Annotated in this window: 54 protein-coding genes and 3 tRNA genes (2 of these 57 only partly in view); 12 read left to right on the top strand and 45 right to left on the bottom strand. The window is 65.7% G+C overall.

The annotated features are described in order from the left end of the window. From MCIT9_RS07445 to MCIT9_RS07390, 12 genes are all read right to left on the bottom strand, one after another. Nucleotides 1-511, bottom strand: partial view of an ATP-grasp domain-containing protein gene (locus tag MCIT9_RS07445; RefSeq protein ID WP_317704285.1) — the 5' portion only. Its footprint begins 584 nt before the window's first position; the window shows 511 of its 1,095 coding nt (coding positions 1-511); the start codon lies at nucleotides 509-511; its stop codon lies off the left edge, out of view. Then, nucleotides 508-1,461: a beta-ribofuranosylaminobenzene 5'-phosphate synthase family protein gene (locus MCIT9_RS07440; RefSeq protein WP_317704284.1), complete on the bottom strand. Its 954-nt coding sequence runs from the start codon at nucleotides 1,459-1,461 to the stop codon at nucleotides 508-510. The genes MCIT9_RS07445 and MCIT9_RS07440 overlap by 4 nt, the downstream gene beginning before the upstream one ends. A gap of 36 nt (nucleotides 1,462-1,497) precedes the next feature. Then, on the bottom strand, nucleotides 1,498-4,593 hold the full coding sequence (locus MCIT9_RS07435; RefSeq protein WP_317704283.1) for an efflux RND transporter permease subunit: 3,096 nt from the start codon (nucleotides 4,591-4,593) through the stop codon (nucleotides 1,498-1,500). Next, the gene (locus tag MCIT9_RS07430) at nucleotides 4,590-5,834 is read right to left on the bottom strand and encodes an efflux RND transporter periplasmic adaptor subunit (protein WP_317704282.1); all 1,245 of its coding nucleotides are present in this window, start codon (nucleotides 5,832-5,834) and stop codon (nucleotides 4,590-4,592) included. The genes MCIT9_RS07435 and MCIT9_RS07430 overlap by 4 nt, the downstream gene beginning before the upstream one ends. Before the next feature lie 25 nt (nucleotides 5,835-5,859). Continuing rightward, nucleotides 5,860-5,936 (bottom strand) — tRNA-Arg (locus MCIT9_RS07425). 3 nt (nucleotides 5,937-5,939) lie between these two features. After that, nucleotides 5,940-6,016 (bottom strand) — tRNA-Pro (locus MCIT9_RS07420). A 207-nt stretch (nucleotides 6,017-6,223) separates the two neighbouring features. Continuing rightward, nucleotides 6,224-8,539 (bottom strand): TonB-dependent receptor, encoded by a 2,316-nt coding sequence (locus MCIT9_RS07415; RefSeq protein WP_317704281.1) that lies wholly within the window; start codon nucleotides 8,537-8,539, stop codon nucleotides 6,224-6,226. Between the two features lie 78 nt (nucleotides 8,540-8,617). Then, nucleotides 8,618-8,941 carry a HesB/IscA family protein gene (locus tag MCIT9_RS07410; RefSeq protein ID WP_317704280.1) on the bottom strand — a complete coding sequence of 108 codons (324 nt, stop codon included), beginning with the start codon at nucleotides 8,939-8,941 and terminating at the stop codon, nucleotides 8,618-8,620. 13 nt (nucleotides 8,942-8,954) lie between these two features. Further along, nucleotides 8,955-10,088 carry a cysteine desulfurase family protein gene (locus tag MCIT9_RS07405; RefSeq protein ID WP_317704279.1) on the bottom strand — a complete coding sequence of 378 codons (1,134 nt, stop codon included), beginning with the start codon at nucleotides 10,086-10,088 and terminating at the stop codon, nucleotides 8,955-8,957. After that, nucleotides 10,075-10,542 (bottom strand): Rrf2 family transcriptional regulator, encoded by a 468-nt coding sequence (locus MCIT9_RS07400; protein ID WP_317704278.1) that lies wholly within the window; start codon nucleotides 10,540-10,542, stop codon nucleotides 10,075-10,077. Before MCIT9_RS07400 ends, MCIT9_RS07405 begins: the two co-directional genes overlap by 14 nt. Before the next feature lie 71 nt (nucleotides 10,543-10,613). Then, nucleotides 10,614-11,357: a serine O-acetyltransferase gene (gene cysE, locus MCIT9_RS07395; protein ID WP_317704277.1), complete on the bottom strand. Its 744-nt coding sequence runs from the start codon at nucleotides 11,355-11,357 to the stop codon at nucleotides 10,614-10,616. A gap of 37 nt (nucleotides 11,358-11,394) precedes the next feature. Further along, nucleotides 11,395-12,120, bottom strand: coding sequence for an RNA methyltransferase (locus tag MCIT9_RS07390; protein ID WP_317706710.1), 726 nt, complete (start codon nucleotides 12,118-12,120; stop codon nucleotides 11,395-11,397). A gap of 234 nt (nucleotides 12,121-12,354) precedes the next feature. On the opposite strand from MCIT9_RS07390, the gene MCIT9_RS07385 reads away from it, so the two are divergent. Next, nucleotides 12,355-13,164 carry an inositol monophosphatase family protein gene (locus MCIT9_RS07385; RefSeq protein ID WP_317704276.1) on the top strand — a complete coding sequence of 270 codons (810 nt, stop codon included), beginning with the start codon at nucleotides 12,355-12,357 and terminating at the stop codon, nucleotides 13,162-13,164. A 30-nt stretch (nucleotides 13,165-13,194) separates the two neighbouring features. Here the strand turns inward: MCIT9_RS07385 and secF are convergent, their stop codons facing one another. From secF to tgt, 4 genes are read right to left on the bottom strand one after another with little or no spacing between them, the layout of a single operon-like run. Continuing rightward, nucleotides 13,195-14,130 (bottom strand): protein translocase subunit SecF, encoded by a 936-nt coding sequence (gene secF / locus MCIT9_RS07380; RefSeq protein WP_317704275.1) that lies wholly within the window; start codon nucleotides 14,128-14,130, stop codon nucleotides 13,195-13,197. Nucleotides 14,131-14,140: 10 nt separating this feature from the next. Further along, nucleotides 14,141-15,991 (bottom strand): protein translocase subunit SecD, encoded by a 1,851-nt coding sequence (secD, locus tag MCIT9_RS07375; RefSeq protein ID WP_317704274.1) that lies wholly within the window; start codon nucleotides 15,989-15,991, stop codon nucleotides 14,141-14,143. Nucleotides 15,992-16,008: 17 nt separating this feature from the next. Beyond that, complete coding sequence (gene yajC, locus MCIT9_RS07370; protein WP_317706709.1) at nucleotides 16,009-16,374, bottom strand: preprotein translocase subunit YajC; 366 nt, start codon at nucleotides 16,372-16,374, stop codon at nucleotides 16,009-16,011. Nucleotides 16,375-16,429: 55 nt separating this feature from the next. After that, nucleotides 16,430-17,557 (bottom strand): tRNA guanosine(34) transglycosylase Tgt, encoded by a 1,128-nt coding sequence (tgt, locus tag MCIT9_RS07365; RefSeq protein ID WP_317704273.1) that lies wholly within the window; start codon nucleotides 17,555-17,557, stop codon nucleotides 16,430-16,432. 53 nt (nucleotides 17,558-17,610) lie between these two features. Here tgt and MCIT9_RS07360 point away from each other — a divergent pair, with 53 nt between their 5' ends. Together MCIT9_RS07360 and MCIT9_RS07355 are read left to right on the top strand one after the other, a co-directional pair. Further along, nucleotides 17,611-18,804, top strand: coding sequence for a TonB-dependent receptor (locus tag MCIT9_RS07360; RefSeq protein ID WP_317704272.1), 1,194 nt, complete (start codon nucleotides 17,611-17,613; stop codon nucleotides 18,802-18,804). A 34-nt stretch (nucleotides 18,805-18,838) separates the two neighbouring features. Further along, nucleotides 18,839-21,649, top strand: a complete 2,811-nt coding sequence (locus MCIT9_RS07355) for a bifunctional diguanylate cyclase/phosphodiesterase (protein WP_317704271.1) — start codon at nucleotides 18,839-18,841, stop codon at nucleotides 21,647-21,649. On the opposite strand, the gene MCIT9_RS07350 is transcribed toward MCIT9_RS07355, so the two are convergent. Beyond that, a complete protein-coding gene (locus MCIT9_RS07350) occupies nucleotides 21,628-22,284 on the bottom strand; it encodes a hypothetical protein (RefSeq protein WP_317704270.1) in 657 nt (218 codons plus the stop codon). The genes MCIT9_RS07355 and MCIT9_RS07350 overlap by 22 nt on opposite strands. 128 nt (nucleotides 22,285-22,412) lie before the next feature. Here MCIT9_RS07350 and moeA point away from each other — a divergent pair, with 128 nt between their 5' ends. After that, nucleotides 22,413-23,681 (top strand): molybdopterin molybdotransferase MoeA, encoded by a 1,269-nt coding sequence (gene moeA, locus MCIT9_RS07345; RefSeq protein ID WP_317704269.1) that lies wholly within the window; start codon nucleotides 22,413-22,415, stop codon nucleotides 23,679-23,681. 1 nt (nucleotide 23,682) lies between these two features. Here moeA and MCIT9_RS07340 read toward each other — a convergent pair whose 3' ends face one another. The 11 genes from MCIT9_RS07340 to MCIT9_RS07290 all read right to left on the bottom strand — a co-directional run bounded on the left by MCIT9_RS07340 (nucleotide 23,683) and on the right by MCIT9_RS07290 (nucleotide 31,046). Next, complete coding sequence (locus tag MCIT9_RS07340) at nucleotides 23,683-24,531, bottom strand: F0F1 ATP synthase subunit gamma (RefSeq protein WP_317704268.1); 849 nt, start codon at nucleotides 24,529-24,531, stop codon at nucleotides 23,683-23,685. Next, on the bottom strand, nucleotides 24,528-25,991 hold the full coding sequence (locus tag MCIT9_RS07335) for a F0F1 ATP synthase subunit alpha (protein ID WP_317704267.1): 1,464 nt from the start codon (nucleotides 25,989-25,991) through the stop codon (nucleotides 24,528-24,530). The genes MCIT9_RS07340 and MCIT9_RS07335 overlap by 4 nt, the downstream gene beginning before the upstream one ends. Then, nucleotides 25,978-26,715 (bottom strand): F0F1 ATP synthase subunit delta, encoded by a 738-nt coding sequence (locus MCIT9_RS07330; protein WP_317704266.1) that lies wholly within the window; start codon nucleotides 26,713-26,715, stop codon nucleotides 25,978-25,980. Before MCIT9_RS07330 ends, MCIT9_RS07335 begins: the two co-directional genes overlap by 14 nt. After that, entirely contained in the window at nucleotides 26,715-26,990 is a 276-nt protein-coding gene (gene atpE / locus MCIT9_RS07325; RefSeq protein WP_286291962.1) for an ATP synthase F0 subunit C, read from the bottom strand. The genes MCIT9_RS07330 and atpE overlap by 1 nt, the downstream gene beginning before the upstream one ends. Next, a complete protein-coding gene (locus tag MCIT9_RS07320) occupies nucleotides 26,987-27,679 on the bottom strand; it encodes a F0F1 ATP synthase subunit A (protein WP_317704265.1) in 693 nt (230 codons plus the stop codon). Before MCIT9_RS07320 ends, atpE begins: the two co-directional genes overlap by 4 nt. Further along, the gene (locus tag MCIT9_RS07315; RefSeq protein WP_317704264.1) at nucleotides 27,680-27,964 is read right to left on the bottom strand and encodes an AtpZ/AtpI family protein; all 285 of its coding nucleotides are present in this window, start codon (nucleotides 27,962-27,964) and stop codon (nucleotides 27,680-27,682) included. Continuing rightward, entirely contained in the window at nucleotides 27,957-28,355 is a 399-nt protein-coding gene (locus MCIT9_RS07310; RefSeq protein ID WP_317704263.1) for a F0F1 ATP synthase subunit delta/epsilon, read from the bottom strand. Before MCIT9_RS07310 ends, MCIT9_RS07315 begins: the two co-directional genes overlap by 8 nt. Continuing rightward, on the bottom strand, nucleotides 28,352-29,713 hold the full coding sequence (gene atpD, locus MCIT9_RS07305) for a F0F1 ATP synthase subunit beta (protein ID WP_317704262.1): 1,362 nt from the start codon (nucleotides 29,711-29,713) through the stop codon (nucleotides 28,352-28,354). Before atpD ends, MCIT9_RS07310 begins: the two co-directional genes overlap by 4 nt. Before the next feature lie 4 nt (nucleotides 29,714-29,717). Then, nucleotides 29,718-29,918 (bottom strand): DUF2283 domain-containing protein, encoded by a 201-nt coding sequence (locus MCIT9_RS07300; RefSeq protein WP_317704261.1) that lies wholly within the window; start codon nucleotides 29,916-29,918, stop codon nucleotides 29,718-29,720. Nucleotides 29,919-30,005: 87 nt separating this feature from the next. Continuing rightward, nucleotides 30,006-30,278 carry a hypothetical protein gene (locus MCIT9_RS07295; RefSeq protein WP_317704260.1) on the bottom strand — a complete coding sequence of 91 codons (273 nt, stop codon included), beginning with the start codon at nucleotides 30,276-30,278 and terminating at the stop codon, nucleotides 30,006-30,008. Nucleotides 30,279-30,365: 87 nt separating this feature from the next. Continuing rightward, entirely contained in the window at nucleotides 30,366-31,046 is a 681-nt protein-coding gene (locus MCIT9_RS07290) for a class I SAM-dependent methyltransferase (RefSeq protein ID WP_317704259.1), read from the bottom strand. Between the two features lie 34 nt (nucleotides 31,047-31,080). Here MCIT9_RS07290 and MCIT9_RS07285 point away from each other — a divergent pair, with 34 nt between their 5' ends. The 7 genes from MCIT9_RS07285 (at nucleotide 31,081) to MCIT9_RS07255 (ending at nucleotide 40,012) form a co-directional block, all read left to right on the top strand. Next, nucleotides 31,081-32,232: an efflux RND transporter periplasmic adaptor subunit gene (locus tag MCIT9_RS07285; protein WP_317704258.1), complete on the top strand. Its 1,152-nt coding sequence runs from the start codon at nucleotides 31,081-31,083 to the stop codon at nucleotides 32,230-32,232. Next, nucleotides 32,229-32,903 carry an ABC transporter ATP-binding protein gene (locus MCIT9_RS07280; RefSeq protein ID WP_317704257.1) on the top strand — a complete coding sequence of 225 codons (675 nt, stop codon included), beginning with the start codon at nucleotides 32,229-32,231 and terminating at the stop codon, nucleotides 32,901-32,903. Before MCIT9_RS07285 ends, MCIT9_RS07280 begins: the two co-directional genes overlap by 4 nt. Continuing rightward, nucleotides 32,900-34,105, top strand: coding sequence for an ABC transporter permease (locus MCIT9_RS07275; protein WP_317704256.1), 1,206 nt, complete (start codon nucleotides 32,900-32,902; stop codon nucleotides 34,103-34,105). Before MCIT9_RS07280 ends, MCIT9_RS07275 begins: the two co-directional genes overlap by 4 nt. 1 nt (nucleotide 34,106) lies before the next feature. Continuing rightward, entirely contained in the window at nucleotides 34,107-35,294 is a 1,188-nt protein-coding gene (locus MCIT9_RS07270; RefSeq protein WP_317704255.1) for an ABC transporter permease, read from the top strand. Nucleotides 35,295-35,343: 49 nt separating this feature from the next. After that, complete coding sequence (locus MCIT9_RS07265) at nucleotides 35,344-38,163, top strand: response regulator (RefSeq protein ID WP_317704254.1); 2,820 nt, start codon at nucleotides 35,344-35,346, stop codon at nucleotides 38,161-38,163. Then, entirely contained in the window at nucleotides 38,153-38,983 is an 831-nt protein-coding gene (locus MCIT9_RS07260; protein WP_317704253.1) for an HDOD domain-containing protein, read from the top strand. The genes MCIT9_RS07265 and MCIT9_RS07260 overlap by 11 nt, the downstream gene beginning before the upstream one ends. A gap of 90 nt (nucleotides 38,984-39,073) precedes the next feature. Continuing rightward, entirely contained in the window at nucleotides 39,074-40,012 is a 939-nt protein-coding gene (locus tag MCIT9_RS07255) for a diguanylate cyclase (protein WP_317704252.1), read from the top strand. 68 nt (nucleotides 40,013-40,080) lie between these two features. Here MCIT9_RS07255 and pnp read toward each other — a convergent pair whose 3' ends face one another. The 17 genes from pnp to glyA all read right to left on the bottom strand — a co-directional run bounded on the left by pnp (nucleotide 40,081) and on the right by glyA (nucleotide 55,509). After that, a complete protein-coding gene (pnp, locus tag MCIT9_RS07250) occupies nucleotides 40,081-42,171 on the bottom strand; it encodes a polyribonucleotide nucleotidyltransferase (protein ID WP_317704251.1) in 2,091 nt (696 codons plus the stop codon). Nucleotides 42,172-42,179: 8 nt separating this feature from the next. Then, nucleotides 42,180-42,449, bottom strand: a complete 270-nt coding sequence (gene rpsO, locus MCIT9_RS07245; RefSeq protein WP_286291985.1) for a 30S ribosomal protein S15 — start codon at nucleotides 42,447-42,449, stop codon at nucleotides 42,180-42,182. Between the two features lie 10 nt (nucleotides 42,450-42,459). Continuing rightward, entirely contained in the window at nucleotides 42,460-43,389 is a 930-nt protein-coding gene (gene truB, locus MCIT9_RS07240) for a tRNA pseudouridine(55) synthase TruB (protein WP_317704250.1), read from the bottom strand. Further along, nucleotides 43,382-43,744 carry a 30S ribosome-binding factor RbfA gene (gene rbfA, locus MCIT9_RS07235; RefSeq protein WP_317704249.1) on the bottom strand — a complete coding sequence of 121 codons (363 nt, stop codon included), beginning with the start codon at nucleotides 43,742-43,744 and terminating at the stop codon, nucleotides 43,382-43,384. Before rbfA ends, truB begins: the two co-directional genes overlap by 8 nt. 4 nt (nucleotides 43,745-43,748) lie before the next feature. Next, nucleotides 43,749-46,277, bottom strand: coding sequence for a translation initiation factor IF-2 (gene infB / locus MCIT9_RS07230; RefSeq protein ID WP_317704248.1), 2,529 nt, complete (start codon nucleotides 46,275-46,277; stop codon nucleotides 43,749-43,751). A 13-nt stretch (nucleotides 46,278-46,290) separates the two neighbouring features. Next, the gene (gene nusA / locus MCIT9_RS07225; RefSeq protein ID WP_317704247.1) at nucleotides 46,291-47,796 is read right to left on the bottom strand and encodes a transcription termination factor NusA; all 1,506 of its coding nucleotides are present in this window, start codon (nucleotides 47,794-47,796) and stop codon (nucleotides 46,291-46,293) included. Next, complete coding sequence (rimP, locus tag MCIT9_RS07220; protein ID WP_317704246.1) at nucleotides 47,793-48,278, bottom strand: ribosome maturation factor RimP; 486 nt, start codon at nucleotides 48,276-48,278, stop codon at nucleotides 47,793-47,795. The genes nusA and rimP overlap by 4 nt, the downstream gene beginning before the upstream one ends. 100 nt (nucleotides 48,279-48,378) lie before the next feature. Further along, a tRNA-Met gene (locus tag MCIT9_RS07215) sits at nucleotides 48,379-48,455 on the bottom strand. A gap of 93 nt (nucleotides 48,456-48,548) precedes the next feature. Next, the gene (locus MCIT9_RS07210; protein ID WP_317704245.1) at nucleotides 48,549-49,010 is read right to left on the bottom strand and encodes a phosphatidylglycerophosphatase A family protein; all 462 of its coding nucleotides are present in this window, start codon (nucleotides 49,008-49,010) and stop codon (nucleotides 48,549-48,551) included. A 7-nt stretch (nucleotides 49,011-49,017) separates the two neighbouring features. Next, entirely contained in the window at nucleotides 49,018-49,977 is a 960-nt protein-coding gene (thiL, locus tag MCIT9_RS07205; protein WP_317704244.1) for a thiamine-phosphate kinase, read from the bottom strand. A gap of 2 nt (nucleotides 49,978-49,979) precedes the next feature. Next, nucleotides 49,980-50,423, bottom strand: a complete 444-nt coding sequence (gene nusB / locus MCIT9_RS07200) for a transcription antitermination factor NusB (RefSeq protein WP_317704243.1) — start codon at nucleotides 50,421-50,423, stop codon at nucleotides 49,980-49,982. Next, complete coding sequence (gene ribH, locus MCIT9_RS07195) at nucleotides 50,420-50,899, bottom strand: 6,7-dimethyl-8-ribityllumazine synthase (RefSeq protein WP_317704242.1); 480 nt, start codon at nucleotides 50,897-50,899, stop codon at nucleotides 50,420-50,422. Before ribH ends, nusB begins: the two co-directional genes overlap by 4 nt. Before the next feature lie 6 nt (nucleotides 50,900-50,905). Continuing rightward, a complete protein-coding gene (gene ribBA / locus MCIT9_RS07190) occupies nucleotides 50,906-52,006 on the bottom strand; it encodes a bifunctional 3,4-dihydroxy-2-butanone-4-phosphate synthase/GTP cyclohydrolase II (protein WP_317704241.1) in 1,101 nt (366 codons plus the stop codon). Continuing rightward, entirely contained in the window at nucleotides 52,003-52,650 is a 648-nt protein-coding gene (locus tag MCIT9_RS07185) for a riboflavin synthase (RefSeq protein ID WP_317704240.1), read from the bottom strand. The genes ribBA and MCIT9_RS07185 overlap by 4 nt, the downstream gene beginning before the upstream one ends. A gap of 18 nt (nucleotides 52,651-52,668) precedes the next feature. Then, nucleotides 52,669-53,760, bottom strand: a complete 1,092-nt coding sequence (gene ribD, locus MCIT9_RS07180) for a bifunctional diaminohydroxyphosphoribosylaminopyrimidine deaminase/5-amino-6-(5-phosphoribosylamino)uracil reductase RibD (RefSeq protein WP_317704239.1) — start codon at nucleotides 53,758-53,760, stop codon at nucleotides 52,669-52,671. Beyond that, nucleotides 53,757-54,206: a transcriptional regulator NrdR gene (gene nrdR, locus MCIT9_RS07175; protein WP_317704238.1), complete on the bottom strand. Its 450-nt coding sequence runs from the start codon at nucleotides 54,204-54,206 to the stop codon at nucleotides 53,757-53,759. Before nrdR ends, ribD begins: the two co-directional genes overlap by 4 nt. A 46-nt stretch (nucleotides 54,207-54,252) precedes the next feature. Next, nucleotides 54,253-55,509 carry a serine hydroxymethyltransferase gene (gene glyA / locus MCIT9_RS07170; RefSeq protein WP_317704237.1) on the bottom strand — a complete coding sequence of 419 codons (1,257 nt, stop codon included), beginning with the start codon at nucleotides 55,507-55,509 and terminating at the stop codon, nucleotides 54,253-54,255. 125 nt (nucleotides 55,510-55,634) lie between these two features. Here glyA and ettA point away from each other — a divergent pair, with 125 nt between their 5' ends. Further along, on the top strand, nucleotides 55,635-56,155 hold the start of the coding sequence (gene ettA / locus MCIT9_RS07165) for an energy-dependent translational throttle protein EttA (RefSeq protein ID WP_317704236.1). 1,147 nt of this gene lie beyond the right edge of the window; the window shows 521 of its 1,668 coding nt (coding positions 1-521); it begins with the start codon at nucleotides 55,635-55,637; its stop codon lies off the right edge, out of view.

Here is a 56,155-nt window from a genome sequence, read left to right as displayed (position 1 = left end):
AATGGACCGGACCCGGCACATAACGCTGAAAGTAACCGCCCCGGCCATCGGCCGGCCCCGGACAGCGATACACCCCCTCGCCGCCGCTCGTTCCCGGACGCTTGAACAGCCACGCACCTTTCCCGGGCGCAGTCCTGCGCACCTCCGGAAACGGGATCTCCAGGGCGCGCAACCAACGGAAAAAACGCTCAGGCTCGACGCATTCGCACACCACCTCGGCGGGATTACCGTACAGCGGACAGAGGCGGGACAGTTCGGCGATCGTTTCGGGGAAGGCTTCCACGCCAGGGCCGTACAGCCAGCCAACCGGTGCATGTCGCGCGATCAATGCCCGGGCGGCCGCCATAAGAGCCGGAGGGCGAAAGGCCCCTACCACCTCGACCGCCGCTGCCGCCGCCCGGGTGTCCAGATCTCCGAAGGCATCCACCACCAGCGGCCGGTAGCCGGCCTGCCGGGCTGCCTGGGCCAGCAGGCGGCCGGAATGGGCGACGATGAGGAGCGCGGGCTTCACGAACGCCACTGAGCGCCGTGGTTGCGGCCCGCCACGATCTCAAGGTGCAAGCCGCCCCCCGTCAGGGCCGCTGCCAGTCGCCGCACTTCGGAGGCGGCGCTTTCGGGGTCGGGAAACAGGCAGAACCCGGTCGGCCCCCAGGAACTCTGGCCCAGGCCGCGCCATCCCCGATCTTCCAGCCATTTCAGGGCTGCTGCGACCCGCGGGCTGGTGTAACGCCCCCCCTGGGCCGGAGCGAAATAATCCCCGTTGGCCCGCTGGATCCACCCCAGGGTTTCGGCAAAGGCGGCGAAATCCGCCTCCGCCAGTGCCGGCAACCCCTGCATCAGCAGGCGGTGGCAGGCCTCGGCCGCCAAGTGGCGGGGATAACGCGGCAGACGCCGGAAGGCCTGGCGCTCGCGCTCGCCGTGCAATCCCCGGAACCCCGGATCGAAGAGCAGCAGCCAGCGCCACGATTCCGGCACCGGCAAACGCGACAGCAGCGGCGGGACGCCGCTTTCCTTCCCCCGGCCGCCGTCCACCAGAAAGCCCCCCTGCTCGAAGGCCGCAATCCCGATGCCGGAACGCGCCCCGCGCCCGGCGGCGATCGCCACCTGCTGCGGCGTCAGCGGACGGCCGTGCAGCCGCGCCAGTCCCATCCCGGCCGCCAACGCCAGCTGGGTCCCGGAGCCGAGACCGGCATGGGCAGGAATCTCCTCCACCAACGTGATCTGCGCCGGCGGCAACGCCAGTTCCGCCAGCAGCCGCCGCGCCAGGGTCTCCAGGCGCGCAGGCCCCACGACCTGCAGGGAAGCTGCCGGGCGCAACCGCAGGCGGGTGCCGAAACCGGTGATGGCGACCCCAAGACTGCCGAAACGCCGGCCCAGGCCGCCGCCCAGATCAAGAAATCCCAGATGCAACCGCGCCGGGGCGAAGATTTCGACGCCCGGGGCGGCAAATTCAGCAGACATCGCAACGAATCGGAAAAGACAAGGAAACGGAGCCTATCACAGCGCCAGGCGCTCCCGCCAATGCTCGTACACCCCCAGCAGCGCCGGGATCACCAGCAGCACCAGCACAGTGGCGAACAACAGCCCGAAGGCGATGGAAACCGCCATGGGCACCAGGAAGCGGGCCTGGAGCGAGGTCTCGAACAGCAGCGGCAGCAGACCTGCCACCGTGGTCAGGGACGTGAGCAGCACCGCCCGCAGGCGCTGGCAGGCCGCCTCCTCCAGAGCGGCCAAAAGGTCCATGCCCTGCCGGCGCAAATGCTGGTAGAAGCTCACCAGGATGATGGAATCGTTGACCACGATCCCCGCCAGCCCGAAGATGCCGAACAGGGACAGGATGGTCAGATCCAGGTGCATGACTACGTGCCCCCAGATGGCGCCGATCAGACCGAAGGGAATCGCCGCCATCACCACCAGGGGCCAACCGTAGGAACCGAACACCCAGGCCAGAATGAGATAAATCAGTATCAGACCGAGCAGGGCGCCCTTTTTCATGTCGGCGATGGTTTCGGCCCGTTCCTCGGCCCGCCCGGAGGATTCGTAGTCGATCCCGTAGCGCCGGGCCAGCTGCGGCAGAATCTCCTCCATCAACGCCGCCATCACCCGGCCCGGCTTGTTGGCCCTGACGTCGATCTGAGCCGATACCTCCACCGCCAGCCGGCCCTCGGCATGGCGCAGCACCTCGAAACCGCGCTTGGGGCGGGCGACGGCCACGGTGTGGAGCGGCACCCGCTCGCCGTCGGGCAGGCGGATCTGCAGATGCTGCAGGACATCCAGATATTCCCGCTCGAGCCCTGCCAGGCGCACCCGCACCTCGACCTCGTCGGGACCGTCCTGGAAGATCTGCACCAGCCGGCCGGAAAAGGCGGTGCGCAGCTGCCGCCCCAGTTCCGCCGGCGTCAGCCCCAGCATTTCCCCCACCGGCGTGAGACGGTAGAGCCACTGCTCGCGCCCGTAGGGCAGATCCTCCAGCACGTCGCTGATACCGGGCATCGCCTTCAGGGCTGCCATCAGTTCCTGGGCGGCCCGTTTGAGCGTGGGGGCGTCGTCCCCGATCAGGCGGACGCTGACATCCCGTCCCGGCGGCCCCACCTGGCGGGCCTCGATCACTAGATTGTCGAGTCCTGGCGCACCCGGAATCGCCTGGCGCCAGGCTTCGATCAACTGCCAGCTGCGCACCTGACGCTGCTCGGAGGGAACCAGCTCCACGATCATCGCCCCCAGATGGTCGCCGGACTGCTGCAGAAAACCGGAGCCGCTGATGGCGCTGCCCTCGATGGTGATGGCGGTGCGGATCAGGGGGCGGTCCGGCGACAACTGCCGCGCCACCCGGTCCAGGGCCCGCTGCATGCGTTCGAGCTGGGACTCCACCTCGGCCCGCGGCGTGCCGGGGATGAAACCGACGGTGGCATAAACGATGTCGGCCTCCGGGGCGGTGAAGAAGATGAACGGCACCCGGCCGCCGGCCACCAGGCCCAAGGTGGCGATCAACAGCGCCAGTGCCGCAGACAGGGTCAGGCCCCGGTGGCGCACGCAGTAACGCACCAGGGGCCGGAAGCGGCGCTCGCGGACATGGCGGAAGGCGGCATCGAAACGCCGGCGCCATTTGCCCGCCTCGCGGCGGTGCATGTGCTCAAAAGCGTGGCGCAGGTGAGCCGGCAGCACCCAGAAGCTTTCCACCAGCGAGGCGAGGATCACCGCGATCACCACCAGCGGAATGGCGAACAGAATCCGGCCGGTCGGTCCCGACACCAGCATCAACGGCAAAAAGGCGGCGATGGTGGTCAACGACGAGGCCAGCACCGGCGCCAGCATCCGCCGGGCGCCCCCTTCGGCGGCGGCGAGCGGATCCTCCCCCATCTGGTAATGGGCCAGGGCGTCCTCACCGACGACGATGGCATCGTCGACGATGATCCCCAGGGCCATGATGAGACCGAACAGGCTGATCATGTTGATACTGCCCCCGGCCAGCCACAGCACCAGCAGGGTCGCCATGAAGGAGACGGGAATGCCGAAGGCGACCCAGAAGGCGACCCGGCCGCTGAGAAACAGATACAGGATCGCCACCACCAGCACCAGCCCCCCGGCGCCGTTCTTGAGCAACAGCTCGATGCGTTCCTGGATCAGACGCCAGTTCTGCTGATAGACGTGCAGGTGGATCTCCGGCGGCAGCGTGGGCCGGGTCCGGGCCAGCCAGTCGTTGAAGATGCCGGCCACCTTGAAGGTGTCACCGTGCTGGGCGCGGCGGATCTGCAGCTCCACCGCCGGCTGCCCCTGGAAATGCAGCAGCACGCTGCCTTTGCGCGCGCGGCGCTCCACCCGGGCCACGTCCCCGAGCGCGATGCGATCACCGTCAGCAGTCAGCAGGGGAAGGTGACGGAATTCCCAGACCTGACGCCGCTGCGCCATCACCCGCACCATCTTTTGATTCTCCCGGTCGCCGACGGTGCCGGCCGGCACGTCCCGGCTGAAGCGGTCGATCTGCGCGGCGATCTGATCCAGCCCGGTGTGGAGCGCCTCCAGGGCCGGCTCGTCCAGTTCGATGGCGATTTCCTCCTCCGGCAGGCCGAGGATGTCGACCTTGTCCACCCCCACGTCGAGCAGCTCCCGCTCGAAGCGGTGCACCAGGGGCCGCAGCCACTCCAGCGAGCCGCCGTAGACGATCAGGCGGGTCACCGGCTCGTAACGGGCCAGGTGGACGACCTCGGGATCCTCAGCTCCGGCCGGCAGATTGCGGAACTCGTCCACCCGCTGGCGCACTTGGCTGAGGGCGAGCAGGATATCAGTGCCCTCGCGAAATTCCAGGGTGATGGCGCAGCGCCCCTCGCTGGAGGTGGAGGTCATGTGGCGCAGGTCGTCGACGGACTTGAGCTGCTGCTCCAGGGGCGTGGTCAGACTGCGCTCCACGTCCTCGGCGCTCGCCCCCGGCCAGCTGACGCTGACCCGGATGATCTCCAACTCGAAGGTGGGGAAGAACTGCACATTGAGGCGGTCCAGGGCGAAGACCCCGCCCAGGATCATCATCACCATGACCAGGTTGGCCGCCACCGGGTGGCGGACGAAGAAGCGGATCCAACCGTGGGCGCTGTTCAATCCACCTCCTCGCGGGCCTTTACCGTGACCGCCATGCCATCGGCCGCATCGGGCAGGTGGGTGACGAGCACCAGGTCACCCGGATTGAGATCGGGGCTCCGCACCAGCGACCAGCGCTGGTCGCCCTTCCTATGCCAGTCTCCCAGGAAAGTCACCCGGGTGGCCCGCAGACGCCCCTCGACGATCCGATAGATCAAATCGTTGCCATAGAGCGCGGTGTAGGGGATCGGCACCACCCCATCCTGAGGCGGACGCTGGAGATGGACCGTCGCCGGCATGTTGATGCGCAATGCCTGCGCACCGGAAACCACCTCGAGCAGGGCGTCGATCCCGCCCGCTTCCGCCTGACCCGCCAGGCGCCGCAGGCGTAACCGGAACCGATGCCCCAGGCTTTCTCCATGCGCTTCCATCTCCCGGCCGGCTGTCAGGGACTCGGCGATCTCCTTCTGGAACGGCGCGGGTACTTTGGCCCGCACTTCCATCTGAGCCAAAGGATACAGACTCAGCAGCAGCTGATGGGGTTGCACCATGTCGCCTTCCGCCACCGCCACCTGGGCCACGACCCCCTCGTAAGGCGCATCGACCTGGCTGCGTTCCAGCGCCAGCCGGGCCTGGGCCAGTTCCGCCCGGGCCTTGTCGAGGCGGGCCTGCAGTTCGGCGATGCGGGCGGCATGCTGATCCACCGCCAACTGACGCTGCTGCAGCGCCAGCGCCTGGCGCTCCACTTCCATGCGGGCCTGATCCAGGGCGGCGGCGGAGCTCAGATTGCGGTGACGGAGCCGCTCCAGACGCTTGACCTGATCGCGCAGCAGTTCCAGCAGTTTGCGCTCGTGGGCCAGGGAAGCCAAATCGCTGGCATGGCGTTCGCGCTCCAGACGCATCTGCGCCTCCAGCTCGGCCACACCGGCCCGGGCCTGAAGCACCCGGGGCTCGAAATCCCGTGGATCGAGCCGCACCAGGGGCTGGCCCTGGCGCACCCGCTCGCCTTCGCGTACCGGCAACGCCTGCACCTGGCTGGCCGCCGGCGCCGTCACCCGCATGAGGGCCGGATTTTCGACCTTGCCGTAGAGGGTCAGAACCGGGCTGAGGGTCCGGGGGTTGACGGTCAGGGCTTCGACCTGCCAGATCCGGGAACGGGCGGGCGGGGCCTCCTGGCGCGGCCGGGTGAGAACGAGCAGCAGAAACACCCCGGCACCGAGCGACAGGATCACCCAGGGCCAGTAGCGGCGGTCTAGCTTCATCAAAGAAGGATTCCCACAAGGAAGATGGCGCGCCTGGCAGGACTCGAACCTGCAACCCTCGGCTTAGAAGGCCGATGCTCTATCCAATTGAGCTACAGGCACAAATGGTCGGGGCAGAGGGATTCGAACCCCCGACATCCTGCTCCCAAAGCAGGCGCGCTACCAGACTGCGCTATGCCCCGAACGGAAGCTGGAATTATAGCCCCTGCCACAGGCAAAAAAAAGCGACCTTGCGGTCGCCAAAGAGGAGGAGAACTACAGTTGAGGTGAACCTGCAGGCGGTGTCTTGCCGTTGGCCGCCTCGCCGATCCACCATACATTATACCTACCCCTCAAAAATAAAACTAGAAATTGTGTTTTCACCACTTTATTACTAAAACAGAAACAATCTATAGCTGCAGGCGCACGCCGCCCCAGATCCCGCGCGGCGCGCCCGGGCCGATGAAACGGGGATCGTCGAATTCATCGCCCAGCACTTCATCCGGCTGGCCGTAGAGGCCGAAGGTCTGATAGCGCTTGTCGAACAGGTTGTCCACCCGCAGGAACAGGTTGACGTGCTCATGCACGCGGTATTCCGCCCGCAGGTTGAACACCCAGTAGCCCGGCACCGGTTTGTTGAGGTTGGCCTCGTCGCCGCGGAAATAGCGGTCGCTGCTGTAGATCCCGGTCATCCCCAGGGTGAACTGGGGGATCACGTCCACATCCAGGTTGAACTTGAAGCTGTGCTCCGGCAACCCCGGAATCCGGTCGCCGCGCTCGACATGGATGTTACCGGCGGCATCGGCGGAGGGATTGTTGGGGCTGGGCGCGGTGAAGGGGGTACGGAAGGTGGCATCCAGATAGGTGTAATTGAAGCCATAGCGCAGCTTCTGCAGCCAGATGCCGGTCATGGGATTGTCGATTATCCCGTTCAGGCTGGCTTCCAGGCCCTGGCGGCGGGTCTTTCCGACGTTGTCGAAATACCCTTCACTGGTCAGGTTTCCGGCGCTGATGAACAGGATGTCGTCGTGATTCATGGTATGGAAATAGCCGGCATGCCACTGCAGGGCGGTGCTGACGTCGCTTCCTAAGGGCAGGCGGTCGAAACGGCCCCTGAAACCTGCCTCGAAGGTCTTGGCCACCACCTGTTTCAGGGGCGGATCGGCGAGGAAGGCATTGGGCAGCCTGCAGGGGTCGTCCGGATCGGCACAGGTCAGCTCCACCGCCGTCGGTGCCCGGTTGCTTTCGCTGTAACGGCCGTAGAGATTCAGGTTGGGCAGGAGCTTGTAGACCAGCCCGCCGGCCGGATTGAAGCGGCTGAAGTGGTGCCTGCCGTTCAGTTCTTCGCCGAAGTTGTCGTTCAGACGGATATGGGAGGAATTGAAACGGCCGGAGGCGGTCAACGTCAGGTTTTCGATCGGGCTGAACTGCTCGATGAAGAACGCCCCGTAATGAGTCACCTCGTTATCGAGACGCACTCGGGATTCACCTGCCAGAACTCCACTGCCAACCGTGCCCCGATCTTCCGTCAGCCGCGCCAATTCGGTATCGAAACTGAAGCGGATTTGTGCTTGATCGAAACTGAAACCGGTTATGAGGTGATTGTTCATATCGAACGGGTCATACAGGAAATGGGTTTGGAAAGCGACTCCGTAGCCTTTCTGGCGCGTACGGCTGAAATTGTTGGTCGCTGACTCGACCGCGTCCGTGGCTTCGATCGGTTCCCCGTTGACATCCTCGGCGATCTCACCTTCCTCGTCGCACATGAAGTCGTCGAGCGGTGGCTCGCATTCTTCGAAATCGGTATCGTCACCATTGAAAGTGGTGATTTTGTTGTACCGATAATAGGTGTTTCCGGTCAGCTGAATCTTGTCATTCAGCCAAAAACTGCCATCGAGATTGCTGAAAAACAACCGATTTCCGGTATCGTCCGGATGGGTGAAGATCGCCCGCTGTTTTTGGCGGTAAAGCTGGATCGGCACCGCCCCGTTGCCGGTCAGGTCATTGTCCTGGCCCGACAGGGTCAGATTGAGCTGCCCCTGCTGCCCGCGCCAGCTCAGCACCCCGAAAGCCTGCTTGACCCGGGTGGGGGAAAAGTCGCGCCAGCCGTCCTCCTCGAAGTGGCGCAGATGCAGGAAATAACCGACGCTGCCGTTGTTCCAGCCGCTCGAGAGGGATTCGGAATGGCGCCCCCAGGAACCGCCGTAAACCTTGAGCTGATGATGGGGGAAGCTGAAGCCGGTCTTGCTGCGGATGGCGATGGCGCCGCCCAGGGTATTGAGGCCGTAGACCGGATCGGAGCCGGGATGCAGTTCCATGCGCTCGATCGCCCCCTGGGGGATCAGATCCCAGTTGACCGTGTCCCCGAAAGGCTCGTTGAAGCGGACGCCGTTGAAATAGACCGTCAGCCCCTGGGGCAGCCCGAGCAGGGGGGACGCGGTGAAGCCGCGGTACTGGATGTCGGGCTGGAAGGGATTGTTCTGGGCGTCATTGACCACCACGCTGCCCAGCTGGGTACGCAGGTAATCGGCCAGCGAATAACTCTGGGAGCGCTCGAAATCCCTGGCGCCGGCCACCTGGACATTGGCGGGGATGTCGTCCAGAGGCACGCCGCTGAGCCCCAGCGGCGTGGTGCCGACGACTTCCAGGGTTCCCAGTTCCACCACCTCCTCCGCCACGGCGGCGGAAGCGGCGGCCAGAAGTAGCAGACTGACGCGAAATTTCACGGTGATCCTCCCCAATGTGTCAAAGTCGGGGAAGGATACCGGGAGACGGCTCGTCAGCCTATGGGAAAATTTCCCGACCTAGACGGCGAAGCTCTCACCGCAGCCGCAGGTGCCCTTGGCGCGGGGATTGTCGAACTGAAAGGCCTCGTTCAGCCCCTCGCGGCGCCAGTCCAGCGTCAGGCCGTCGAGATAGTCGAGATGCTCGCGGGCGACCACGATGGTGATTCCCCGATCCTCGAAGGTCACATCGTCCGGGCCGATGGCATCGGCGTAGTCGATCACGTAGGAATAGCCGGAACAGCCGGCGGGTTTGACGCCGAGACGCAGGCCCAGGCCTTTGCCGCGGCGCTGCAGCTGCGCCCGCACCCGGCGGGCGGCCGCTTCAGTCAGTTGAATGGCCATATCCACATCTCCCTCAATTCGGTTTCAGTTCCTCGAGCACCTGCCGCAGGGCGGTGAGAAACGCCTCCACATCCGCCTCGGTGTTGTCCTTGCCCAGGCTGACCCGCACCGCGCTTTTGGCCAGATCGGCATCGACCCCCATCGCCAGCAGCACGTGACTGGGCTCACCGCCGCCGCTGGCACAGGCCGAACCGCTGGAAACCGCGATCCGGTGCCGGTCCAGGGCCATGACCAGCATTTCCCCGTCGATCCCAGCCACCCCGAACTGGACGGTATTGGCCAGACGCCTGGCGCGGGCGGCGAAGATCGTCACCCCCGGCAGCCGGGCCAGACCTGCCTCCAGACAGCGGCGCAGATTCAGCAGATGGGTCTCCCGGGATTCCCGCTCGGTCCGGGCCAGTTCGGCGGCAGCACCGAAGCCGACGATGCCGATGACGTTCTCGGTTCCGCCCCGCAGCCCCTGTTCCTGACCGCCGCCATAGAGCAAGGGTTCCAGGGTCAGGGCACGGTCGAGCACCAGCGCCCCCACCCCTTTGGGCCCGTAGAGCTTGTGGGAGGACAGGCTCAACAGCTGCACCCCGAGGCGCTCGAAATCGACCACCAGCCGCCCGACCGCCTGCACCGCATCGGTGTGAAAGCGGACCTGCGGATAGCGGCGGGCGGTCGCCACCAGATCCGCAAGCGGCTGGATCACGCCGGTTTCGTTGTTGGCCAGCATGCACGAAACCAGCGCCTGGGGATGACGATCGAGCTGCTCTGCCAGGGCAGCGGCGATGACCCGCCCTTCCCTGTCCACTTCCAGGCGCACGCACGCCACCCCCTGGCGCGCCAATCCTGCAGCGGTCTCCAGCACCGAAGGATGCTCGATGGCGCTCACCAACAGGGCGCTTTCGGGATGGGCGCGGCAGTAGCCCTGCAGCGCCAGATTGTTGGCCTCGGTGCCGCCGCTGGTGAAGATCACCTGGGTTGGATGCGCCCCCACCAACGCGGCCACCTGGGCCCGGGCCTGCTCCACCGCGTCCCGGACCAACCGCCCCCAGCGGTAGAGGGCGGACGGATTGCCGTAGAAGCGTTCCAGGTAGGGCTGCATCGCCGCCTGCACCCGCGGATCGATGGGGGTGGTGGCATTGTGGTCAAGGTAGATCATGAGGCCCGTCCATCCGCAGCGCCTTTTCCTGACGCTCAGCCACCTGATGGACCTCGTGCCGGGCCAGCAGATCCGCCAGGGTTATGCCGGAAAGATAGTCGTAGATCTGCCGGCTCAGGCCCATCCACAGTTCATGGGTCAGACAGGGCTGGTTGTTCTGGCAGTTGCCCTTGCCGCCGCATCGGGTAGAATCGACGCTCTCGTCCACCGCGGTGATGATCTCGGCCACGTTGATCTCGGCAGGGGGGCGCGCCAGGCGGTAACCGCCGCCCGGCCCCCGCACGCCGCTGACCATGCCGGCCCGGCGCAGCTTGGCGAACAGCTGCTCCAGATAGGAAAGGGAAATGTCCTGGCGTTTGGCGATCTCGGTGAGGGTCACCAGCTTCTTGTCATTGTGATAGGCCAGATCCAGCATGGCGGTCACCGCGTACCGCCCCTTGGTCGTCAGTCGCACAACCCGCTCCGGTGTTTTTTGTCAGGGTTCGAACGAAAAACACCTTAGCAATCCTGAGTAAATCAGTCAATTTAACCCCGTTCGTCCTCACCGTCGCGCAGGCGGCAGGCCTCCAGCGGCGGAAACGGCACTTCCTGCGGAGGGATTCCCGCTTCCTTGAGGGTCGTGCGCAGCTCTTCCACTTGATGATCCAAGGCCTGGATGTGCTCCAGCATCCGGTTGATGGCGTGGGCCACAGGATCCGGCATATCCGGGGACAGACCGTAGGCGTCGAACTCCAGCCGGCGGGCGATGGCGGCCTTGCGCTCGGCACTGGCCTTGGTGACCACGTGGGCGGGAATACCCACCACCGTCGCCCCGGCGGGCACGTCCTTGAGAACCACGGAATTGGAACCGATGCGGGCGTTGTCGCCGACATGGATCGGCCCGAGGATCTTGGCCCCGGCCCCCACCACCACCCCGTTGCCCAGAGTCGGGTGGCGCTTGCCCTTCTGCCAGCTGGTGCCGCCCAGCGTCACGCCGTGATACAGGGTGCAGTCGTCGCCGATGACCGCCGTTTCCCCGATCACCACCCCCATGCCGTGGTCGATGAAGAAACGGCGGCCTATTTCGGCGCCCGGATGGATCTCGATGCCGGTCAGGAAGCGGGACACATGGGACAGAAAACGCGCCAGCCAGTACCAGCCGTGCCGCCACAGGCAATGACTGAGGCGGTGGAACCAGACCGCGTGCACGCCGGGATAGGCGGTCACCACCTCCCAGACGCTGCGGGCGGCCGGATCGCGCTCGAACACGCAGGCGACATCTTCACGCAACCGGCGCCAGACTGCGGCGGGCGAGAGACATTTCAATTTACTCCGCCTCCTTGTGGGCTTGCCGTTGGGCGCAACTGAGGATACCACGCAGCATGTCCACCTCCCGCTTCTCCAGCCGGGCGCGTCCGAACAGGCGCCGCAGCCGGCGCATGATGGAGGGGGCCTGCTTGCTGGAATGGAGAAAGCCGATATCGTTGAGCGCCTGCGCCAGATGAAGGTAGAAGGATTCCAATTCGGCATGGGTGGCCAGACGCGCTTCCCTGCCTTCAGAGGGCATTGCCTTCCCGGCCAGAAACAGTTCGTAGGCGACCACCTGGACCGCCGCGGCCAGATTGAGGGAGGAATAGTCCGGGTTGCAGGGAATGTGGAGGCCGAACTGGCACAGATCCAGCTCTTCGTTGGTCAGTCCCGAACGCTCGCGGCCGAAGACGAGGGCAACCCGGTGTCCCGGCGGTTCCGCCGTCACCTTTTCGGCGCACTGGCGCGGCGTCAGCAGGGGCCACTGAATGGTCCGCTGCCGGGCGCTGGTACCGATCACCAGCTGGCAATCGGCCACCGCTTCGGCCAGGGAAGCGTGGCAGCGGGCCTGGGCCAGGACATCGTCCGCGCCGGCGGCCCGCGCCGTCGCCTCGTGATGGGGAAAGCATTTCGGCGCCACCAGCGCCAGCTCGTAAAGCCCCATGTTCTTCATCGCCCGCGCAGCGGCGCCGATGTTGCCGGGATGGCTGGTCTCCACCAGTACGATACGAATCTGGGGCACGATCTCCAACCGCTTGAGCTTACCACTTGTCAATTTTCACTTTCGGGGGCTGGGAAGGGTCTGCCGGACCAAAATTCGTCCGTAAATTTAGGCCCGGAGCGGCCTTCCCTGGCCGCTGACAGACCCTTCCCAGCCCCCTCCGATAGAAGTACGAGATGCCGAACCGCTTGAGAAACAGCCGACGGATTTTACCAGAAAAACGGTATACTAAGCGCTTTCACCAACGGACGGACAACCATGCACCCGATGCTCAACATCGCCACCCGCGCCGCCCGCCGCGCGGGGGCTCTGATCGTACGCGCCCTCGACGATATCGACCGTCTGGACGTGGACGTCAAGGGACGCAACGATTTCGTCAGCGAAGTGGACCGAAGCGCCGAGCGCGAGATCATCCGCATCCTCAAGAAAGCCTACCCCCACCACCAGTTCCTCGGCGAAGAAGGGGGAAGACAGGGGAAACGGACCGCCCGGGAAGACGAGTACCTGTGGATCATTGATCCCCTGGACGGCACCACCAATTTCCTGCACGGCTTTCCCCAGTTCGCCGTCTCCATCGCCCTGCAGCACGCCGGCTGTATCGAGCAGGCGGTGGTTTACGATCCGCTGCGCCAGGAGATGTTCACCGCCAGCCGCGGCCGCGGTGCGGCCCTCAACAACCGCCGCATTCGGGTATCGCGCCAGACCAGCCTGCTGGGATCGCTGCTGGGCACCGGGTTCCCCTTCAAGCAGCAGCAGCACCTGGACGCCTATCTGCAGATGTTCCGGGCCCTGTTCAAGGACAGCGCCGGCATCCGCCGCGCCGGAGCTGCCTCCCTGGATCTCGCCTACGTGGCCAGCGGGCGCCTAGACGGTTTCTGGGAGATCGGCCTTCAGCCGTGGGACATGGCCGCCGGCGTGCTGCTGATCCAGGAAGCCGGCGGCATCGTCAGCGACTTCAGCGGCGGCGACCGCTACATGGAAACCGGCAACATCGTCGCCGGCACCCCCAAGCTGCAGCAGATCATCTGCCAGACCATCGCACCCTACGTCACCGACGACCTTCTCTGAAGGTGAAAATCACCCCTGGGATGCCCCTAATCAAAGCAAATCCGCGTCGGATTGAGGCTTCTCCGGCAACAGCAGGTCCTCCCGCTGGACCTTGAGCAGCAGCAGGAAAGCGCTGGCCACGTAGATGGAGGAATAGGTCCCCACCACCACGCCCAGGGTCAGGGCGATGGCGAAGTTGCGGATGATCTCCCCGCCGAGCACCAGCAACGCGATCAACACCAGCAGAGTGGTCAGCGAGGTGATGAGAGTGCGGCTCAAGGTCTGGTTGATGGAGATGTTGATGATCTCCTCCGGCGTGCCGCGGCGCAGGCGGCGGAAGTTCTCGCGGATGCGGTCGAACACCACGATGGTGTCATTGAGAGAATAACCGATCACCGCCAGAATCGCCGCCAGTACCGTCAGATCGAACTCAAGCCGGGTGATCGAAAAGAATCCCAGGGTGATGATGACGTCGTGGACCAGGGCGATGATCGAGCCCAGGGCGAAACGGTATTCGAAGCGCCAGGCCACGTAGATGAGGATGCCAAACAGGGCGAACAGCATCGCCAGTCCGCCCTTCTCGGTCAGCTCCTCGCCCACCTGGGGGCCGACGAACTCCACCCGGCGCAGCTGCGGCCTGGCCTCCGGATCGGACCTGAGCACTTCCAGAATCCGGTTGCTGAGATCGGCGCTGCTCAGATCCGGCGTCGCCGGCAGGCGGATGAGGATCTCCCGGGAGCTGCCGAAGTGCTGCACCGCCGCCTCCTCGAAGCCATGCCCGGCCAGCAGATGACGGACCTTGGCAAGATCCACCGGCTTGTCGTAGCCCACTTCCACCAGGGTGCCGCCGGTGAAATCCAGCCCCAGCTTCAGGCCCTGAAAGATCAGCGATCCCAGGGAAATCAGGATCAGCAGGGTGGACAGGGTCAGCGCGATGCGGCGCTTGCCCATGAAGTCGAAATTGCGCTCGGAAAGATGTGCAGCCATGTCGTCTTCCTCAGATGGCGAGCTTCGCCACGCGGCGGCCGCCGTAGATCCAGTTGATGAGCATCCGCGTCACCAGAATGGCGGTGAACATGGAGGTCATGATGCCGATGGACAGGGTCACGGCGAACCCCTTGATCGGCCCGGTACCGAAACTGAACAGCACCAGGGCGGCGATCAGGGTGGTGATGTTGGCGTCGAAAATGGTGGCGAAAGCCTTTTCGTAACCGGAATAGATGCTCGCCTGGGGGCTGTTGCCGTTACGCAGTTCCTCCTTGATGCGCTCGAAGATGAGCACGTTGGCGTCCACCGCCATCCCCACCGTCAGGACGATCCCGGCGATCCCCGGCATGGTCAGGGTCGCCTGCAGCAGCGACAGGATCGCGATCAGCAGCACCAGGTTGAAGAACAGGGCCACATCGGCCACCAGCCCGAACAGCTTGTAGTACCAGGCCATGAACACCAGCACCAGGGTGAAGCCGACGATCACCGACAGGAAGCCGCGCTCGATGTTGTCCTTGCCCAGGCTCGGCCCCACGGTGCGCTCCTCGACGATGTCGATCGGCGCCGCCAGCGCGCCGGCACGCAGCAGCAGGGCCAGGTTGCGGGCTTCCTCGGTGCTGTTGAGCCCGGTGATCTGGAAACGTTTGCTGAAGCGGCCGCGGATGGTGGCGACGTTTATCACCTCCTCGACCCGCTTGCGCACCTTGACGGTCTTGCCGTCGACTTTTTTGGTCTCGATCCGGTTCTCGATGAACACCACCGCCATCGGCTTGCCGATGTTCTCCCGCGTCACCTTGGCCATGCGCTTGGCGCCGACGCTGTCGAGGGTCACGAACACCGCCGGCGTTCCGGACTGCTGGTCGAAACCGGAGGAGGCATCGACGATCTGGTCCCCGGTGACGATCACCTGGCGCTTGAGCAACACCGGCCGGCCGTCACGGGTCCGGTACAGTTTGGCGCCGATGGGCGGATGCCCCTGGAGGGCCGCCTCCACGTCGTGCTCGGTATCCACCAGGCGGAATTCCAGGGTCGCGGTGGCGCCGAGGATTTCCTTGGCCCGGGTGGTGTCCTGCACCCCCGGCAGCTGGACCACGATGCGATTCTCACCCTGCTGCTGGATCACCGGCTCGGCGACGCCCAATTCGTTGACGCGGTTGCGCAGGGTGGTCAAATTCTGCTTGAGGGCGAACCGGCGGATTTCCTTCTCCTCGGCTTGGGAGAGTTGCACCGTCAACTGCAATGCTTCTGCGTCGGGCTTGATCACCAGCTGACGGAAATTCTTTTCCAACACCGCCTGCGCCCGGTCCAGATCCCCACGCGAGCGGAACTTGACGACGATGGCCCGCCCTTCGCGCTGCACGCCCAGATAGCGGATCTTGCTCTCCCGCAGGGTGGCACGGATGTCGCTCTGATAGCGCTCCAGAGCCTGGTCGATGGCCGCATCCATGTCCACTTCCAGGAGGAAATGCACCCCACCGCGCAAATCCAGCCCCAAATACATGGGCTTGGCCCCGAGGGCCTGGAGCCAGCCGGGGGTCGAGGGGGCCAGATTGAGGGCGACCACGTAATCGTCGCCAAGCCGCTCGCGCAACAGGTCCGCGGCCTTGAGCTGGGCGTCCGTGTTTGGGAAACGGATCAGCAGCCGACCTTCCTGACGCTCGATGCTTTTGGGTGGAATTTGCGCCTCCCGCAGAATCTTTCCGACCCGGACCACCAGGCTTTCATCCACGGCCGCGCCCCGCTGCGGGGAAATCTGCACCGCCGGATCCTCACCGAACAGGTTCGGCAGAGCGTAGATGAGGCCGATCAACAAGACCAGAACGATGAGAACGTTCTTCCAGAGCGGGAAGCGGTTTTGCATGACAGTCCCTTTTCGGCTTACGCGGTTTTTTCCGCTTTGGCGATCTTTTTCCTCACCGCCTTGAAGGTGCCCTTGGGCAGCACGCTGGCGATGGCGTTGCGCTGGATCTGGATGTGAATCCCGTCACTCACCTCGAGGACGACGAAGTTCTCGTCCAGGTCCACGACCCGCCCAAGGATGCCACCGTTGGTCACTACTTCGGTACCCTTGCCGATGGACTGGACCATCTTCTTGTGTTCCTTGGCGCGGCGCTGCTGGGGGAAGATGAACAGAAAGTAGAAGAACGCGAAGATCGCCAGCGGCAGCAACAGACCGGCCATGCCCGGCTCCTGCTGGGCCTGGGGCGCCGCCTGGGCGAAGGCATCGGAAATGAACAGTCCCATAAGCATTTTGGTTGATCCTGGTTGGTTGACTCGGCCAGATTTGCAAAGCTCGCCATTATGCCACAACACCGGCGATTTTACCGCGTTGACGATAGAACTCGGCGACGAAGGCGTCCAGCGTCCCGGCTTCGATCGCGGCCCGAAGTCCGGCCATCAATTCCTGGTAGTAATGCAGGTTGTGGATGGTGTTGAGGCGGGCGCCGAGGATCTCCCCGCAGCGGTCGAGATGATGCAGATAGGCGCGGCTGTAATGGCGGCAGGTGTAACAGCCGCAGCCTTCGTCCAGGGGGGCGGCGTCCTTGCGGTAACGGGCGTTTCTGATCTTGACCACGCCGAAGCGGGTGAACAGATGGCCGTTTCTGGCGTTGCGGGTCGGCAGCACGCAGTCGAACATGTCGATGCCACGGCGCACGCTTTCGACGATATCCTCGGGCTTGCCCACCCCCATCAGGTAGCGGGGGCGGTCGGCCGGCAGCCGCGGGGCCAGGAAATCGAGGATCCGGTAGCGGTCTTCCTTCGGTTCCCCGACCGAGAGGCCACCGATGGCGTAACCGTCGAAGCCCAGCGCTTTGAGACCCTCGAGGGAGCGCTGGCGCAGCGCCTCGTACATCCCGCCCTGAACGATGCCGAACAGCCAGGCCGGATTGTCGCCGTGGGCCTGTTTGCTGCGCTCGGCCCAGCGCAGCGACAGTTCCATGGAAGCCTGCGCCTGTTCAAAAGTGGCCGGATACGGGGTACACTCGTCGAAGATCATCACGATATCGGAACCCAGCGCCCGTTGCACCGCCATCGACTCCTCCGGACCCATGAAGATCGCATCGCCGTTGACCGGGGAACGGAAATGGACGCCGGCCTCGGTGATCTTGCGCAGCTTGCCCAGACTGAAGACCTGGAAACCGCCGGAATCGGTGAGGATCGGGCCCGGCCAATGCATGAAATCGTGCAGACCGCCGTGGGCGCGGATGATCTCCACGCCGGGACGCAGCATGAGATGGAAGGTGTTGCCAAGGAGGATTTGGGCGCCGCTCGCCGCCACCTCCTCCGGCGTCATCGCCTTGACCGTGCCGTACGTCCCCACAGGCATGAAGGCGGGCGTTTGCACCTCCCCGCGCGCCAGGCGCAGGACGCCTCTTCTGGCCAGTCCATCGGTGGTCAAAAGTTGAAAGTGTGGCTCTGAGCGCATCGTTCCTTTTCCGAAAGCTTCTACAATAAAACAAACTGCAACAAGATAACGACATGGGCGGCTTTTTCTTCATTCGTCGCGATCCCGCCAGGGAAGTTTTGTGGCTGGCCATCATCTGGACACTGGGACTGCTGCCGGCCCAGGCGCTGGAATGGGGCGACCGGCGGGAGCGGATCAATTTCCACGGCTTCGCCTCCCAAGGGTACACCTGGACCTCGGCCAACAATCTTTACGGCCACAGCGAAAACGGCAGCCCGAACTTCACCGAGATCGGGCTGAACCTCCGCCTCGATCCACTGCCATGGATGAGCGTCGCCGCCCAGGGACTCTACCGCCATGCCGGCGAGGTGGAAAACCAGGTCCAGCTCGACTACGGTTTTCTCGAACTTGGGCCTTACGCCGACGCCCGGCTGCGCCTGGCCCTGCGGGGCGGGCGCGTCAAAAACCCTTTCGGGCTCTACAACGAAACCCGTGACGTCGCCTTCACCCGCCCTTCCATCCTCCTGCCCCAGAGCGTCTACCTCGACCGCTCCCGCAGTCTGTATCTGTCATCGGACGGCGGGCAGCTGGAAATGGATTATACGTGGGGAAACCACGAAATCAGCTTCCGCTTCAATACGGGTCTTTACCGGGACGAATTCAAGGAGGTCGAAACCAGCATCTTCGGCTTCAATCCCCCCGGCAACCTCTCCGCCAACCGGCCGCTGTTTCTGGGCCAGCTGCGTTACGAGTACGACGCCGGCCAACTCATTCTTGCCGTCAGCCACGCCGATGTCGAGCTGGAATACCGCAGCGCCCCCAACGATCCGGTTGCGCTTTTCCTGACGAACACCCCCTTCAAAACCGGGCGGATCCATTCCCGGCCGCTGCTGTTCTCACTCCAGCTCAACGGTGAACGCTGGTCCCTGACCGGGGAATACATGCTCCAGTTCCAGGAGGTCCGTCATTTCGGCCCAGGCTTCGACCGCGATTTCACCTCCGTCGGCTGGTACGTACAGGGCCACTACCGCATTCTTCCCAGCGTGCAGCTCCTGGGCCGCTACGACGTCTTCTATCTGAACCGCTCGGACCACGACGGCAGCGGTCTGGGCCTGGAGCCGCTGCGGCCGCGCCACGCCGCCTTCGCCAAGGACTGGACCGGCGGCCTTCGCTGGGACATCACGCCCCACTGGATGACGGCACCGCCTGGCTGCCGTTCCAGGACAATCCCCGCCCCCTGGACACCAAACGCCACTGGCACCTGGTGATGGGGCTGGTCTCTTTCCGGTTTTGAGCCCGCACATGGACACCCACCGCCCCCATTCGCCGTTCACCAGCCTGAAATGGCGCATCGCCCTGACCACCGCGGCAGTATTGTTTCTGATCCACGGGATGTTCTCCGGCTTTGCCGTCTATTCGCTGCAACAGCAGTTCCGCCTTCAGCGCCAGGAAGCGCAACGCCAACACCGACTCATCCTGGACCATCTCACGGAGCAATCATACCGGCTGCTGCAACAGATCGCGGAAACCATCGCCCTGGTGGCGGAAAACCGACCAGCCTCCGCCGATCCCATCGCCGACACCGTTGACAACTACTGGACCACTTATCAGCTCACCTGGGCAATCGAGGCGGTGCATTACTTCGATTCCGAGGGCCGTCTCCTCCGGGGCTGGGGAACGAAACGCGAACCGCCCTATCCCCCGGAGGAAATCGAGCCGGTGCTTGCGAGCGAACGTCCCCGCTTCTTCTTCCACTGCGCCCGGACCTGCCTGCAGTACGCCGCAGTGCCGATCATCGGTCCGGACGAGACCACCCGGGTCCTGGTCATCGGCAGAAGCCTGGCGAACCTGATCCTCGATTTTCACCGCCTGACCCGCTCCCACGTCGCCATCCTGGAACAGCGCAGCGGCGCGCCTCCCCGTATCGTGGCCGTCACCCGTCCTGACCGCAATATGCCCCTCCTGCAGCGCCTGCCCCTGGACACCCTGCCGGAAACCCCAAAGGAGGAAACCCTTGTCGATCTGGAAAACGCCACCCTGGCACTGCACCTCGTCCAGCCCGACACCGGCCGGCAACTTGCGTTTCTCATCCTCGACGACATCAGCGACACCCTGTCGGCACAGCAAAGGAGTCTGACCAACTATCTGCTCGGCACCGTGGTGAGCCTGCTGGCCGGTATCGGCATCGTGATCCTGCTCCTGCGCCGTCCCCTGGTCCGGCTGGAGAAGGCGACCGCGACCCTGCCCCTGCTGGCCGAAGGCCGCCACGAGGAGATCCAGCAGCAGCTGGCACCGCACACCTCATCCCGCCGCGACGAGATCGCCGTCCTTGAGGCCAATATCCTCCAGGCTTCAGCGCGGCTCGCCTCGCTCCAGCAACAGGTGGACGAGCGGACCCGGTCGCTGGTCCAGCAGACCCGCACCCTGCAACAGGAACGCAACTTTGTACAGGGACTGCTCGACACCGCCCCTCTCATCATCCTCACCCAGGACCAAAACGGCAGCATCATCACCGTCAATCGGTTCGGCAGGCAGTTTCTGGCCGGACACCGGCTCCAGGCAGCCTCTTTCGACCAGCTGTTCTTGCGTCAGGAATGCGAACGCCTCCAGTATCTTCCCCTGCTGGCGCAGCTGCGGAAAGGGGAAATCGCGCGGGCCCATTTCGACACCCAGCTGCCGCGGCAGGAGCAGACGCACCACATCACCTGGTTCCACACCCGGCTGGAGGATTCGGCCGGCGAAACGCCGCTCATCCTCTCCATCGGCCTGGACATCACCGAGCGCAAAAACGCCGAACGCCGCCTCTCCTGGCTCGCCGATCACGATCCCCTGACCCATCTCAACAACCGCCGGGCGTTCCAGAGCAAGCTGGCGGCAGTGCTCGACCGCGCCACCCTGGAAAGAAAGTCGTTCGCACTGCTCTACTTCGATCTCGACCAGTTCAAATACGTCAACGACACCTGCGGGCACAAGACCGGCGACGCATTGCTGCAGATCATCGCCAACAAGCTGCGGGAGGTCACCCGCAGCGAGGACATCCTTGCCCGCCTAGGCGGCAACGAATTCGCCCTGGTGGTCTACGACAGCAGCCGGGACACCGCAGTGCACATCGCCGAGAAGGTTTTCAGCGCCCTCCAGGCGGTGGACTGTCAGATCAACGGCCAGCCTTTCAAGGTGACCGTCAGCATCGGCATCGCCCTGTTTCCCGAACACGGCCGGACCCTTCAGGATCTGCTGGCCAACGCCGACCTGGCCATGTACCAGGCCAAAGAGGCGGGACGCAGCCGGATCCACGTCTATACCCCGGACACCGAATTCCACAAGCGCATCCAGCAGCAGCTCTATTGGAAGGACCAGATCGAGCAGGCGCTCGAGGAAGACCGCTTCGTGCTCTATTTTCAGCCCATTCTCGACATCCGCCGGGGCACGGTCTCCCACTATGAAACGCTGCTGCGCATGCTCGGCCCCGACGGTCAGATGCTGGCACCGGGCCTGTTCATTCCGATGGCCGAACAGCTCGGGCTGATCCAGCGCCTCGACCGCATGGTGCTGGACAAGGCCTTGGATGTGCACCAGCGCCTGCTGGCCGAAGGGAACCCTCTGACCCTGAGCGTCAATCTTTCCGGCCACTCGATGGCCGACGAATCCCTGCAGAGCCACCTCCAGGAACGCCTGAGCGCCAACGGGGTCGATGCCAGCCGCCTGATTTTCGAGATTACCGAGACCGCGGCGGTTTCCAACTTCGCCTCCGCCCAGCGTCTGATCAAAAAGATCAAGGATCTGGGCTGCCACTTCGCCCTGGACGATTTCGGCGTCGGTTTTTCCTCCTTCTACTACCTCATGCACCTGCCAGTGGATTACGTCAAGATCGACGGCTCCTTCGTCAAGAACCTCGAGAACAGTCCCGAGGACCAGGCCCTGGTCAGCGCCCTGGCCGACATCGCCAAACGCCTGGGGAAGAGGACGGTCGCCGAATTCGTCGAAAACGAGGCGATTCTCGAATATCTGCGGGAAATCGGCGTGGACTACGCCCAGGGATACCACATCGGGCGGCCGGGGCCCACGATCGCACCGGTGGAGGCCGCCCTGCCTCAATCCTCCGCAGGGCGTTGATAGTCCGGCAGGGCCACCTCCACGCGGAAATACTTCGCTTCCTTGCCCGCCAGGGAAGGCACCGCCTGGTTGTAGGAGCCTACCTCGCCACGCTCGAGGACGTCCAGGGTCGGCAGACCAGTCTCGTCGACACCGATCGTCGAGCTGGCCACCTGGATGCCGCTGCGGTCGAAGAAAATGATCCGGACGATGGGATGCACGGCGGTCAGGCCGCTGTTCTTCAGGGTCAGCTTGTACTCGTAACGGTAGTCGCCGGGCTTGCCGGTCTGGGTGAAGAGAATGTTGCGCACGTAATCCTTGTCTATCGGGATGATCTTGTCGAACTCCAGCGGATGAAGCCCCGGCAGACGGCCCCGGACCAAGTCATCCAGCTGCTGTTCCAGCGCGGCCACCTTGGGATGTAGACGCGCCAGTTCCTGGGCCTGCTTTCGCTGCAGCACCGTGGTCTGATAAAGTTCCTTGGCCGTCAGGCTGAGTTTGATCGACACCCCAAGCAGCAGCAGAAAGGTGAACAACCACGCGGCGATCAGGAGATAGACCGTGCGCGCGCGGAAACGGCGGCCACGATAGCCGTTGCGGCTGTGCCGCCGGGATAAGCGCGGGGGGGCCGGAATTGAATCGGTTTCTCGGTTCATCGTTCAAAATCTATAGCAAAAATCACGCCATGCCATGCGGAATCAAGGTTTTCACCTAGTTTTTCCTGCCAGGCCGACCCAGGTGTAAAATTTTCTGACACTCGAATTGCCTTCATCGATACCCGCCCATGACCTATTCCATCCCCCAGCCCAACTGCATCGATTCCCCCGCCGCCGGCACCCTCACCGTCGCAGCCGCCGGCCGGCGCATCCTGGAGGCGACGACCGCCATCTCCGGGGAGGAACGCATCCCCCTCCATCACGGCCTGCACCGCATTCTCGCTACCGCGGTAACCGCCCCCCTCGATGTGCCCGCCCATACCAACGCGGCGGTGGACGGATTCGCGCTGCGGGGTGCGGACCTGCCGGACAAGGAAAACAGCCGTTTGCGGATCGTCGGCACCGCCCTGGCCGGCCACCCCTGGCCGCATCCGCTCGCGCCGGGCCAGGCCGTCCGCATCATGACGGGCGCCCCTTTGCCTGCCGGCGCCGATACCGTACTGATGCAGGAACAGGTGACGGAGGCAGCAGGATACCTGCTCGTCCCCCCGGGACACAAGCCGGGGGAGAACGTGCGCCTGGCGGGCGAGGACCTCTGCCGCGGCGAGACAGTGCTGGAAGCGGGCCACTATCTGCTGCCGCCGGATCTGGGCCTGATCGCCTCGCTGGGGCTGCTGGAAGTGACCGTCAAACGGCGGTTGCGGGTGGCGCTGGTTTCCACCGGCGACGAGATCCTGCCCCAGGGCGCCCCCCACGCACCCGGCAAGCTCTACGACAGCAACCGCTTCTCCCTGCGGGGCGCCCTGCAGGCACGGCTCGGCGTTGAGCTGCTCGACGGCGGTATCGTCCCCGACGACGAAGCCCGCCTCGAACACCGCTTCCGCACCTTGGCCGATAAGTGCGATGTGATCATCGCTTCCGGCGGCGTTTCCGTGGGCAGCGCCGACTACACCAAAAAAGTGCTGGCGCGCCTCGGCGGCATCGAATTCTGGAAGGTAGCCATCAAACCCGGCCGCCCCCTGGCCTTCGGCCACATCGGCGACTGCCTTTTCTTCGGCCTGCCGGGCAATCCGGTGGCGGTGCTGGTGACCTTCTACCGCTTCGTCCTGCCGGCCCTGTTCAAAAGGGCCGGGGCCCGGGAAACACCGATGCCCCCCACCTTCCCCGCCAGGGCGGCAGAGCGGCTGCGCAAAAAACCGGGGCGGACCGAATTCCAGCGCGGCATCCTGGAACGTGACCGGCAAGGCCGGTGGCAGGTGCGGACCACCGGCAAACAGGGCTCGGGCATCCTCAGCTCCATGAGCCGCGCCGATTGCTTCATCGTCCTGGAACACGACCGCGGCCCGGTGCAACCCGGCGAATGGGTCGAAGTGCTGCCCTTCTCCGCCCTGATGTAGCTCAGATATTCTCCAGCTCGGCCGCCACCGCCTGGACGCTGAGGAGGATCTGCTCGATCTCCTCGGTGATTTCCTCCTGACGCAGGCGCCCCAGGCGGACCTTCAGCTGCTCGCGCTGATCGTCGAGACGCCGCAAGGCGCCCTCCAGGTGCTGAATGCGGCGCTGATGCTCGGTCAGAAGGGCGCTGTAGAACAGCGCATGGAGGACGGCGAAGAGATACTGATCGGTCAGGGCGGTGACGAATTCCCCAGGCGCCAGGTACAGAAACGGCGGCCCCTGGATCTGCGGTGGGGGCGGCGGCAGGTTCTGGAACGGCGGCAGCAGCGCGGTGGTCTTCCATTCGTGGCCCAGGGTGTAAAGGGCACTGACCTGCACCGGTCCGAACCTGCCCTCCAGCTCGTCCAGGGTGGTGATCACCTGCTGCAGAATCCGCGGCACTTCCTCGGCCACCTCGGCACCCGGCAGCACCGCCGCGATTCGGGGATCGGCCTCCAGGTGTTCGGCCAGTTTGGTGCCGATCACCAGCAGCCGCGGGCGGCAGCCCAGACGGCGGCAGTGGGCTTCCAGCTGCGCCAGCAACTGTTCGTTGTAATCGCCGCAAAAGCCGCGTTCCGAGCCGAGCAGCAGCAACAGAACCGCCTCCCCCGCAGGCTGCGGCCGCAGCTCCGGATAACCGTGGAGGAAATCGGCCGCCGCCCGTTCGACGGTGGCCACCGCCTGGTTCTGGGCGTCGATGAAACGGGCCAGCTTGCGGGTTTCCATGTAGGAGAGATTCTTCATCGCCGCACAGATGGCGCGGATCTCTTCCAGGGCATGGAGATGGGTTTCCACCTCACGGCGTTTGCTCATGCCAGCCACCGTTTGAGATGGGCCAGCCACACCTCGCGGGGATCGTCCAGGCCCAGCCCGGATTCACGCACCCGGGCTTCCAGCCGCACCAGCCTGTCAGACACCTCGGCGGGCTGCAAGGCGTCGAACAGCCCTTCGTTGAAGGCGATCAGCCAGGCAATCTGGAATGCGATCGGCAAGGGATGGAGACGGTCCTGCTTGAGAATCTCGCGCAGGATCCGCCCGCGGTGGAGTTTCCGGGCCATGCTTTCCTCCAGCTTGGCGCCGAAGCGGGTGAACACCTCCAGTTCCAGAAACTGGAGATAATCCAGCTTCATCCGCCCGGCTTCCTCCTTGATGCGGGGATGCTGGGCCTTGCCGCCGATGCGCGACACCGAACGGCCGATGTCGATGGCGGGACGGAAGCCGGAGGCCGCAAGATGGGGGTCGAGATAGATCTGGCCATCGGTGATGGAGATCAGATTGGTGGGAATGTAGGCGGCGATATCCCCCTGCTGGGTCTCGACGATGGGCAGGCAGGTCATGCTGCCGCCGCCGTGGTCGGCCGCCAGCCGGGTGGAGCGCTCCAGCAGCCGCGAATGCAAATAGAAGATGTCGCCGGGATAGGCCTCGCGCCCCGGGGGACGGCGCAGCAGCAGCGACAGCTCCCGGTAGGTGTAGGCGTGGGTGCTGAGATCGTCGTAGACAACCAGGGTGTCGCGGCCGCGGCGCATCCAGTATTCGGCGATGGCGCAGCCGGCCATGGGGGCCAGGTATTTCAGCCCCGGCAGGGCGAAGGCCTCCCCCACCACCACCGTGGTGTAGTCCATGGCGCCGTACCGGCGCAGGGTGTCGATGGTGGACACCACCGCCGAACGCTTCTGGCCGACGAGCACATAGACGCACAGGACGTTCTGCCCCCGCTGATGGATCACGGCATCGATCGCCAGGGAACTGCGCCCGGTGCCCTCGTCGCCGATGATGAGCTGACGCTGGCCGCGGCCGATGGGGATCATGGTGTCGACGATCTTGCAGCCGGTATAGAGCGGCGTCTGCACGAAGTCGCGCGCGATGATCGGCGGCGAAGGCGCGTCCAGAGTGAGGCGCTGGGTGCAGGCAGGCGCCTCGCCGCCGTCCAGGGGCTTGCCCAGGGGATCGACCACCCGGCCGATGAGGGCGTCCCCCACGGGAATGCTGAGGAGGCGACCACTGCGGTGGACCACGGTCCCGGCGGTCAGCGCTTCGGTCGCTTCCAGCAGAATCGCCCCCAGATGGCGCTCCCCGAGGGCGAACACCACCCCGATGCTGCCGTCCTCGAAGTCCAGCAGGTCATCCATCGCCGCCGACGGCAGCCCCTCGATCCAGGCGATGCCGTCCCCCACCGACAGGACCCGTCCCTGTTCCTGGATCCGGGGTTGGAAACGGTAGTCCTGCAGGCGCTGCCGCAACGCTTGCAGCAACGGGCGTTCAGCCGTGGCCATGGCCGAAGAAACTCAGTTCGTCACGCAGATTGGCTCGGATCACGTAAGCGCCCACATCGATCCGCACCCCGGCGAGCAACCGGGAATCAACCTCGAAAGCGGCCTCGGTCTGGGTCTGCAGAATCCAGGAAAGGACCTGATTGAGCTTTTGGATTTCGGCATCGGTCAGCGGCCAGGCGCTCACCCCCCGGATGGGCTCGGTTGCGGAAGCGGCGCTGCGGATGCGCGCCTGTTCCGGCTCCGGCAGCTTCTCCAGATCCTCCAGCAGCAAGGCCACCAGACGGTGGTGCAGATGTTCGTCGGCCAGGCGTTCCAGAAGGCGGGCCGCGAAGGCCGCCCCCAGCTGCAGCGCCTGATCCTCGGCATGGCGGCGCCATTCGCGCTTTTCCTGCTCCCATACCGCCTCGGCCTTGCGCCGCTGTTCGTCCAGTTCCTGCTGCAACGCCTGCAGACGGCGCTGGCGCTCGGCCTCCAGTTCCTGGCGCAACTGTTCCCAGGCCCGCTTCTTCTCCGCCTCCCAGTCCGCCAGCCGGTTCTCGTAACGCTGTTTCAGGGCCTCGGCCTCCTGACGGCGTTTTTCGGCTTCGGCCAGACGGGCCTCGACCTCCCGGCGTCGGCGCTCCACCATGGCCTTGACCGGACGGTACAGGAAACGCTTCAGCAGCCAGACCAGGGCCAGGAAATTGACGATTTCCAGGAAAAACGTGGTCCAATTGATGGCCATCAGCCGCCCTGCAGCACGTATTCCAGCAGCGGGTTGCGGAACAGGATGATGAGGATGATCACCAGGCAGTAGATGGCCAGGGATTCGATCATCGCCAGACCGATGAACAGGGTGCGCATGAGGATCCTTTCCGCCTCCGGCTGGCGCGCCAGGGCGTCGAGCGCCTGGGCGATGGCCCGTCCCATGCCGATCCCCGGCCCCAGTACCCCGATACCGATGCCGAGGGCCGCCGCCACGGTGGAGCCGAGGACGATCCAGCTGATGTCGTGGGTCATTGCGTTTCTCCTTTCTGTAACATCTTGGCCTCGTGGGCCTGAATGCCGCCGGCGATATACACCAGCGCCAGCATACCGAAGATGTAGGCCTGCACCAACGCCTCCACCACGTGCAGCATCAGCACCGGCACCGGCACCAGGAAACCGGCCAGCATCAGCACGATCAGCGCCACCAGATCCAGGCTCATCATGTTGCCGAACAGGCGCACCGCCAGCGCCACGGTGCGGGTGATCTCGCTCACCAGGTGGAACGGCAGCAAGAAGGGGAACGGCTGCAGATAGTGACGCAGGTAGGCCCGCACCCCCTGGGCGCGGATGCCGAACCAGTGCACCGACAGAAACACCAGCAGCGCCAGGGCCGAGGTAATGGACAAATCGCGGGTGGGGGACTGCAGCCCGGGAATCAGCCCGATCAGATTGGCTACCAGCAGGAACCACCACAACCCCATGATGAACGGCGCGACCTGTTCCACATACCGCGGCACCAGATCGCGCACCGCATCCTCCATCGCCAGCACCGCCGCCTCCACCGCGGTCTGCAACGGCCCCGGATGCAGCTGCAGATGCCGGCTCAGCCACCAGCCGGCCAGCCATAGAACCAAGGTCAGAGCCACCGCGGTCACCAGGGTGTCGGTGAGCTGCAGCGGCCCCAGGCGCCACAGAACCTGCGGAAAGATCTCCGCTTCCACTCAGTCCCCCCGAAACAACAGCCAGACGTTGACGATGCCGATAGCCAGCCCCACCAGGATCAGGCTCAGGGTCCACTGGATCGAATAGCCCGGCATCAGGCTGTCGAGCCAGCGCCCCAGATAGGCCCCAGCCACCGCCGGCAGCACCAGCACCAGGCCGGCGGTGCCCAGGTAGGCGAGCTGGGCCAGCAAGCGGTGCTCCTCCTCGGCGGCGCGGCGCAGATTGCGCACCTGGCGGCGGACGATCTCGGGCCACCCTTCCAACCCGCGGTGCCGCTCAGGCACGGCGGCGGCCCAGCTGCCACAGACGTTTGAACATCTCCTCCTCCATCTTGCGCAGGCTTGCGCGGATCTCCATGAGCTGCACCTCCTCCTCCCGGAGCTGGCGTTCCAGCACCTCGGCGATGCGCTCGGGATCGGGATCGCGCACATAGCGGCGGGTGCTCAGATACAGGGTATCGCGCACGAAATACAGCACCGCCCCCGGCAGGGCCAGATACTCCCAGGCGCTGTCGGTGCGAAAGCGCGCCAGGCCGAATTCCAGCACCGTCATCATGCGGATGTGGCCGGGCCAGAGGGTGAAGCTGCCGCTGGCGTCGCGTCCCTGAAAAGAACGCACCCCTGCGACGGTTTCGGTATGGGTGGCGTCCTGCAACTCCAGGGTGATGGTGCTCATGCCGTCATCGCCCCCTTCATGTAACAGGCCTCCTCGGGCAAGTCGTCGTACTTGCCGGTGAGGAAATCCTCGCAGTCCCTGAGGGTCTGCTCCAGGGGGACCGACACCCCGGGAATGCCGGTGTAGTGGGCGGTGACGTGGAACGGCTGGGTCAGATAACGCTGCAGCCGGCGGGCGCGGTGGACGATGCGGCGGTCCGCGGGTGACAGCTCCTCCAGCCCCAGCATGGCGATGATGTCCTGGAGTTCGGCATAGCGGGCCAGGTGCTCGCGCACCGCCTCGGCCACGGTGTAATGGCGGTCACCGAGGAAATGGCGGTCCATCAGCTTGCTGCCGGAACGGAGGGGATCGACGGCCGGATACAGCCCCTGGGCGGCGATGGCCCGCGACAGGATCACCGTGGTGTCCAGGTGACTGAGGATGGCGCTCACCGCCGGGTCGGTCATGTCGTCGGCGGGAACGTACACCGCCTGCACCGAGGTCACCGCCCCCCTGCGGGTGGAAATGATGCGCTCCTCGATCTCCGCCACCTCGGTGGCCAGGGTGGGCTGGTAGCCGACGGTGGCCGGCAGCCGGCCCAGCAGGCTGGAGACTTCGCTGCCGGCCTGGACGAAGCGGAAGATGTTGTCCACCAGAAACAGCACCTCGCGCTGCAGGGTGTCGCGCAGGTATTCGGCGTAGGTCAGCGCGGTCAGACCGACACGGAAGCGCACCCCCGGGGACTCGTCCATCTGCCCGAACACCAGCAGCGACTTCTCCATCACGCCGGCAGCCTGAAACTCCTTCCACAGTTCGTGGCCCTCGCGGATGCGCTCCCCCACCCCGGCGAACACCGACACCCCCTGGTACAGGGAGATGATGGCGTGCATGAACTCCATGATCAGCACCGTCTTGCCCACCCCGGCGCCGCCGAACAGGCCGGTCTTGCCGCCGCGCACGAAGGGACAGAGCAGGTCGATGACCTTGATGCCGGTTTCGAGAATGCCGCTCACCCCCACCGCCTCGCTCAGGGCCGCCGGCCTGACGTGGACATTGCGAAACGCGTCGGTCTCAAGGGGCGGGCCACCGTCCAGGGGCTCACCGAAGACGTTGAGAAGACGCCCGAGACAGGCAGGACTGACCGGCACGTGCAGCGGGGCGCCGGTGTCGTACACCGCCATCCCCCGGCTCAGGCCGGAAGTGCGGTGCAGGGTGACGGCGCGCACCCGACGCTCGTCAAGATGCTGGTGGACCTCGAACACGTAGGTTTCGTGATCGAGGGCCGCACACAGCGCCTGGCGCAGCGGCGGCAGCCTCTCGCAGTCGATCACCACCACCGGGCCGTGGACTTCGGTGATGGTGCCGATGGGAGTACTCACGGGATTAAGTCATCAATTGATATTCGATCCGCCTGGCATCGGACACCTGTTTGGAAGCATCGAGAATTTCGATGGCGACCAAACGTCCTTGCTCATCGTAATCCAGAATGACGCCAGGTTTGTCCTCTTCGCTCTCAGTCACCTGGCATCCCTCTTTAAGAATAATCGAGAGGGAATCGGTCTGAGGATCATAAGTCACTTTCATGGTCTTTCCAGTATTTTCCTATCTTGCTGGTCCGATAGACCGTCACCACTGCCGCAGGATTCCGATCGACATCTACAACCACCCGAATCAAATACCATGTTGGGTCCCGTGTGATAATATCCCCAAAAGCAGCAAAACCACCAGCACCCGCCAGTAGTCGGTCAAATTGGCCAGCCGCGCCAGGGTCAGCACCGCCGCCGCCAGCACCCCGTAAGCCAGCCAGGCCCCCCGAAGCAGACTCCGTTTCCGGTACAAGCGGGCAAAGGCGTAGAGCAGTGCGTAACACAGCGCCGCTACGATCACCGCCGCAGCGATGAAGAAGGACAGGAAGAAATGCTCCAGGGCGACCGGCTCGATCATCGGTTTCACCACCTGTATCAGGATAAGAGATGCGGGTCTTCCGGATACGCCCTCCAGCCGGCCGCCCCGCATCTCATTGTGCCCATTCTATCCCCGCCGCGTCCTGGAGGCTTTGACCTGGACGAAAACCTGGCTCAACCACGAAACTGTCTTGGCCTCGAAGCGCTTTTCCCAGCCCTGTTCGAGAAAAAGCCGCTCCACTGCGGCCGGATCGTGCAGATAGGTGTGAAAATCGCTCCCCATCCAGGCCAGCAGGCGGTTGAGGGCGCCGTGGAGCAGCCGGTTGAGCCGGTGACGGCGGGGATAGATCAGGGCCACGGCCCGCTCCGCCTTGGCAATGGCCTGGCGCAGCAGGGCGGCTGCGTCGGGATAGCAGCAGATGACCTTGTCGAATAGGACGATATCGGCCGCTTCGATGCGGTCGGCCAGGCCCAGGAAATCCCCGGCCAGATAACGGACCCGCCCCTCGAGCCCGTAAGCCCTGGCCAGCGCCTCGGCCTCGGCCAGCATGCGCGGCGACAGATCCACCCCCACCGCGAAAGCGGCGCCGTGACGCAACAGCCACTGGTGCAGCCAGCCGACACCGCAGCCGATTTCGAGCAAGCGGGCATCTCGATAGCCGACCTTGGCCAAGCCTGCGACCAGCTGGCGCTGGGTCCGCTCCAGTCCCAGCCAGCGGTAACGCTGGCGGTACCAGAACGCCAGGCGGGAGAAGACCGCGGCGGCGGCCTGGTCATGGGCGCAACAGAACACGATTCCCCGCAACATCGCAATCGATCAGCGCTTAGATTACCATGAAGCGATGACAGCGCGATCCCGCCGTTTCGCCATCCTGGTTTTTGGCCTGGCGCTTTTCCTGCTGGCCCTCTGGTACGGTCGCCGCCCCCAGCCGATCCCGGTGCGGGTTTATCGGGTGGCCCCGGGGCTGGTGGAGGAAACCGTCGCCAACACCCGGGTCGGCAGCGTCAAGGCCTGCCGCCGCAGCCAACTGTCCCCTAACCTCGGAGGGCAGATTGCCGAACTTTATGTCCGCGAAGGGGACCGGGTCAAAGCCGGACAGCTGCTGTTGCGACTGTGGAACCGGGATCTTGAGGCCAATCTGCAGCTGGCCTCCGCCCAATGGCGGTCGGCCCAGGCGGAGGCGGCCGCCGCCTGCCTGCAGGCACAACAGGCCCGGCGGGACGCCGACCGCCTGCGCCGCCTCGGCAAGCGCCACCTGGCGGCGGAACAGACGGTGGAACAGGCTGTCTTCCGGGCCCGAAGCCACACCCGAAAGTGCGACGCCGCCCGTGCCACCGTCGAGGTCAGACAGGCCCAGGTGGCGGCGGCCCGGGCGCAACTGGAAAAGACCGAACTGCGCGCCCCCTTTGCCGGGGTGGTGGCGGAGATTCACGGCGAGGTGGGGGAATACCTGACCCCCTCCCCGCCCGGCGTCGCCACTCCGCCTGCCGTTGATCTGATCGCCACCGGCTGTTTCTACATCACCGCCCCCATCGACGAGATCGATTCCGGCCGCCTGCGCCCGGGGCTGGAGACCCGCATTCACATCGACGCTTTCGGCGAGCGCCGTTTTCCCGGGCGGCTGCGGCGGATCGCCCCTTACGTGCTGGCGGTGGAGAAACAGGCCCGCACCGTGGAGGTGGAGGCGGACTTCCTCCACCCGGAGGATGCCGCCCTGCAGCGGCCCGGCTACAGCGCCGATGTGGAAATCGTGCTGGCCCGCCGCGACGGCGTGCTCCGCATTCCCACCGAGGCGGTGATGGAGGGCGGGAAGGTGCTGGTCCTGGATCCGGACAGCGGCAGGCTGGTGCAACGGGAGGTAACAATCGGCCTGAGCAACTGGGACTGGAGCGAGGTCCGCAGCGGCCTGGAAGCCGGGGAACAGGTGGTGCTGTCCCTGGACCGCGAGGGGGTCGAACCCGGCGCCTATGCCGTCGCCGAGGAGCGGCAGTGATCGAACTCGAAGACGTCTGGCGCATCTATCAGGTGGGCGGTCAGCCGGTGTACGCCCTGCGCGGGATCAACCTCAAGGTCGAGGCCGGGGAGTACCTCAGCGTCATGGGGCCTTCCGGTTCCGGCAAGAGCACCCTGCTCCACATCCTCGGCCTGCTCGACCGTCCCAGCCGCGGCAGTTATCGCCTCGACGGCATCGAAACCACTCAGCTGGACGAGGAGGCCCGCGCCGGACTGCGCCAGCAGCGGATCGGCTTCGTGTTCCAGGTGTTTCATCTGATTCCCCGCCTGACGGCGCGGGAGAACATCGAGCTGCCGCTGATGCTGGCCGGCATCGCCCCGGCCGCAAGGCGGCGGCGGGTGCAGCAACTGCTCAAGGCCTTCGCCCTGGAAAACCGGGCCCTACACCTGCCTTCAGAGCTTTCCGGAGGCCAGCGCCAACGGGTGGCCATCGCCCGGGCTGTGGCCATGGAACCGGACCTCATCCTGGCCGACGAGCCCACCGGCAATCTCGACCGCAAGACGGGACTGGAGGTCATGGAGGTCCTGGAAGCGCTCAACTGCCGGGGCCTGACGCTGATCCTGGTCACCCACGATCTGGAACTGGGGCGGCGGGCGCCAAGGCGCATCGAAATGCGCGACGGGGCGATCGTCCGGGAGACCCGGGAATGAGGGCCGCCGACCGCTTCCGCTTCGCCCTGGGGGCCCTTGCCGCTTACCCGGTACGCACCGGCCTCACCCTGCTGGCGATGGCGGTGGCCACCGCCGCGGTCGTCGTCCTCACCGGCCTGGGGGACAGCGCCCGCCGTTACGTGGTGGAACAGTTCGCCGGTCTCGGCACCCACCTGCTGATCGTCCTCCCCGGCCGCAACGAGACCCGCGGCGGGCCGCCGCCTCTGCTGGGGGAGGTACCCCGCGACCTGACGTTGGACGACGCCCTGACGCTGCAGCGCAGCCGGGCGGTGGCACGCGTCGCCCCTGTCGTCGTCGGCCAGGCGCCGGTGGCCCACGGGGGACGCCTGCGCGATGCCAACATCATCGGCACCACGGCCGAATTTGCCGTGGTCCGCAACCTAAAACTGACCGCCGGCCGTTTTCTCCCCGCCGGGGACCCCCACCGCGGCCGGCCGGTGGCCGTCCTGGGGCGGACCCTGAAACGGGCGCTGTTCGGCAGCGCCTCCGCCCTGGGGCGCTGGATCCGCATCGGCGACCGCCGCTTCCGGGTCATCGGCCTGCTGGAAAGTACCGGCCACGCCTTCGGCCAGGAGCTGGACGAGATCGCCATCGTCCCGGTGGCCTCGGCCCAGAAGCTGTTCAACACCGCTGGGCTGTTCCGGGTCGTGGTCCAGGCCCGCAGCCGCAAGGCCATCGCCACCGCCAAAAGGAACATCGAGGCCATCCTCGCCAAACGCCACGAGGGCGAACGGGACGTCACCGTCCTCACCCAGGACGCCCTCCTCGATGCTTTCGACCGCATCCTCCGCAGCCTGACCCTGGCGGTGGCCGGCATCGCCGCCATTTCCCTGGCGGTGGCCGGAATCCTGATCATGAACGTGATGCTGGTGGCGGTCAGCCAGCGCACCCCGGAGATCGGCCTGCTGCGGGCCCTGGGGGCCTCCACCGCCGAAGTAACGCGCCTGTTCCTCACTGAGGCCCTGGGGCTGGCCCTGCTCGGCGCCCTCCTGGGGCTGCTCCTGGCCTTCCTGGGGCTCGCGCTCCTGAACCACCTCTGGCCCGACATTGGTTTCCGTCCCGCCCCCTGGTCGCTGCCGGCCGCGGCCGGCGTCGCCCTGGTCACCGGGAGTTTGTTCGGCCTGCTGCCGGCGCGCAGGGCGGCGCGGCTGGACCCGGTCGCCGCCCTCCAGCCCCGCTGACATGCGCCCGGCCGACTACCTCCGCCTGATTTTCAGAACCCTGCGGGCCTACGGAAGCCGCAGTCTGCTCACCCTCAGCGGCATCGCCATCGGCATCGCCGCGGTGATACTGCTGACCGCCATCGGCGGCGGGGTGCAGCGCTTCGTCCTGGCGCAGTTCACCCAGTTCGGCACCCACCTGATCGCCGTCACCCCCGGCAAGAGCCAGACCTTCGGCCTGTCCGGGGCGCTGATCGGCACCGTCCGCCCCCTGACGGTGGAAGATGCCGAGGTGCTGCGCCGCCTGCCCCAGATCGAAGGGGTGGTGCCGATGGTGATGGGCAACGTGGAGGTGGAGGCCGCAGGCCGGAGCCGGCGCACCACCTTGTTCGGTGTCGGTCCCGACCTGCCCAGGGTGTGGCGCCTGCCGGTGGCCGCCGGGCGCTTCTTCCCGCCCGGCAACCGCCCTCTGGCGGCCCTGGGGGCCACGGTGCGGCGGGCGTTGTTCGGCGGCCGCCCGGTGCTGGGCAGGCGGCTGCGCATCGGCGGTGAAAGCTATCGCATCACCGCGGTCATGCAGCCCAAGGGCAAGATGCTGGGCTTTGATCTCGACGACGCCGTCTATGTGCCGGTACGCCGGGCTCTGGCCCTGTTCAACCGCGACGGGCTGATGGAGATCGACCTCCTCTACCGTAGCGACGCCGATGTCCGCCGGGTGGTGGATCGGGTGCGGCGCCTGCTGATTCAACGCCACGGCCGCGAGGACTTCACCCTCATCACCCAGGACCAGATGCTCGAGACCCTCGGCTCGGTGCTGGAGGTCCTGACCCTGGCGGTGGCCGCCCTGGGCGGGGTTTCCCTGCTCGTGGGCGGCATCGGCATCCTCACCCTGCAGACGGTGGCGGTGGCGGAGCGCCGGGCCGAGATCGGCCTGCTGCGGGCTTTGGGGGCGAGACGGCGGCAGGTGCTGCTGCTGTTCCTGGGGGAGGCCCTGGCCCTGGCGCTGGCCGGCGCCCTCCTGGGACTGCTGGCCGGCCTGGCGGGCGCCGGGCTGATCGCCTGGCAGGTGGCGGAAATTCCGGCGCGGATCGACTGGCGCTATGCCCTGGCCGCCTTGGGGCTGGCCGGAAGCGTCGGGGTGGCCGCCGGCACGATCCCGGCCTGGCAGGCAACCCGGGTCGATCCGGTGACCAGCCTGCGGGGAGAGTGAGTTTTGACTACGCTTTGAGATGACACCACCCATATCGGAACCAGGAATCATGAACGAAACCCGCCTCAAAGCCGCTTTGGACGCCAGCACCGAGATGATCCTCATCACCGATGCCGAAGGCCGCATCACCTACGCCAATCCCGCTTCGTGCCGCCTCAGCGGCTATTCCCCGGCGGAACTGGAAGGCCAAAGCCCGACGAAGCTGGACTCCCCCAAGGTCGACCCTGCCCTGATCGCGGAAATGAACCGCCAGCTGGCCACCGGGCGGCCCTGGTCCGGCCGCCTGCGGCAGCGGCGCAAGGACGGCGGCGAGTACTGGGCCGAAATCAGCATCACCCCCATCATCGGCAAGGACGGCAAGATGGGCGGCTACGTCCAGATCCAGCGCGACATCAGCACCCAAGTCGAGCGGGAACGACAGCAGGCGATGGAACAGGCCGACACCGAAGCGCGCCTTAAGATCGCCGACATCCTCGCCGGACCTCAATCCCTGGAAGAACGGATCCGCCGGGTGCTGGAGACGCTCTTCGACCTGCCGGTACTGGACCTGCAGCGCAAGGGCGGGGTGTTCCGCCGCGGCGACCGGTGCCTGGAGATGTTCGTGCTCCACGGCCGGTTTTCGGAGGAATTCCGCCGCCGCGAACGCTGCATCCCCCTGGGCGCCTGCCTGTGCGGGCGGGCGGCGCTTTCCGGAGAGCTGCTGATCTCCGACGACTGTTTCTGCGATCCGCGCCACGAGCACCGCTTCGAGGACATGACGCCCCACGGCCATTACATCGTGCCGCTGGTGCACGAGAACGAGGTCCTGGGCATCCTGTTCCTCTACACCGATCCCCACCCGGATCGTAACCCGGTACGGCTGGCGACGCTGCACCAGGTGGGGGAAATGCTGGCCCTGGCGCTGCTGCAGGAGGAAACCCGCCGGGCCCTGGAAGCGGCCAAGGAGAAGGCTCTGGCCCTGGCCGAGGCCAAGAGTGCTTTCCTGGCCAACATGAGCCACGAGATCCGCACCCCCATGAACGGGGTACTGGGGATGCTCGATCTGCTACGCGACACTTCCCTGGACGCCGAGCAGCGGGAACTGGTGAACACCTGCGCCTCTTCCGCCGAAGCGCTGCTGGAGATTCTCAACGACATCCTCGACTTCTCCAAGCTGGAGGCCGGCAAACTGGAAATCGAACGCATTCCCTTCGATCTGCTGGAACTGGTGGAGGAAACCTGCACCCTGTTGGCCCCACGCGCCCACGCCAAGGGGCTGGATCTCAACCTGTTCGTCCCCCCCAAACTGCCCTCCCGGCGCCTGGGGGATCCCACCCGCATCCGCCAGGTGCTCACCAATCTGGTGGGCAACGCGATCAAGTTCACTGAACACGGCGAGGTGACCGTGACCCTCAAGCCCCAGGAGGACGACGTGCTACGCTTTACGGTCTGCGACACCGGTATCGGCATGACGCCCGAGGTCAAAGACCGGCTGTTCCAGCCCTTCACCCAGGCCGACGCCTCCACCACCCGCCGCTTCGGCGGCACCGGCCTGGGGCTGACCATCAGCAAGCAGCTGGTAGAGAAGATGGGCGGGAAGATCGGGGTGGAGAGCGAACCCGGCCGCGGCAGCACCTTCTGGTTCACCCTGCCGCTGCCGCCGGCCGCCGATACCGCCCCGGCGCCGCTCGCCGCCGCCGAACTGGCAGGCAAGCACGCCCTCATCGTCGACGACAACGCCACCAACCGCAGGATCGTCGCCAGTTACCTGGAGCACTTCGGTATGACCTCGGCCACCGCCGAGGACGGCCGTCAGGGGCTGGCCATCCTGGAACGCAATCCCGATTTCGACATCGTCATCCTCGACATGCACATGCCCCATCTGGACGGCGCCGGGCTGGCCGCCGCCATGCAGGCCGCCCCTCGCCTTGCCCCCCTTCCCCGGATTCTGCTGTCCTCGGGCACGACCTTGAACGAGGCCGAACGCCGCCGCCTCGGCATCCGCCACTGTCTGCTCAAACCGGTGCGCCAGGACACCCTGCGCCGGCTGTTGTGCGACACCCTGGCCGCCACGCCGGCGGCGGAGACGGAGACGGCGGCGACCGCGCCCGCGCAGGTCCAAAAGGACAGGCGCTGGCCCGGCAAGCGCATCCTGGTGGCCGAGGACAACCCGGTCAACGCCAAGCTGATCGGCCGCGTGCTGGAGAAACTGGCGCTGGAGGCGAAAATCGTCGAGAATGGCCGTCTGGCCTTGGAAACTCTGGAACGAGAAACCTTCGACCTAGTGCTGATGGACTGCCAGATGCCGGAAATGGACGGCTACGAGGCCACTCGCAGGCTCCGGGAGCGGGAAAACGGCCGCCGCCTGCCGGTAATCGCCCTCACCGCCCACGCCGGCGAGGGCGAGCGGGAAAAGTGCCTGGCGGCGGGGATGGACGACTATCTCAGCAAACCGCTGCGCCGCCCGGCGCTCGAGGCCATGCTCGAACGTTATCTGGGCGGTGAGACAGAACCTGAATCCGATCCCCGGCCGGAGGCCGAAACCCGGACCTCCGCCCTGTGGGACCGTGAGGCCAGCCTGGCGCAGCTGGACGGTGACGAGGAACTGCTCCAGGACATGATCGCCCTGTTCCTGGACGACGCCCCCGCCCGCCTGGAAGCGCTGGCGGCGGCGGCTTCTGCCTGCGACTGCCAGGGGATCGCCGAGGCGGCCCACGCCCTCAAGGGCATGGCCGGCCATTTCCACGCCGAAACCTTGCAGCAGCAGGCCGCCGCCCTGGAGCAGGCCGCCCGCGACGGGAATTTCGATCCTGCCGCGGTCGCCACCCTGAGCCAAACCACACGCCAGGTCATGAACGTCCTGGCCGCAGAGAGCGAACATGTCAGTTGAATTCGATTTCGAGGAGCTGAAAGCCGCCGACCGCCTCCCCTCCCCGCCCGGGGTGGCGCTGGCCATCCTCCAGCTGGTGGAACAGGAGGACGCCGACCTAGACGAGCTGACCCGTCTGGTGCAGGCCGACCCGGCCCTCAGCGCCCGCCTGCTCAAGTTCGCCAACTCGCCGCTCGTCGCCCCTGTCCGTCCCATCGTCGCCGTCAAGGAAGCGGTCGCCCGTATCGGCATGAACGGTGTCCGCAATCTGGTGCTGGGGCTGTCGCTGGTGGGCCACTACCGCACCGGCAAATGCGACCGATTCGACTATCCCCGCTTCTGGGCCGGTTCCCTGGCCCAGGGGGTCGCCGCCGCCCTGCTGGTGAAGCACGGGCGCATCGCCGCCCCGGAGGAATCCTTCACTATGGGGCTTCTGGCCGACATCGGCCGCCTGGCCCTGGCCACCGCCTGGCCTGAGGAATACGCCGACTGCCTGCGCCGGGCCGGCGGGCGCAACCTCACCGAACTGGAGCGGGAGCGTTTCGCCATCGACCACCGCGCCCTCACAGGGCTGCTGCTCCACGACTGGCGTCTGCCGACGGTCTTCATCGAGGCCCTGCAGCACAGCTACAAGCCCCCGCCGCAGCCGACCGACCGCCCCGCCCGGCTGGCCTGGGTCTTCGCCCTGGCCCGCCAGGTCCGGCGCTGGTTCCTGGCAGAACCGGAAGCCAGGCCGGAAATCCAGGCGGCCCTGGAAAAACCCCTCCAGCGCGCCCTGCCCGAACTGGCAATTGAAGAATTCCTGTCCCAGAGCGAAGCTGAATGGCACGCCTGGGGCTAGCTGATCGAGATTCCCACCCGCCTCCCCAAGAAGGCGAAACCGGCCGGCGAACGCAAACCCGCCACACGCGCGCAGGAGAAACTGCCCGGCATGAAGATCCTGCTGGTGGACGACGACGCCATGCTGCTGCTGCGCCTGAGCAAGCAGCTCAAGCAGGCCGGCCACCAGGTGGAAACGGTCAAGGATGGCAAGGCGGCGCTGAAAAAGATCCTGGAATGCCCGCCGCAGCTGGTCATCACCGACTGGCACATGCAACCCCTGGACGGCCTGACCCTGTGCCGCACCCTGCGCGACTCCCCCCTGGGGGAATCGATCTATGTCATCATGCTCACCGCCAGCGAAACCGAGGACGAGCTGGTGCGCGCCTTCGATGCCGGCATCGACGACTACGTCACCAAGCCGGTGTCGCTGCGGGTGCTGTTGGCCCGCATCAAGAGCGCCCAGCGTATCGTCTCCCTGCAGGAGGCCCTGACGCGCGAGCACGCCGCCCTGGAACATCGGGCCAGGGAGCTGGAACTGCTCAACCGCAAGCTGGAACAGCTGGCCCACACCGACTTCCTCACGGGGCTTCCCAACCGCCGCTACGCCATCGAGCGCCTGAACCAGGAGCTGGCCGAAAGCCGGCGCGGCGGTCGCCCCCTGAGCGTGATGATCCTGGACCTCGACCACTTCAAACGCATCAACGACACCCTGGGTCACGAGGCCGGCGACCGGGTCCTGGTCCATTCCGCCCGCATCCTGCGGGAGACACTGCGCAGCTGCGACGTGGCCTGCCGTTTCGGCGGCGAGGAGTTTCTGGTCATTGCGCCTGACACCGATTCCCACGACGGTAAACGCCTGGCCGAGCGCCTCTGCCACGCCATCGCTGCCAACCAGCCTGAACTGCCGCTGCCCGCCCCTCTGACCGTCAGCATCGGCCTGGCCACCGCCTCCCCCGGCGAGGACGTCAAGACCCTGATCCACCGCGCCGACGTGGCCCTGTACCATAGCAAGGAACAGGGCCGCAACCGGGTCACGGCCGCCGCCTGACACAAAAAAGGCGGCAGATCCGCAGATCCACCGCCCCTTTCAGCGCACCGGTTTGGTTTCGCCGGCGGTCAGTGCTTCTTCGGCTGCGGCACGCCCTTCATGGACAGGCGCACCCGGCCCTGACGGTCGATTTCCAGCACCTTGACCCGGACCACGTCACCCTCCTTGAGCACGTCGCGGACGTTCTCCAGCCGGCCCTCGGTGATCTGGGAAATGTGCAGCAGGCCGTCGCGTCCCGGCAGGATGTTGACGAAGGCGCCGAAGTCCATGATGCGGACCACCTTGCCCTCGTACACCTTGCCCACCTCGACGTCGGCGACGATCTCCTCGATGCGGCGGCGGGCCTCATGGCCGGCCTGCTTGTCCACCGAGGCGATCTTGACCACCCCGTCGTCGCTGATATCGATGCTGACGCCGGTTTCGTCGGTGATGCTGCGGATGGTGGCCCCGCCCTTGCCGATGACGTCGCGGATCTTGCTCGGGTCGATGCGGAACGAAGTGATCCTGGGGGCATAGTCGGACATCTCCGCCCGCGGCTCGGCCAGCACCTGGTTCATCCTGTCGAGGATGTGGAAGCGGCCGCGCTTGGCCTGCTCCATGGCCTTGCCCATGATCTCAGGGGTGATGCCCTCGATCTTGATATCCATCTGCAGGGCGGTGACGCCGTCGGCGGTGCCGGCGACCTTGAAGTCCATGTCGCCGAGGTGATCCTCGTCGCCCATGATGTCGGACAGCACCGCGTGCCCGTCACCTTCCTTGATCAGGCCCATGGCGATACCGGCCACCGGTGCCTTGATGGGAACTCCGGCGTCCATCAGCGCCAGACTGGTGCCGCAGACGCTGGCCATGGAGCTGGAGCCGTTGGACTCGGTGATCTCCGACACCACCCGGATCACGTAGGGGAATTCCTCCTCCCTGGGCATCACCGCCTGGATGGCGCGCTTGGCCAGCCTGCCGTGGCCGATCTCACGGCGCTTGGGCGAGCCCACGAACCCCACCTCCCCGACGCAGAAGGGCGGGAAGTTGTAGTGGAGCATGAAGGACTCTAAGTATTCCCCTTCGATGGCGTCGATCAGCTGGGCGTCGCGGCCGGTGCCCAGGGTGGCAATCACCAGGGCCTGGGTCTCGCCCCGGGTGAACAGCGCTGAACCGTGGGTCCGGGGCAACACGCCGGTGCGGATGTGGATCGGGCGGATGTCCTCCAGGCCGCGGCCGTCGATACGGACCTGGTCCTGCAGGATGCGGGCGCGCACCAGTTTCTTCTCCAGCTTCTCCAGGGCCTCCTTGACCGCCGCCGGCTCGAAACGCTCGTCGGCAGTGAGCGCCTCGACCACCGCCTTGCGGATCTCCTTGAGCTTGAGGGAGCGTTCCTTCTTGGGACGGATCTGGTAGGCCACCAGCAGGGCGTCCTTGGCGTGGGATTCCACCAGGGCTTCGAGCTCGGGGTTGGGCTGCGGGGCATGCCACTCCCAGGGCTCGGGCTGGACCATTTCCACCAGTTCCTTGATGGCGCCGATCACCGCCTGCATCTGCTCGTGGCCGTAGAGGACCGCACCGAGCATGACGTCTTCCGGCAGCTCCTTGGCTTCCGATTCCACCATCAGCACCGCGTTCTCGGTCCCGGCCACCACCAGATCGAGCTGGGAGTCGTCCAGCTGGGTCAGGGTGGGATTGAGCAGGTACTGGCCGTCCTTGTAGCCGATCCGGGCGGCGCCGATGGGTCCGTGGAACGGCAGGCCGGAAATGGCCAGGGCCGCCGAGGCGCCGATCAGGGCCGGGATGTCGCCGTCCACCTCGGGATTGGAGGACAGCACCGTGGCGATGACCTGGACCTCGTTGTGGAAGCCGTCGGGAAACAGGGGGCGGATCGGCCGGTCGATGAGGCGCGAGGTCAGGGTTTCCTTTTCGGAAGGCCGGCCTTCACGCTTGAAAAAGCCGCCGGGGATGCGGCCGGCGGCGTAGGCTTTTTCCTGATAGTTGACGGTCAGAGGGAAGAAATCGGTGCCGGGGGCCGCCTCTCGGCTGCCCACCGCGGTCACCAGGACGACGGTGCCGTCCATGTTGACCAGAACCGCGCCGTCGGCCTGACGGGCGATCTCGCCGGTTTCCATGACGACGGTGCGGTCACCGTACTGGAATTCTTTGCGAATCGGTTTCATATGGCTTCTTACTTACGTAGTCCCAGGCGCTCGATGAGCGAGCGGTAACGCTCGATGTCCTTGCGCTTGAGATAGTTCAACAGTTTGCGGCGCTGATTGACCAGACGCAGCAGGCCACGGCGCGAGTGGACGTCCTTCTTGTGCTGCTGGAAGTGGGGGGTCAGCTGGTTGATGCGGGCGGTCAACAGCGCCACCTGCACTTCCGGGGAGCCGGTGTCCCCTTCGCTGCGTTGGTATTCCTGCATGATCTTGCGCTTTTCTTCAGCGGTCAACGGCATGATTTCACTCCTAGGCTGATGGTTTCGATTTGGATAGATTGAACAGGCGGCGCGGGGCAACCCGACCATCATCGAGTACTTCACCCACGCCGATAAACGCTCCCTCGCGATTATACAGGCGCACGAATCCCTCCGCCTGCAGTTTGGGGATCAGCACCGGCTGTCCCCTGAGAAGATAGAAGGCCATCTCATCGCCCAGCCGGATCTCGGGCCAGGAGGCCACCGCCCGGTCGATGGGCAGCAGCAGGGCGCAGCGTTCGGCCAGCGGCATCTCTGCCAGCGCCTCCAGGGTCACGGCATCATCGATGGCGAAATCGCCCACCGCGGTGCGGCGCAGCTGCTCCACGTGCCCCAGAGTGTCCAGCGCCCCGGCGATGTCCTCGGCCAGGGTGCGAATGAAGGTGCCCTTGGAACAAAACACCTCCAATTCCAAAAAATCGGGGCCGAAATCGAGCAGCTTTAGTTCATGAATGACGACCCGGCGCGGCGGCCGTTCCACCTCAATGCCCTGGCGCGCCAGATCGTACAGGCGCTGGCCGCCCTGCTTGAGGGCCGAGTACATGGGCGGAATCTGCATGATTTCGCCGCGGAAGCGCGCCAGCGCCGCCTCGATCCGTTCCCGGCTCAGTTCGGGCACCGGCTTGCGTTCCCGGATCTCGCCCTCGGCATCGCCGGTGGCGGTGGCGGTTCCCAGGCGCACCAGCACCCAGTAGCGCTTGTCGCTGTCGAGCAGAAAGGCGGAAATCTTGGTGGCCTCGCCGAAACACACCGGCAACAGGCCGGTGGCCAACGGGTCGAGACTGCCGGTGTGCCCCGCCTTGCGGGCCGCCAGCAGGCGCTTGGCCTGCTGCAGGGCCTGATTGGAAGTCAGCCCCGGCGACTTGTCCAGCAGCAGGATGCCGTCGATGGCATCGCCTTTGCGGCGTCTCGGTTTACTCATCCTTGGGTTCTTCCTTCTTGAGTTCGTCCAACAGTTGGGTGATGCGCATGCCGGCTTCGATGGCGGTGTCCTTGAAGAAGCGCAGCTCCGGGATCTGGCGGATGTGGAGGCGCTTTCCCAGTTCGTGGCGCAGGAACGGCGCGGCACCCTGAAGGATCTCCAGGGTGGTGTCGATCCGGTCCATTTCCAGGGTGGAAACGTAGACCTTGGCCACCGACAGGTCGCGGCTGACCTCCACGTCGTCCACCGTCACCCAGCCCAGACGCGGATCCTTGATCTCGTGGCGGATCAGATCCGCCAGCTCGCGCTGGAGCTGAGAGGCGACCCGCTGGGAGCGCTCGTAGTCACGGGCCACGGGATCAATCCTCCGCTTCCACTTCGACGCGCTCGTAGACTTCGATCAGATCGCCTTCGCGCACGTCGTTGTAGTTCTTGACCCCGATGCCGCACTCCATGCCGGCCTTAACCTCGGTCACATCATCCTTGAAACGGCGCAACGATTCCAGCTGGCCCTCGAAGATCACCACGTTGTCACGCAGCACCCGGATCGGCAGGTTGCGGCGCACCACGCCCTCCTTGACCATGCAACCGGCAATCTGGCCGAACTTGGGATGGCGAAACACCTGGCGCACCTCGGCCACACCGACGATGCGTTCCTTCATCTCCGGCGCCAGCATGCCCTTGATCGACTTCTTGACGTCGTCGATGACGTCATAGATCACGCTGTAGTAGCGGATCTCCACGCCCTTCTCTTCCGCCAGGCGGCGGGCGCCAGCGTCGGCGCGGACGTTGAAGCCGATGATGACGGCGTTGGAAGTCAACGCCAGGTTGACGTCGCTCTCGGTGATCCCACCGACGCCGCCGGCGACCACGTTGACCCGCACCTTGTCATTGGACAGTTTGGTCAGGGCCTCGCGCAGCGCCTCCAGGCTGCCGTGGACGTCGGCCTTGACGATGAGGTTGAGATCGACGACCTCGCCTTCCTCCATCTTGGCGAACACCTGGTCCAGCTTCGCCGCCTGCTGGGCCGCCATGCGCTTGGCCTTGGCCTTTTCGGCGCGCAGCTCGGCGATCTGCTTGGCGACCTTTTCGTCCTTGACTGCGATCAGCTCGTCGCCAGCGTTGGGCACGCCGGACAGGCCGAGGATCTCCACCGGCGTGGAGGGACCGGCCTGCTTGATCTGCTTGCCGTTTTCATCCAGCATGGCGCGCACGCGGCCGTACTGCTCACCGCATACCACCGCGTCACCGCGCTTCAAGGTGCCGGCCTGGATCAGCACGTCCGCCACCGGGCCCCGCCCCTTGTCGAGACGGGCCTCGAGCACCACCCCGCGGGCGCTGCCCTTGGTGGGCGCTTTCAGTTCCAGCAGCTCGGCCTGGAGCAGAATCGCTTCCAGCAGGTCATCGATCCCCTGGCCGGTCTTGGCCGACACCGGCACGAACTGGGTGTCGCCGCCCCATTCCTCCGGCACCACTTCCAGCGCCGCCAGTTCGGTCTTGACCCGCTCGGGATCGGCCTCGGGCTTGTCGATCTTGTTGATCGCCACTACCATCGGCACCCCGGCGGCGCGGGCGTGGTCGATGGCCTCCTTGGTCTGGGGCATGACACCGTCGTCGGCGGCCACCACCAGGACCACGATGTCGGTCGCCTGGGCCCCGCGGGCGCGCATGGCGGTGAAGGCCGCGTGCCCCGGGGTGTCGATAAAGGTGATCCTGCCGTGGTCGGTCTTGACCTGGTAGGCGCCGATGTGCTGGGTAATCCCCCCGGCCTCGCGGGCCGCCACCCGGGTGCGGCGGATGTAGTCCAGGAGGGAGGTCTTGCCGTGGTCCACGTGGCCCATCACGGTCACCACCGGCGGCCGGGGCTTCTCGTCGCTCAGGGGTTGGGTCGCCTGTTCGATGAGCTGCTGCTCCAGGTCCTCGGCCGACTGCAGCACGGCCTTGTGGCCCATTTCCTCCACCACCAGGGCGGCGGTTTCCTGATCCAGCACCTGGTTGATGGTGACCATCTGCCCCATCTGGAACAGGGTCTTGACCACGTCGGCGGCCTTGACTGCCATGCGCTTGGCCAGTTCGGCCACGGTGATGGTTTCGGGAATCACCACCTCGCGCACCTGCGGCGCCACCGGCTGGCGTACCGTTTCCTTCGCCTTCCTGCGTTTTCTGGCCTTGGCGGCGAGCAGTTGGTCGGACGCCTCCAGCTTCTTGCGCGCCGGCCGCTGGCGTTTTTCTTCCTCTTTTTTCTTCTTGGCCTTTTTGGGCGAAGGCTTGGGCGCCTCTTCCACCACCGGCTGGGGCGCGGGAACCTCTTCAGGCGCAGGCGGCGCCTCGGTGACGGCCTCTTCCTGCTCGGCGGCAGCTTCCTCGGCCTGTTTGGCCTCCTCCTCAGCGCGGCGGCGGGCTTCCTCTTCGGCCTCTTCGGCCTGGCGCTTGGCTTCTTCTTCAGCGCGGCGCCTGGCCTCTTCTTCCTCGCGGCGGCGGGCTTCTTCCAGTTCCCGCTGGCGCTTGACTTCCTCCAGGGCCTGGCGGGCGCGCTCGGCCTCGAGCTGTTCCGGCGTCAGACCGGTCGCCTCGGTGCGCTTGACGTAGGTGCGGCGCTTGCGCACCTCGACGTTGACGGTCTTGGTGGCGCCGCCGGTGCGCCCCTGGCGCAGCGCCTTGACTTCCTTGCGCTTGAGGGTGACGCGACGGGGACCGAGGGGATCGGTTTCACCGTCGCCCTTGCCGTGGCGCTGGCGCAGGTAACTGAGCAGGCGGATCTTCTCCTCATCGCTGAGGGTGTCTTCGGCCCCCGATTTGGGCAGGCCGGCCTCGCTCAGCTGGCTCAGAAGGCGGTCCAGCGGGATGCCGACGGTTTCGGCCAGTTGTCTTACGGTTACTTCACTCATCGTTCTTTCCCTCTCATTCCCCTGCCTGGCTTTCCGCGAACCACGGCTCGCGCGCCTTCATGATCAGCTGCGAGGCCTTTTCGTCATCCAGGTCGGGGGCGATTTGCTTGAGCTCGTCCACCGACATTTCCGCCAGATCTTCCATGGTGCGGATGCCGGCGGCGGCCAGCTTGTAAGCCAGATCCCGATCCATGCCTTCCAGGTTCAGAAGATCTTCGGCGGGCGGCTCGCTTTCGACCTGCTCCTCACTGGCGATGGCCTTGAGCAGCAGGGCGTCGCGGGCGCGCCGCCGCAGTTCCTCCACCAGTTCCTCGTCGAAGGCCTCGATCTCCAGCAATTCCTTGGCCGGCACATAGGCCAGCTCCTCCAGGGTGGAGAACCCTTCCTGCACCAGGGTGTCGGCCAGATCCTCGTCGATGTCCAGCTCGCGCATGAACATTTCCTTGACCTTCTCGGCCTCGCCGCGGTGCTTTTCCTCCATTTCCGACACCGACATCACGTTCAGTTCCCAGCCGGTCAGCTGGCTCGCCAAACGCACGTTCTGGCCGCCGCGGCCGATGGCCTGGGAGAGGTTCTCGTCGGCGACAGCGATGTCCATGGAATGGTTGTCCTCGTCGACGACGATGGAGACGATGTCGGCCGGCGCCATGGCGTTGATGACGAACTGGGCGTCGTTCTCGTCCCACAGGACGATGTCGATGCGCTCGCCGCTCAGCTCGTTGGAGACCGCCTGGACCCTGGAACCACGCATGCCGATGCAGGCGCCGATGGGGTCGAGGCGCGGGTCGTTGCTCTTGACCGCGATCTTGGCCCGCACCCCCGGCTCGCGGGCGGCGCCCTTGATCTCGATCAGCCCTTCGCTGATCTCCGGCACCTCGAGCTTGAACAGCTCGATCAGCAGATTGGGATCCGTGCGGCTGACGATCAGCATCGGCCCGCGGCCATCCTCGCGCACCTCCTTGAGGTAGCCGCGCACCCGGTCACCGACCCGGAAGGATTCGTGGGGAATGGTTTCCTCCCTGGGAATCAGGGCCTCGGCGTTCTCTCCCAAATCGATCCAGATATTGCCGCGCTCGACCCGCTTGACCACCCCGCTCACCAGCTGGCCGACCCTGTCCTTGTAGGCTTCGGCGACCTTGCGGCGCTCGGCCTCGCGCACCTTCTGGATGATCACCTGCTTGGCGGTCTGGGCGGCGATGCGGCCGAAGGTGATGGACTCGATGGGCTGTTCCACATAACCGCCGATTTCCGCGTCGGGGTCGAGCTTACGTGCCTCTTCCAGGGTCATCTCCTTGTCGGGATCGGTCAGCTCGTCGGCCTCGACCACCTTCCAGCGGCGGAAGGTCTTATATTCCCCGGTGTCCCGGTCGATTTCCACGCGCGCGTCGATACGGCCGTCGTGCTTTTTCACGGTGGCCGTCGCCAGCGCCGTCTCCAGCGCCTGGAAGATCACTTCTTTGTCGATGTCCTTCTCGTGGGAAACCACATCGACCACACGGAGAATTTCTTTGTTCGTCATCGTCTCTGTCCTTTCATGATCGCTTGATAATCGGGGACCAGGCGGGCCTTCTCGATCTCGTCGAAGGGCAGGGAAACGGTGCCCTGGCGGGTCTTGAGCCGGATGCGGTCGTCTTCGACCCCTTCGATCACCCCGCGGAAACGGCGCTGGCCGTCCTGCGGCCGCGCCAGCAGCACCCGCGCCTCCTCACCGCGGAAACGGCGGTAATGGTCCAGGGTGAACAGGGGACGGTCGACCCCCGGTGAGGAAACCTCGAGCACGTAATGGCCGGGAATCGGATCCTCAACATCGAGCAGGGCGCTGATCTGCTGGCTCACCTGCTCGCAGTCGTCCACGGTGACGCCGCCTTCGACGTCGATGTAAACGCGCAGGATCCGCTGGCCGCGGGTGTCGGCGGCCCATTCGATGCCGACCAGCTCGTAGCCGAGACCGGTCACCACCGGTTGCAACAATTCGATCAATGCTTTCGATACCTGACGCATTCGCTTTAAGAAAAACAGCCACAAAAAATGGGCCTGAGGCCCATCCTTGTCTTCACCCTTCCGCTGGGAAAATAAAAAGCCCCGAAACGGGGCCTTGAAATGGTTGCGGGGGCAGGATTTGAACCTGCGACCTTCGGGTTATGAGCCCGACGAGCTACCGGACTGCTCCACCCCGCGATTGATTTAGTTATTCTACCTGGATGGCGGTCTCAATTCAAGACCCTCTTTCATTTCAGCCCCCGGTCGTTTCCGTTTCGCTGGGTTAGTCGCTCATGCGGGGAAAAAGTTCAATCCCAGGTGCAACACGATTGCCGCCAGGATGCCGGCGACCAGATCGTCGAGCATGATCCCCAGCCCCCCGCCGACCTTGCGCTCCAGGGCGCGGATCGGCCACGGTTTCCAGATGTCGAACAGGCGGAACAGCACGAAACCGGCAGCCACCACCGGCAGGCTCAGGGGCGTGCCGATCATCGCCAACCAATAGCCGACCACCTCGTCCCAGACGATGGCCGGATGATCCTCCCGCGCCAGCTCCCGGTTAATGCGGCCGCAAATGTAGACGCCGACTACGATCCCCAGCACGATGGCTGCCAGATAGAGCCCCGGATGCAACGACTTCAGCAGCCAGTACAGCGGCACTGCCACCAGGGTGCCGAAGGTACCCGGGGCCACCGGCGCCAGTCCGGCCCCGAAGCCGAAAGCCAGCACCTGGTCCGGACGGGACCAGTGCAAACGCAATTCACTTGTCATCATATTCGAAATGGCAATAGCCTGCCGGCGGCAGAGGTATCGCCTTCCCCCCTTTTTTAATGCTAAGCCCCTGTTCTATTTGTATAGTGCCTATACGATGCCATGCCACCGCCCCCGCTGGCAAGCGCTGCTGCAGCACCCGGGCTGCGGCTTCCGGCAGCGTGAAACACAATTCGTAATCGTCGCCGCCGCTCAGAGGGAGCCGCCAGTCGCCGGTTTCGGCCACGTAGCGGCGCACTGCCGCACTCAAGGGGAGGGACTCCCACTCGAGCACCGCACCGACGCCGGAGGCGGTGAGGATGTGCCCCAGATCGGCCGCCAGCCCATCGGAGACATCGATACAGGCATGGGCCAGCCCCCGCAGGGCCAACCCCAGCGCCACCCGGGGCCTAGGACGCAACAGGCGCTCCACCGCCGTCTCATCGCGCCAGCCCAGCTCCCCCCGGAGCATCTTCAGACCCAGGGCCGCGTCTCCAAGGGTGCCGCTGACGTAGATTCCGTCGCCGGGACGCGCCCCGCAGCGTCGCAGGGCCTGTCCTTCCGGCACCCAGCCCAGGGCCTGGAGCGACAGGGTCAGGGGTCCGCGGATGGTGTCACCACCGACCAGATCGACCCGATAACGTCCGGCCAAAGCGAACAATCCCTCGGCGAAAGCGCTCAGCCAGTCCGGATTGGCCTCAGGCAGGGCCAGCGCCAGCAGTGCCCACGCCGGCTCGGCCCCCATGGCCGCCAGATCGCTCAGGTTGACCGCCAGCAGCTTGTGTCCCAGGGCGGCCGGGTCGGCATCAGGGAAAAAATGCACCCCGGCCACCATCGTGTCCACCGTCGCCGCCAGCACCTGGCCGGGCGGCGGATCCAGCAGTGCGGCGTCGTCACCGACGCCGAAACGGGTCTGGGAACGGACGGCGGGGCGCCGGAAGAAACGCCGGATCAGGTCGAATTCGTCCACGTTCAGCGGGCGGCCTGGATTTCCCGCGCCCGGACCTTGTGGGCGAGGCGGTCGAGCACCCCGTTGACGTATTTGTAGCTCTTGTGGGTGGCGCCGAAGACCTTGGCAAGGTTGATGGCCTCGTTGAGCACCGCCCGGTAGGGCACCTCCCAACGGTACAGCAGCTCGTAGGCGGCCAGGCGCAGGATAGCGCGTTCGATGGGATCGATCTGATCCACCGGCCGGTCGGAGAATTCGGTCAGGGCGGCGTCGATGGCGTCCAGGTGCTCGACCACACCGTGCAGCAGCTGGGAGAAATAATCCAGCCGCGCCCCGTCGGCCAGCCGGTCCTGAACGAACTGGCGTTCGATGGCTTCCAACGGCTGGCCGGTCAGCTGCCACTGGTACAGCGCCTGCAGGGCGCAGCGGCGTGCGCCCGTGCGCGTGCCCTTGCGCTGTTCGCTCATGAGGCTTTCAGGCGCCGCAGCAGATCGACCATCTCGATGGCGGTGACCGCCGCCTCGGCCCCCTTGTTGCCGGCCTTGGTGCCGGCCCGCTCGATGGCCTGCTCGATGGTGTCGCAGGTCAGCACGCCGAAGGCGACTGGAATTCCCCGCTGCATCATGGTCTGGGCCATGCCCTTGACGCACTCGCCGGCAACGTAATCGAAATGCGGCGTCGCGCCGCGGATCACCGCCCCCAGGGCGATGACGGCATCGCTGTCGCCCTTCTCCGCCACCGCCTTGATCGCCAGGGGCATTTCGAAGGCACCGGGCACCTTCACCACGCGGATGTCGCCGGGATCGGCGCCGTGCCGCAGCAGGGCGTCGATCGCGCCCTGTTGCAGGGCATCGACGATGAAGCCGTTGAAGCGGGCCGCCACCAGGGTGAAACGCATCCCTGCAGCATTCAGTTGACCTTCGCAAATCCGGATGTCGCTCATCGGTTCTCAAATCTCCACGTAATCGACCACTTCCAGGCCGAAGCCCGGCAGGCCCTTGAATTTTTTCGGCGCGCCCAAGACGCGCAGTTTCCTCAGCCCCAGATCGGCGAGGATCTGGGCGCCCGTGCCGGTGGTGCGCCAGTCCTCCGGCGCTTCCTCCTGGGGAATCTCGACCCCGTTGTCCTCCAGCTGATAGCGGTGGATCTTTTCCACCAGGGAACGGGTGTCTTCCTCGTTGCGGATGACGACCACCACACCGCGGCCTTCCTCGGCGATGCGCTGCATCGCCCGCCGCAGCGGCAATCCCGGTTCGCGTTCGGAAGCGAGCAGATCGGCCAGCAGATTGCGGGCGTGGACGCGCACCAGCACCGGCTTGTCGCCGGCCACCTCGCCCATCACCAGCGCCAGATGGAGTTTATTATCGATGCTGTCCTGAAACGCGATCAAGCGAAATTCCCCGTATTCAGTGGGAAAACGGCACTCGCTCACGCGTTCGACGGTCTTCTCGTGCGCCAGCCGGTAGCGGATCAGATCGGCGATGGTGCCCATTTTCAGGCCATGTTTGCGGGCGAATCTTTCCAGCTGCGGCCGCCGTGCCATGGTGCCGTCCTCGTTGAGGATCTCGACGATCACTGCCGCCGGCTCCAACCCCGCCAGCCGTGCCAGGTCGCAGCCGGCCTCGGTGTGCCCGGCCCGGCTCAGCACCCCGCCGGGATGCGCCATGAGCGGGAAGATGTGGCCGGGCTGGACCAGATCCTCGGGTTTGGCATCGGGGGCCACCGCCACCTGAATGGTGCGGGCCCGGTCGGCGGCGGAGATGCCGGTGGTGATCCCCTCGGCGGCGTCGATGGAGACGGTGAAGTTGGTCCGGTGCGGGGTGCGGTTCTCGTCCACCATCAGCGGCAGGCGCAGCTGCTGGCAGCGCTCCCGGGTCAGGGTCAGGCAGATCAGGCCGCGGGCGTAACGGGCCATGAAGTTGATGTCCTCGGGACGGGTGAAACTGGCCGCCAGCACCAGATCGCCCTCGTTCTCGCGGGCTTCATCGTCGAGGATGATGACCATCCTGCCCTGGCGCAGATCGCCGATGATTTCTTCGATGGTGTTCATGGATGCGTAAATCCGCTGCGTTGCAACAGGTCCTGAAGCCCGCCGCCGGCCCCGTCTCCCAGCAACAGGCGCTCCAGATAGCGGGCGATCAGATCCACCTCCAGATTGACCCTGTCGCCCACGGTGGTGGTTCCCAGAGTCGTCTCCTGCAAAGTGTGGGGCACGATGTTGACCTCGAAGTCGGCGCCGTCGACTTGGTTGACCGTGAGGCTGATGCCATCGACACAGATGGAGCCCTTGGAGGCGATGTAACGCGCCAGCTGGCGCGGCGCGCGGATGCGGAAACGCACCGAGCGGCCGTCGTCCCACTTGGCGATCACCTCGCCGATGCCGTCCACGTGGCCGGAGACGATGTGGCCGCCGAAGCGGGTCGTGGGCGTCATCGCCAGCTCCAGGTTGACCGGGCTGCCGACCCAGGCTTTCCCCAGGGTAGTCTTCGACAGGGTTTCGCGGGAAACGTCGGCAGCGAAGGTGCGTTCCGCCAGTTCCACGGCGGTCAGGCACACGCCGCTGACGGCGATGCTGTCGCCCAGCCCGACTTCATCGAGCGGGAGCTTGCCGGTAGCGACGCGCAGACGCACATCCCCACCCCGGGGGGTGACAGCTTCGATGGTGCCGACGGCCTGAATGATTCCAGTAAACATACAAGATAACGGTATAAATTATCGGGGTTGGACTTTGATGCGCAAATCCGGACCGATCCGGCGGGTTTCTACGAACCTCAACCCGATACGGTCCGCCATCTTCCCGATACCGGGCAGATGGAAAAGGCCGCGGCCTTCGTCTCCCAGCAGACAGGGCGCCAGATAGATCACCCATTCGTCCACCAAGCCGGCTGCCGCCAGGGCGCCGTTGAGGGTGGAACCGGCTTCCACCAGCACTTCATTGACCTCCCGCCGGGCCAATTCCTCCAGTAGGGCCGCCAGATCCACCCGCCCTTCCCTGATCGGAGCCACCCAGATCTCGGCGCCCGCCGCCTCCAGCGCCGCGCGCCGGGCCGGGTCGGGATGACAGCAGGCGATCAGGGTTCGGCCGGGCAGGTCGAGCATGCGGGCCGTCGGCGGCATCCGCAGGCGGGAATCGACCACCACCCGCAGCGGCTGGACGACGTCGGTATCCCCCAGGCGGGCGTCGAGGCGGGGATTGTCCGCCAGCACCGTGCCGATGCCGGTGAGAACCGCCGAACTTCCCGCCCGCAAACGGTGGACATCGGCGCGGGCCTGGGGCGAGGTGATCCACTTGCTCTCCCCGGAGGCCAGGGCGGTGCGGCCGTCGAGGCTGGCGGCCAGCTTGGCGGTCACCCAGGGGCGGCCGCGGCGGTGTCGGCTGACGAAACCCCGGTTGAGCGCCTCGGCCTCCGTTTCCAGAACGCCGCATACGGCCTCGATGCCGTCCGCCTGCAGGCGTTTGAGCCCGCCGCCTGCCACCCGGGGATTGGGATCGGCCATCGCCGCCACCACCCGGCTGATCCCGGCCTTGATCAGCGCCTCGGTGCAGGGCGGAGTGCGGCCGTGGTGACAGCACGGTTCCAGCGTCACGTAGCAGTCGGCGCCGCGGGCTGCCTCTCCGGCCATCTTCAGAGCCTCGATCTCGGCATGGGGCCCGCCGGCGCGGCGGTGCCAACCCTCCCCCACCACCCGGCCATCCTTGACAAGCACGCAGCCGACCCGGGGGTTGGGATCGGTGGTGTAGCGGCCTTTTTCGGCCAGGCGCAGGGCACGGGCCATCCACAGGTGATCGGATGCCGGCGTCATTCCTGCTCCAGCCCTTCGATGACCCGGCGGAATTCGTCCACGTCCTCGAAGCTGCGATAGACGGAGGCGAAGCGCACGTAGGCGACCCGGTCGAGCCCCTTGAGCGCCTCCATCACCAGCTCGCCGATGGCCCGCGACGGCACCTCCCGCTCACCGGAGCGCATCAGCGTGGTGATGATATGCTGCACCGCCGTATCAATGCGCGCGCTTTCCACCGGCCGCTTTTCCAGCGCCCGCAGCAGCCCGGCGCGCAGCTTGGCCTCGTCGAAAGGCTCGCGGCGGCCGTCGCGCTTGACCACCCGGGGCAGATTCAGCTCCGCGGTTTCGTAAGTGGTAAAACGCTCCTTGCAGCGGACGCATTCACGCCGGCGGCGTACCTTGCCGTCCGGCGTCAGACGGGTATCCACCACGCGGGTGTCGGGGGCTTCGCAAAAAGGACAGTGCATTACCGCTGATCAACCATCACCAGATTCGGCGCGTTGGCGCACCACCTCACCTGCCATAGACCGGAAAACGCCGACACAGTTGCACCACCTGGTCGCGCACCCGGGCGAGGGTGTCGGCATCGTCCACGTTGTCGAGCACGTCGCACATCCAGCCGGCCAGATCGCGGCACTCCTGCAGGCCGAAGCCACGGGTGGTGGCCGCCGGGGTACCGACGCGGATGCCGCTGGTGACGAAGGGCGACTGGGGATCGTTGGGCACCGCGTTCTTGTTGACGGTAATGTGCGCCTCGCCCAGGGCCACCTCGGCCTGCTTGCCGGTAACCCCCCTGGCCACCAGGTTGACCAGGAACAGATGGTTGTCGGTACCGCCGGAGACGATGTCGTAACCGCGTTCCACGAACACCTGGGCCATGGCGCGGGCGTTGTCCACCACCTGCTGCTGATAGCGCTTGAATTCCGGCTCCAGCGCCTCCTTGAAGGCCACCGCCTTGGCGGCGATCACGTGCATCAGCGGTCCGCCCTGGATGCCGGGGAAGACGGTGGAATTGAGCTTCTTTTCCAGCTCCGGATTGGCCTTGGCGAGGATCAGGCCGCCGCGGGGGCCGCGCAGGGTCTTGTGGGTGGTGGTGGTGACCACGTCGGCGACCGGCACCGGATTGGGATAGAGCCCTGCGGCCACCAGCCCCGCCACGTGGGCCATATCCACCATCAGGAAGGCGCCGACTTCGTCGGCGATGGCACGGAACCGCTGCCAGTCGACGATGCGCGAATAAGCCGAGAAGCCGGCGATGATCATCTTCGGCTTGTGCTCGCGGGCCAGCTCGGCCACCTGGTCGTAGTCGATCTCGCCGGTGTCGGGACGGATGCCGTACTGCACCGCCCGGAACAGCTTGCCGGAGAAGTTGACCTTGGCGCCGTGGGTCAGATGGCCGCCGTGGGCCAGGCTCATCCCCAAAATGGTGTCGCCGGGCTGGAGCAGGGCCAAGAAGACCGCCTGGTTGGCCTGGGAGCCGGAGTGGGGCTGGACGTTGGCGTAATCAGCCCCGAACAGGGCCTTGGCGCGCTCGATGGCCAACCGCTCGGCCACGTCCACGTACTCGCAGCCGCCGTAATAGCGCCGCCCCGGATAGCCCTCGGCATACTTGTTGGTGAGCACCGATCCCTGGGCCTGGAGCACCCGCGGACTGGCGTAATTTTCCGAGGCGATCAGCTCCACATGATCCTCCTGGCGCTGCATCTCGCCGCGGATCGCGCCCCACAGCTCGTCGTCGTAACCGGCGATTTCCATACCTTTGCTGAACATGATGCGTCTTCCCCTGTCAGAAACCTTGAGAAAATCATACCATTCTAAGCGGGCCGCACGCCTGCGGCCAGCAAAATCCGGTACAATCCTCTCCATTCCCGCCAACCAAAGCGTGTAAAAAATCCATGGCCCAGTACATCTACACCATGCACCGGGTGAGCAAGACCGTGCCGCCCAACCGTACCATCCTCAAGGACATCTCCCTGTCCTTCTTCCCCGGCGCCAAGATCGGTGTCCTCGGCCTCAACGGCGCTGGCAAATCCACCTTGCTGCGCATCATGGCCGGGGTGGACACCGAATACGACGGCGAAGCCCGCCCCATGCCCGGCATCCAGATCGGCTACCTGCCCCAGGAGCCCCAGCTCGATCCCGACAAGACCGTGCGCGAGGCGGTCGAGGAAGGGGTGGCCGACACCGTCGCCCTGCTCAAGCGCTTCGAGGAAGTCAGCAATGCCTTTGCCGAGCCGGACGCCGACTTCGACAAGCTGCTGGCGGAACAGGCGGAACTGCAGGCCAAGATCGACGCGCTAGATGCCTGGAATCTGGAGCGTAAGCTGGAGGTGGCCGCCGACGCCCTGCGCCTGCCCGACTGGGACGCCAAAATCGGCCCCCTTTCCGGCGGCGAGAAACGCCGCGTGGCCCTGTG

The organism is Methylomarinovum caldicuralii (assembly GCF_033126985.1).
In the GTDB taxonomy this organism is placed as follows: Bacteria; Pseudomonadota; Gammaproteobacteria; order Methylococcales; family Methylothermaceae; genus Methylohalobius; species Methylohalobius caldicuralii.
The sequence above is the reverse complement of the archived record's forward strand: the minus strand, read 5'-3'. Positions and strand labels throughout refer to the sequence as shown.

What these genes read in the sequence shown, in the direction of transcription:
- MCIT9_RS07385 (WP_317704276.1), top strand. Translation starts at nt 12,355, where the DNA reads ATGCACCCGATGCTCAACATCGCCACCCGCGCCGCCCGCCGCGCGGGG.
- nusB (WP_317704243.1), bottom strand. Translation starts at nt 50,423, where the DNA reads ATGAGCGAACAGCGCAAGGGCACGCGCACGGGCGCACGCCGCTGCGCC.
- yajC (WP_317706709.1), bottom strand. Translation starts at nt 16,374, where the DNA reads ATGGGACTGTTCATTTCCGATGCCTTCGCCCAGGCGGCGCCCCAGGCC.
- truB (WP_317704250.1), bottom strand. Translation starts at nt 43,389, where the DNA reads ATGAGTAAACCGAGACGCCGCAAAGGCGATGCCATCGACGGCATCCTG.
- MCIT9_RS07440 (WP_317704284.1), bottom strand. Translation starts at nt 1,461, where the DNA reads ATGTCTGCTGAATTTGCCGCCCCGGGCGTCGAAATCTTCGCCCCGGCG.
- MCIT9_RS07260 (WP_317704253.1), top strand. Translation starts at nt 38,153, where the DNA reads ATGTCAGTTGAATTCGATTTCGAGGAGCTGAAAGCCGCCGACCGCCTC.
- pnp (WP_317704251.1), bottom strand. Translation starts at nt 42,171, where the DNA reads ATGAAACCGATTCGCAAAGAATTCCAGTACGGTGACCGCACCGTCGTC.
- secD (WP_317704274.1), bottom strand. Translation starts at nt 15,991, where the DNA reads ATGCAAAACCGCTTCCCGCTCTGGAAGAACGTTCTCATCGTTCTGGTC.
- nusA (WP_317704247.1), bottom strand. Translation starts at nt 47,796, where the DNA reads ATGACGAACAAAGAAATTCTCCGTGTGGTCGATGTGGTTTCCCACGAG.
- MCIT9_RS07330 (WP_317704266.1), bottom strand. Translation starts at nt 26,715, where the DNA reads ATGGCCATCAATTGGACCACGTTTTTCCTGGAAATCGTCAATTTCCTG.
- ribBA (WP_317704241.1), bottom strand. Translation starts at nt 52,006, where the DNA reads ATGAACACCATCGAAGAAATCATCGGCGATCTGCGCCAGGGCAGGATG.
- MCIT9_RS07285 (WP_317704258.1), top strand. Translation starts at nt 31,081, where the DNA reads ATGACAGCGCGATCCCGCCGTTTCGCCATCCTGGTTTTTGGCCTGGCG.
- atpE (WP_286291962.1), bottom strand. Translation starts at nt 26,990, where the DNA reads ATGACCCACGACATCAGCTGGATCGTCCTCGGCTCCACCGTGGCGGCG.
- rimP (WP_317704246.1), bottom strand. Translation starts at nt 48,278, where the DNA reads ATGCGTCAGGTATCGAAAGCATTGATCGAATTGTTGCAACCGGTGGTG.
- MCIT9_RS07410 (WP_317704280.1), bottom strand. Translation starts at nt 8,941, where the DNA reads ATGGCCATTCAACTGACTGAAGCGGCCGCCCGCCGGGTGCGGGCGCAG.
- rpsO (WP_286291985.1), bottom strand. Translation starts at nt 42,449, where the DNA reads ATGCCGTTGACCGCTGAAGAAAAGCGCAAGATCATGCAGGAATACCAA.
- MCIT9_RS07185 (WP_317704240.1), bottom strand. Translation starts at nt 52,650, where the DNA reads ATGTTTACTGGAATCATTCAGGCCGTCGGCACCATCGAAGCTGTCACC.
- MCIT9_RS07255 (WP_317704252.1), top strand. Translation starts at nt 39,074, where the DNA reads ATGAAGATCCTGCTGGTGGACGACGACGCCATGCTGCTGCTGCGCCTG.
- MCIT9_RS07360 (WP_317704272.1), top strand. Translation starts at nt 17,611, where the DNA reads ATGGGCGGCTTTTTCTTCATTCGTCGCGATCCCGCCAGGGAAGTTTTG.
- moeA (WP_317704269.1), top strand. Translation starts at nt 22,413, where the DNA reads ATGACCTATTCCATCCCCCAGCCCAACTGCATCGATTCCCCCGCCGCC.
- MCIT9_RS07270 (WP_317704255.1), top strand. Translation starts at nt 34,107, where the DNA reads ATGCGCCCGGCCGACTACCTCCGCCTGATTTTCAGAACCCTGCGGGCC.
- MCIT9_RS07275 (WP_317704256.1), top strand. Translation starts at nt 32,900, where the DNA reads ATGAGGGCCGCCGACCGCTTCCGCTTCGCCCTGGGGGCCCTTGCCGCT.
- MCIT9_RS07290 (WP_317704259.1), bottom strand. Translation starts at nt 31,046, where the DNA reads ATGTTGCGGGGAATCGTGTTCTGTTGCGCCCATGACCAGGCCGCCGCC.
- MCIT9_RS07430 (WP_317704282.1), bottom strand. Translation starts at nt 5,834, where the DNA reads ATGAAGCTAGACCGCCGCTACTGGCCCTGGGTGATCCTGTCGCTCGGT.
- infB (WP_317704248.1), bottom strand. Translation starts at nt 46,277, where the DNA reads ATGAGTGAAGTAACCGTAAGACAACTGGCCGAAACCGTCGGCATCCCG.
- MCIT9_RS07335 (WP_317704267.1), bottom strand. Translation starts at nt 25,991, where the DNA reads ATGGCCACGGCTGAACGCCCGTTGCTGCAAGCGTTGCGGCAGCGCCTG.
- MCIT9_RS07265 (WP_317704254.1), top strand. Translation starts at nt 35,344, where the DNA reads ATGAACGAAACCCGCCTCAAAGCCGCTTTGGACGCCAGCACCGAGATG.
- MCIT9_RS07355 (WP_317704271.1), top strand. Translation starts at nt 18,839, where the DNA reads ATGGACACCCACCGCCCCCATTCGCCGTTCACCAGCCTGAAATGGCGC.
- MCIT9_RS07300 (WP_317704261.1), bottom strand. Translation starts at nt 29,918, where the DNA reads ATGAAAGTGACTTATGATCCTCAGACCGATTCCCTCTCGATTATTCTT.
- nrdR (WP_317704238.1), bottom strand. Translation starts at nt 54,206, where the DNA reads ATGCACTGTCCTTTTTGCGAAGCCCCCGACACCCGCGTGGTGGATACC.
- MCIT9_RS07340 (WP_317704268.1), bottom strand. Translation starts at nt 24,531, where the DNA reads ATGAGCAAACGCCGTGAGGTGGAAACCCATCTCCATGCCCTGGAAGAG.
- MCIT9_RS07295 (WP_317704260.1), bottom strand. Translation starts at nt 30,278, where the DNA reads ATGATCGAGCCGGTCGCCCTGGAGCATTTCTTCCTGTCCTTCTTCATC.
- tgt (WP_317704273.1), bottom strand. Translation starts at nt 17,557, where the DNA reads ATGCGCTCAGAGCCACACTTTCAACTTTTGACCACCGATGGACTGGCC.
- MCIT9_RS07350 (WP_317704270.1), bottom strand. Translation starts at nt 22,284, where the DNA reads ATGAACCGAGAAACCGATTCAATTCCGGCCCCCCCGCGCTTATCCCGG.
- ribD (WP_317704239.1), bottom strand. Translation starts at nt 53,760, where the DNA reads ATGACGCCGGCATCCGATCACCTGTGGATGGCCCGTGCCCTGCGCCTG.
- secF (WP_317704275.1), bottom strand. Translation starts at nt 14,130, where the DNA reads ATGGCTGCACATCTTTCCGAGCGCAATTTCGACTTCATGGGCAAGCGC.
- MCIT9_RS07310 (WP_317704263.1), bottom strand. Translation starts at nt 28,355, where the DNA reads ATGAGCACCATCACCCTGGAGTTGCAGGACGCCACCCATACCGAAACC.
- ribH (WP_317704242.1), bottom strand. Translation starts at nt 50,899, where the DNA reads ATGAGCGACATCCGGATTTGCGAAGGTCAACTGAATGCTGCAGGGATG.
- glyA (WP_317704237.1), bottom strand. Translation starts at nt 55,509, where the DNA reads ATGTTCAGCAAAGGTATGGAAATCGCCGGTTACGACGACGAGCTGTGG.
- MCIT9_RS07405 (WP_317704279.1), bottom strand. Translation starts at nt 10,088, where the DNA reads ATGATCTACCTTGACCACAATGCCACCACCCCCATCGATCCGCGGGTG.